The sequence below is a fragment of the Pseudomonas sp. NPDC087803 genome, from assembly GCF_044742995.1.
Lineage (GTDB): Bacteria > Pseudomonadota > Gammaproteobacteria > Pseudomonadales > Pseudomonadaceae > Aquipseudomonas.
The window spans coordinates 1-49827 of the sequence record NZ_JBIUVO010000005.1 but is presented as its reverse complement, the minus strand read 5'-3'; the positions used below and the strand labels follow the sequence as shown (position 1 = coordinate 49827).

The window sequence follows — 49827 nt, the reverse complement described above, 5'->3', positions numbered from 1 at the left end:
GCCCAGCGCTTTCGCGAGCAGGCTCGCTCCTACAGGTTTTGTGGATTACTCCAATCCTGTGGCAACCGCTGAACATTGTGGGAGCTGGCTTGCCAGCGATTGGGTTGTGTCAGGTGAAGCTGTTCTGGATGGCTCACCGCATTCGCGAGCAAGCCCGCTCCCACAGGTTTTGTGGATTACTCCAATACTGTGGCAACCGCTGAACATTGTGGGAGCTGGCTTGCCAGCGATTGGGCTGTGTCAGGCGAAGTTGTTCTGGATGGCCCACCGCTTTCGCGAGCAGGCTCGCTCCTACAGGTTTTGTGGATTACTCCAATCCTGTGGCAACCGCTGGACCTTGTGGGAGCTGGCCTGCCGGCGATGGCGTCGTGTCAGGTGAAGCTGTTCTGGATGACCCACCGCTTTCGCGAGCAGGCTCGCTCCCACAGGTGTTGTGGATCACTCCAATCCTGTGGCAACCACTGGACCTTGTGGGAGCTGGCTTGCCAGCGATTGGGTTGTGTCAGGCGAAGCTGTTCTGGATGGCCCACCGCTTTCGCGAGCTGGCTCGCTCCCACATTTGGCCTGTGTATTCCCCAGGCCTGGGCCGGTACACAAAACCTGTGGGAGCGGGCTTGCTCGCGAATGAACGATTGCGCGGTATCAGGCCGAAGTCTGCTTGGCCTTCAGGTGCCGTGCATACCACGGCCGCTTGGGTACCTTGCGGAACAGCTCCGAGAGTTTTTTCTCGTCATCGCTGAAGGTGATGCGCAGCGCCAGCTTCATGGTTTCCGGGTCCATTTCCACTGACTTGCCGGCCTGCAACCCCGGCACGGTGCTGCAGCCGTGGGTGATCGGGCCGAGCCACGGGTCATTGACCTCGACCCAGCGCCCCGGGGCGAACCACGGCACGTCATTGACCTGCATCCGCGTGACCTCCCCCGGATGAAACCGCTCATGGGCGCGAAACCAGTCTTCCAGGCGATCGTCAATCCAGCCATGAAACGCCCAGAACACCGGGCTGACATGGGAGGAAAACGGGTCACCGAGAAAGTCGTTTTCCGCCGCGTACCAGCGTGCGGAAAAATCCGCCGGATCGCGGGCGAACGGCACCGGATGGCCGTTGGAAGGATCACGCGGCACCGAGGCCCAGCGCATGTGCAGCCAGTCATGCAGCCCCAGTTCAACCTCCGAACCGAACTGGCCCAACGTCAGCTTTGCCAGATAGCGCGGGTCGCGGTAACGCGATTCCCAGACCAGAAAGTTGCTGTGGTAGGTCTCGGCGGTCTTGATGTCGCTGACCCATTGCGAGTATTCGTCATCCTCTTCAGCCAGCCAGGTCGGCGGCAGCGAGGTGCCGTCGTGGTTGTCGAAGTAGTCGGCAAAACCCTGGCGATCACGGATCAGCTCCGGCTGCGGCAACGGGAAATGCTGCCAGGACGGCAGGTCCTGCATCGACCGCGCCGTGCCCAGCATGTGCCGGTGCATGAAGAAGAAGTCGATCCCCGAACCGTTGCGATCCTTGCGCGGCCCACGGGCGTCGCGCTCCTTGTCGCGAGGGCCGGGCTGCCAGCCGATGCCGCGCAGGGCGCCGCGTTTTTCCTCGGACAGGGTGTGCCACTTGTCTCGCGAGGCGTGCCAGAGCTGGTGAAACAGACGGTGCTCGGGAGAAATCAGCCACGCCAGCAGAGTCGGGTTCAGGCCAATGCGTTCGCGCGCCTCGGGGAACACCCGTTTGACCGCGACAAAACGGTTGTCCTGGGCCGGCAACATCAGCGGCCGATCCAGATTCAGCACCCGCCCGCTGAGACTGCCGCTGCCGGCATTGCCGAAGCCGGCCCAGACCTCGTCGAGGGCCATGCTGAATTCATAATCGGGGGCGCCATCGGCCGCTGTACTGCTGACCAGCCGCCAGCTCAGTTGCGCGGCGCTGACATCGGCCAGATCGGCGAGCACCCGATAGCGTGGCGGCTGAGGCGAGCGCAGGCGTTCGGCGGTGTCGAGAAAACCGATCACCCCGCGCCCCTTGTGCGCGATGTCGAGGAACACTTCCAAGCCCTCTTTCGGCAGGCCGGCAAGGCCCGCATCACGCCCCTCGAAACGGATCTGCCAGACCCCCCGCAAGGTATCGGCCAGGCGTTGACCGGCCACGTCCGCCACGTCGAACGACGCTTCGCCGGGGGTGATCGTCGGGTCCGGCTTCGTCCATTCACGATGCCCAAAATACCCTGCCGGCACAGCGGCGCCGGTCACTGCCAGACCCGCCATGAACCATCGTCGAGAAATCTTCATTGCCCTACCTGTGTCAGCCATGAAGCAGGCTTTATCCAAGCTAGAACGATTATTACCCCGGCAAATTTATGCGCGCCGGAAAAGATCGCTGCCTGCGCCAGCGCCTACAGAGCGCCGGGGTGCCCGCGATCTTTTTGCCGAGGCCTAAATTCCATGGCTGCCCAGTCGTTCCACCCAGATAGCGAAGGCCCTTGTGCCTGCACCTCGACGGCGAACCTGACTGAGATGGCAATGACAAAACCACGTTCGAAAAAGGCTCTTTACCTCGGCCTGCCGCTGGCCCTGGCGATCAGCGCCGCTGCTGGCTTCGCGGTCTGGGAGCACTGGTTCAAGGACAACCCCGGCTACCCGCCCAAAGTCATGAAACAGGCGGATGAGTTGCAGGACCGGATCCTGTCCTTCGACAGCCACATCACCGTGCCGCTGGATTTCGGCACGGCCGGCAACGAAGCCGACAAGGACGGCAGCGGTCAGTTCGACCTGGTCAAGACCGCCCGGGGCCGGCTCTCCGGTGCCGCCCTGACGATCTTCGGCTGGCCGGAAATCTGGAACGGCGCGAACGCCCCGCACCGCCCAACCGCCGGCTTCGTCGAAGAGGCACGCTTCGAACAGGAAACCCGCTACAAGATCATCACCACGCTGGTGCGCGACTTCCCCAATCAGGTGGCCATCGCCTACACCCCGGACGACTTCCGGCGCCTGCACGGTGAAGGCAAATTCGCGATCTTCATGAGCATGCTCAACGCCTATCCGCTGGGCAATGACCTCAACGCCCTCGACAAGTGGGCCGCACGCGGCATGCGCATGTTCGGCTTCAGTTACGTGGGCAACAACGCCTGGGCCGATTCGTCGCGGCCGCTGCCGTTTTTCAATGACACCCGCGACGCCCTCGGCGGCCTGTCCGAGATCGGCAAGCAGGCGGTGCACCGGCTCAATGACCTGGGCGTGATCATCGACGTGTCGCAGATGTCGACCAAGGCCCTGGAACAAGTCGCGCAATTGAGCCGCGCACCGATCGTGGCCTCGCACTCGGCGCCACGGGCGCTGGTGGATATCCCGCGCAACATCAGCGATCAGGAAATGCAGCTGATCAAGAACAGCGGCGGCGTGGTGCAGATTGTCGGCTTCCCGACCTACCTGCGCCCGCTGAGCCAGCACACCCAGGACAAGCTCAATGCCCTGCGTGCGAAGTTCGACCTGCAACCGCTGCAAGGCCTGGAAATGGCGCTGATGCCCGGCGATCCGATCATCACCGTGTGGCCCGAGCAGCGCTTTGGCGAATACGCCAGTCAGCTCTACGGGATTGTTGACGAAGAACCGAAAGCCACCCTCAAGGATCTGGGCGACGCCATCGACTACGCGGTGAAGAAGATCGGTATCGACCACGTCGGCATCAGCTCCGACTTCAACGACGGCGGCGGCATCGACGGCTGGAAGGACGTCAGTGAGGCACGCAACGTGACCGCCGAACTGATCTCCCGCGGCTACAGCGAAGCCGACATCGCCAAGTTGTGGGGTGGGAATTTCCTGCGGGTCTGGGAGCAGGTCCAGCAATCGTCGAAACCCGTGGCCACTCACTGACGCCCTTTTGAACAAGCGAACCGACTTCATGACCAACCGCCGTTCTTTCCTCAAGCAGGCCGGGATTCTGGCCGCCGGCCTGCCCTTGGGCGCTGCCGTGAACCTGCCGGCGCGGGCCGCCAGCCCGCAACCGCTGAGCGGGGACAAATGGGCGCAGTTGCGCCAGTTGTTTGATCAGGATCCGGATTACCTGCACTTCGCCAACTTCCTGGTGACCTCGCACCCACGGCCGGTGCGCGAAGCCATCGAGCGCCACCGCGCGACGCTGGATCGCAACCCCGGCCGGGCGATGGACTGGGACCTGGGCGAAACCGAAAAGCGTGAGCAGTTCGTGCGCGAATGGGCCGGACGCTACCTCAAGGCCAAACCCGAGCAGATCGCCCTGACCGGCAGCACCACCGAAGGCCTGGCGCTGATCTACGGCGGCATTCACGTGCGGCCGGGGCAGGAAATCCTCACCACCGAACACGAGCACTATTCGACCAACTACACCCTCGCCTACCGCCAGCAGCGCGACGGGGTCAAAGTGCGCAAACTCAAGCTGTTCGAAAGCAGCGCCAAGATCTCGGTCGACGAGGTGCTCAGTGGCATCGACCGCGGCATCCGCCCCGAGACCCGTGTGCTGGGCATGACCTGGGTGCAGTCGGGCAGCGGCGTGAAACTGCCGATCGGCGAGATCGGCAAACTGGTCGAGCAACACAACCGCCAGCGTGACGACAAGGACCGCATCCTGTACGTGGTCGACGGCGTGCACGGCTTCGGCGTCGAAGACCTCGACTTCCCGGAAATGCACTGCGATTTCTTCATTGCCGGCACCCATAAATGGATGTTCGGTCCGCGCGGCACCGGGATCATTTGCGCACGCTCCAGCGAACTCAAGGACGTCACGCCGATCATCCCGACCTTCTCTGAAGCCACCACGTTCTCGACCACCATGACCCCCGGCGGCTACCACAGTTTCGAGCATCGCTGGGCGCTGGACGAGGCATTCAAGCTGCACTTGGAACTGGGCAAGAACGAGGTGCAATCGCGCATCCACAGCCTCAACACCTATGCAAAAAACCGCCTGCTGGAACATCGCTCGATCGAGCTGGTAACCCCCCGCAGCGCGGCGCTGTCATCGGGTTTCACCTTCTTCCGGATCAAGGGCCGCAACTGCGATCAGGTCGCCGCGCAACTGATGGCCGACCGCGTGGTGTGCGATGCCGTGGAGCGTGATGCCGGTCCGGTGATCCGCATCGCCCCGGGCCTGCTCAACAGCGAGAACGACATTGAGCGATTCATGGCGGTGCTCGACAAGCACCTGTGAATCGCCCCGCTTTCCTTTAATCGAGATGACTCATGAAACGTGATCTGTTGTCCCCCGTCAGCGCCGCCGGCGCACTCAAGGCGCTGGCCCTCTCGGCCCTGCTGGGCTGCCTGCTGCCGAGTGCCGCACTGGCCGCGACACCGCCCGCACCGGGCAAAGTGTTCAAGGACTGCAAGGACTGCCCGGAAATGGTCGTGCTGCCCGCCGGCACCTTCACCATGGGCACCCCGGACGATGAAGTCGGCCGCGAACCCGATGAAGGTCCGATGCATGACGTGACGTTCGCCAAACCATTCGCCATGAGCCGCTTCCAGGTCACCGCCGGTGAGTGGGACAGCTACGTGCGCGAAAGCGGTGTGACCATTGCCAATGGCGATACCCGCCCCGGTCGCGAATGTGTCGCCAGCAAGCCGCGCTACAAGCAGGAACCACGGCAACCGGCGGTGTGCATGAACTATTTCGACGTGAAAAACTACGTCGCCTGGCTGTCGAAAAAGACCGGGCAGAAATACCACATGGTCAGCGAGGCGCAGCGCGAATACGCCGCGCGTGGCGGCAGCAAAGGTCCGTTCCCCTTCCCGTTCGATGAAGGCAAGGATTACAGCATCGCCAAACACGCCAACACCTATGGCCCGGCGGACGGATACAGCTTCACCTCGCCTGTGGGCAGCTACCCGGCCAACGCCTTCGGCATGTACGACATGCACGGCAACGTCTACGAATGGGTCGAAGACTGCGAACACCCGGACTATGTCGGCGCGCCCACCGACGGCAGTGCCTGGCTGGAAGCCAACTGCGAAGCGGTGCGCATTCGCGGCAACGACTGGGGCGAAGCACCGGTGTTCTCGCGCTCCGGCAACCGCAACAGCCAGTACCCGAATGAACGTGGCGACTGGATGGGCTTTCGCGTAGTGCGCGAACTCTGAGCCTGTCCTCCGATCACCGTTTCCCCCCTCTGTGGGAGCGGGCTTGCTCGCGAAAGCGGTCTGTCAGCCACCAGCAAATCGACTGACACAACGCCTTCGCGAGCAAGCCCGCTCCCACAGGGGTCGGAGGGGGAATCGGGATATCCTGTTCACCCGATCCATTGTGGGAGCGTGGCTTGCCCGCGATAGCGGTGTGTCAGGCAGCACTTATGTTGAATGTGCCGACGCCTTCGCGGGCAAGCCCGCTCCCACAGGGTCCGGCGGCATTCACTCAAATCGGGCACACCACAAAGTCACTGTGGGAGCTTGCCTGCAAGCGATAGCGGTGGGTCAGCCAACATGGATTTTGAATGGACTTGCGCCTTCGCGAGCGGGCTCGCTCCTACAGGTTTTTTGCCATAGCGCCGCCAGTCGGCACCCGGCTAAATTAAGCCGGCCACCAGACGTTCTACTGGGTATCTGCTTTTATACCCAAGGAACTGTCTTCCATGACCCAGCCTACCCGTGGCGCCATCGGCGAATTGTTCGCCCTGTTGAAACCGTTTCGGCTCATCGTCGCCGCGTCCATTTTCCTCGGCATGGTCGGCGGTCTGAGCGTCACGGTATTGCTGGCGACCATCAATAACGCCCTGCATTCGCAAAGCGGCCTGACCCAAGGCGTGGTCGCGCTGTTCGCCGGCCTGTGCCTGCTGGCCCTGGCCAGTTCGATCTGCTCCGACATCGGCACCAACTACGTCGGCCAGCACATCATCGCCAGACTGCGTAAACAGCTGGGCGAAAAAGTCCTCTCGGCGCCGATCGAACAGATCGAGCGCTACCGCAGCCATCGGCTGATTCCGGTGCTGACCCACGACGTCGACACCATCAGCGACTTCGCCTTCGCCTTCGCGCCGCTGGCGATTTCGGTCACCGTGACCCTCGGCTGCATGGGATACCTGGCACTGCTGTCGTGGCCGATGTTCCTGATCATGGTCGCGGCGATCCTGATCGGCACCGCAATCCAGGCCTATGCCCAGAGCAAGGGTGTGCAAGGTTTCATGGCCGCGCGTGACGCCGAAGACCAACTGCAAAAGCACTACAACGCGATTGCCGAAGGCGCCAAGGAGCTGCGCATTCACCGCCCGCGCCGTCAGCGCATGTTCGTCTCCGGGATCAAGGCCACCGCCGAATTCATCTGCAACACCCAGGTGCGTTCGATCAACACTTTCGTGATCGCCAAGACGTTCGGTTCGATGCTGTTCTTCGTGGTCATCGGCCTCGCCCTGGCCCTGCAGACGTTCTGGCCGAGCGCCGACAAAACGGTGATGAGCGGTTTCGTCCTGGTGCTGCTGTACATGAAAGGCCCGCTGGAACATCTGATCAGCACCCTGCCGATTGTCAGCCGCGCGCAGATCGCCTTCCGCCGCATCGCAGAACTGTCCGAGCAATTCTCCACCCCTGAAGCGCACCTGTTGCTCAGCGATCAGGGCCACGCCGACAAGACGGTGCACAGCCTGGAACTGGCCGACGTGCGCTATGCCTTCCCGGCCGTCGACGGCGCGGCGCCGTTTCAGCTGGGGCCGGTCAACCTGAGGATCAAGCAGGGCGACATCACGTTCATCGTCGGCGAAAACGGCTGCGGTAAAACCACCCTGATCAAATTGCTGCTGGGCCTGTACACCCCGCAGCAGGGCGAGATTCGCGTCAACGGCCTGGGCATCGGTGCGCACAATCGCGATGACTACCGCCAGTTGTTCACCACGGTCTTTGCCGACTACTACCTGTTCGACGACGTAGTCCAGGGCGACATGCAGATCCCGGCAGATGCCGACAAGTACCTGCAACGCCTGGAGATCGCGCACAAGGTCAGCGTCAAGGACGGCAACTTCACCACCACCGACCTGTCCACCGGCCAGCGCAAGCGCCTGGCCCTGATCAATGCCTGGCTGGAAGAACGCCCGGTCTTGGTGTTCGACGAGTGGGCGGCCGATCAGGACCCGACCTTCCGCCGCATCTTCTATACCGAGCTGCTGCCGGACCTCAAGCGTCTGGGCAAAACCATCATCGTGATCTCCCACGACGACCGCTATTTCGATGTCGCCGATCAACTGGTGCGCATGGAGCGTGGCCGTGTGGTCAGCGAGCTGGCTCCGGCCTGACCCGTCTGTAATACGCCTTGCGGATTGATCCGCGAGGCCCGATCCCGGCTTCAAGTGCACAGAAACCACCCGGCAACTATTTATTTGTCGGGTTTGTTTCCGGTTTTTTGCCATCCCTCCGTCTTAATAATAATTCCTATTAACAAAAACTCTGCACAACACTTCTCAGGAGCTCAGGCAAGTAATGCACCCTCTTCCACGCCGCACACCTCTCGCGCTGGCCGTACAGCGCCCGACTTTGCATAGAACCCTGCTGACAAGTGTCCTGCTGACCGCCACGTTGCTGGGGAGCACGATGGCCAACGCGGCACCGGTCAAGGTCAATATTGCGGTGCAGCCGCTGTCCAGCGCACTGACCGAACTGGGCCTGCAGACCAACCTGCAGATCCTCTACAGCCCGGATCAAGTGGCCGGGATCAAATCCCGTGCGGTATCCGGTTCGCTGGAGCCTGCCGAAGCCCTGGCCGCGATGCTCAAGGACAGCGGGATTTCCTTCCAGATCAATGGCAGCAGCGTGACCCTGGTCTCCGGCGGCGCGGGTTCGACCCTGCAACTGGGCGCGACCACCATTTCCGGCCAGGCGCTGGGCCTGATCACCGAAGACAGCGGGGCCTACACCACCGGCGCCACCACCACTGCGACCAAGCTGCCGCTGACCATTCGCGAAACGCCGCAATCGGTGACCGTGGTGACCCGTCAGCAGATGGACGACCGTGGCGAGAAAAACATCGGCGACGTGTTGCGCAACACCCCCGGCATTTCCGTGCAGCAATATGACAGCGACCGCACCGAGTACTCGACCCGTGGTTTCGCCATCACCAACTTCCAGTACGACGGCGTCAACAACGTCTACGACGGCGTGTACGACGAAGGTGCGACCCACGTCGACATGGCCACCTACGACCGCGTCGAAATCATCAAGGGCGCCACTGGCCTGATGACTGGTTCCGGCGATCCTTCGGCCACCGTCAACCTGGTGCGCAAGAAGCCGACCAAGGAATTCAAGGCCTCGGTCACCGGCACCGCCGGCTCGTGGGACAACTATCGCACTGAAGGCGATATCTCCGGCCCGCTCAATGACAGCGGTTCGGTGCGCGGGCGCTTCGTCGGCGCGTATCAGGACAAGAACTCGTACATCGACCACTACACGCAGAAAAAGGATGTCTACTACGGCATCCTCGAAGCCGACCTCAGCGAAGACACCCTGCTGACCTTCGGCATCGACAAACAGAGCGTGACCCCGCGCGGTTCGTCCTGGACCGGCAACCCGGTGTACTTCGCCGATGGCGGGCGTACCGACTTCCCGCGCAGCTTCAACCCGGGCGCAGACTGGAGCCGTCGCGACTTCGACTCCGTGACCTACTTCACCTCGCTGGAGCAGGCCCTGGCCAACGACTGGAAACTCAAGGTCAGCCTCAACGAGAAAATCACCGATCACGACACGCAGCTGGCTTCGGCCAGTGGCGGCAACCCAAATCGCGCCACCGGCGAAGGCATGTTCCTGTACTGGGGTCGCTGGGAAGGTCACCGTGTGCAGGATACGGCGGATATCAACGTCTCCGGCCCGTTCACCCTCGGCGGTCGTGAGCATGAACTGGTGGCCGGTTTCATGGCCTCGCATTCGCGCCAGACCGGTGCCACGTTCGACACCAGCGCCTTCAGCCAGGTACCGGGCAGCATCTACGACTGGAACGGCGATCTGCCGAAACAGGAATTCCCGAAGAACGGCAAATACGAGCGCACCCAGAGCCAGAACGGCATCTACCTCGCCACGCGCCTGCGCCCGACCGATGACCTGTCGGTAATCCTCGGCAGCCGCCTGAGCACCTTCAAGTACAACGAGGACTACTCCTACAACGCGGGCACCGGCATGGACGACACGCATGCCAGCTACAAGGAACACGGGGTCGTCACGCCTTACGCCGGTGTGGTCTACGACCTCAACGAGACCTACTCGCTGTACGGCAGCTACACCAACATCTACCAGCCACAGATCTACAAGGATGCCGACGGCAAGACCCTCGCTCCGGTCGAAGGCAATGCCTACGAGACCGGTCTGAAGGCCGCCTACCTCGACGGCCGCCTGAACGCCAGCCTGGCGTTCTTCCGCATCGAGCAGGACAACGTCGCCGAGTCCATCGGCACCAACCCGGTCACCAACGAAGGCATCTACAAATCCATCAACGGCGCCACCACCAACGGTGTCGAACTGGAACTGGCCGGTGAGCTGCAAGAAGGCTGGAACCTGTCCGCCGGCTACACCTACGCCCGCACCCGTGACCAGGACGAGCAACGCATCTACGGCTACCCGCTGTCCACCACCAAACCCGAGCACGTGTTCCGCACGTTCACCACTTACCGTCTGCCGGGTGTGCTGAACAAGGTCACCGTCGGTGGCGGCGTCAGCTGGCAGAGCGCGTTCTACGGCAAGATCTACAGCGCGCCGGCCGGCGACTACACCCGCATCAAGCAGGGCGGCTACTCGCTGGTGGACGTGATGACCAAATACGAGTACGACGAGCACCTGAGCTTCACCGTCAACGCCAACAACGTCTTCGACAAGAAGTACCTGACTGGCCTGGGCAACTTCGACACCACGTTCTACGGCGAGCCGCGCAACCTGCAACTCACCGCCAAGTACAACTTCTGATTCCAGTCAGAAGCCCCATGCCCGCATCGAAAGATGCGGGCATTTTTTTTGCCCTGGCGCCGGCCTCAAGGTCTTTTGAGCGGGCAAAAAAAACCGCCATCACCGGTTCGGCAATGGCGGTTCGCAGATCAGATCAGATCAGATCACAGATGGGAGCGTACCCACTGCGCGACCTCGGCATGGATCGCCTCGACCTCACTCAGCAGCCCGGCCATGCGCAGGAAGTCGTGGGTCATGCCTGGCTGTTCGAGCAGGGTCAGGTCATTGCCGGCGGCACGCAGACGCTCGGCGTAGGCACGACCTTCGTCATACAGCGGATCATGCCCGGCCAGGTACACCAGCGCCGGTGCGACACCGGACAGATCGTCCGCCAGCAATGGCGAGCAGCGCCAGTCGGCCAGATCCTGCGGCGTGCGGGCGTAATGCGCGTAGAACCAGTCCAGGGTCGGGGTCTCCAGCAGATAGCCTTCGGCGAAATCGCGGTGCGAGGCGCGATGAGTAGTCGCGTCCGTCACCGGGTACACCAGAACCTGGGCCTTTGGCAGCAGTTTCAGTTCTTCGGGTTGACGTACCGCGATCAACGACAGCACGGTCGCCAGCGTCGCACCGACGCTGTCACCGGCCAGCACCGTCCGCGCCGCGTCCAGCCCCAGGCTTGCGCCTTCGCGCACCAGCCAGTTACCGGCATCGCAGGCATCCTGTACCGGGGTCGGAAAACGCCACTCCGGCGCCAGGCGATAGTCCACCGTCAACAGCGCAAAACCACCCTGCGCCGCCAGCCGTCGGCACAGCGCATCGTGGGAATCGAGGCTGCCGACCACGTAGCCGCCACCATGAAAATACAACATCACCGGTTGCAGGCCTTCCGCGGCCTGCCCGGCGCGGTACAGGCGCGCCGCCAGACTGTGGCCATCGCGGGCGGCGATGGTGAAATCCTGACAATTGACCTTCTCCAGCGGCACATCGAGAAAGCCCGACGCGGCTTCGAAGTCGAGGCGTGCCTGTTGCGGGGTCTGCTCGTGCATCGCACGGCTTTTACCGGTCAGTCGGCCGAACTCGGCGAGTTCGAGAAATGCTTGCAGCTCTGGCAAAACAGCCATCGTTCACATCCTTCCAAAAACAGGTCAATGACCGGGCAGCACGGCTGCCCGGTGGTAATCAAGCGACAGTGGTGCGACGTTCGAGCAACGCTTGCAATTGATCGAGCAATTCGTCGCCGCGCATCAATTCGTAGTGCCCGCCGGCCAGCACACGGTCGACGCCATGGCGCCCGACCTGCGCGGCGAACACCTCGCGTTCGGCGTCCCGCTCAGCCACCCACCAGCGGTGCGCGGCCACCTGAACCTTCGGCAATTGCCGCTGGGCCAGAGCCAGTTGCTTGAGCGCGGAACCCGTGGCGAAAATCCGCGTGAACTCGTCGGCGCCCAGCGCGGCATCGCCACTGGCGCCGTGCAGCGCAGCCTCGATCACGGCGGCAGCGGCAGCCTGTTCGTCGAGTCCGGCGGCTTGTTCCGCGATCAGTGCCTGCGCCTCTGCAACCGACAGACCGAGCACAAACTTGAGGAAGTCCGCGAGGTCTTCACGCCAGTCTCCGGCCTCGGCCGTGCCGGCCACGTAGCTGTCGACCAGACCCGCGAACGCGACCGTCGCGCCCTGACTTTCCAGCTCGCCGGACACCAGTTGCACCAGCGCCCCACCCAGCGACCAGCCCAACAGGTAATACGGGCCGTCGGGTTGCTGCGCACGAATGCGCTGAGCGTAGGCCTGGGCCATCGCCAGCAGCGACTCGTCCTGCCATTGCGGATCGAGCAGCATCCGGCATTGCAGGCCATAGACCGTGCGCCGACCTTCCAGGCGTCGCGCCAGCGGCTCGTAATCGAACACCGTGCCGAACCCGGCGTGCAGGCAGAACAGCGCCGGCACATGGGCGAGGCGGCTGTTCAGCGTCAGCAGGGGATCCGGTGCTGTGGCCGGCTCCTGTACCTGATAGCCACTGAGTTCGGCGATGCACGGCTTTTGCATCAGATCGCGCAGCTTCAATTCGAAACCCAGTTGCGGCTGGCTGCGCACCCGTGAAATGACCTTGAGCACCTGCAGCGAGTCGCCACCGAGTTCGAAGAAGTTATCGTCGATACCGATTTGCGGCACGCCGAGCACGTCCTGCCAGATCGTCGCCAGCGCCTGTTCCAGTGTATTGCGTGGCGCGCGATAGCCGCCCAGCGTCCACTCCGGTTGCGGCAGCGCGCGACGGTCGATCTTGCCGTTGGCCGACAGCGGGAAGCGCTCCAGCACCATGATCCGTGCCGGCACCATGTAATCGGGCAATTGCGCCTGCAGCTCGGCCTTGATCCGGCGATCCAGACCGGCCGCGCCCGGCGCCACCACATAACCCACCAACTGCTTGCCGGTCGGCGTGTCGTGCACCACCACGGCGGCATCCTGCACCCCGGCGCACTCGCGCAGACGCGCTTCGATTTCACCGAGTTCGATGCGGAAGCCGCGAATTTTCACCTGCTGGTCGAGACGCCCGAGGTAGTCGATCAGACCGCACTCACGCTGGCGCACCAGGTCGCCGGTGCGGTACATGCGCCCACCCGCCTCGAACGGATCGGGAATGAAGCGTTCGGCGCTCATGCCCGGACGCTGGTGATAACCACGCGCCAGGCATTCACCGCCCAGATACAACTCGCCACTGACCCCGGCCGGCAACGGATTGAGGTCGGCATCGAGCACGTACAAACCACGCCCGGCAACGCCACGTCCGATCGGCGCGTAGGCCGCCTCGCAGCGCTCGCTGGCTTCGGCACGCCACAACAGCGGCGTGACCACGGTTTCGGTCGGGCCATATCCATTGACCAGACGCTGTGGGCGCAAGGCGCGTTTGACCTGTTCGAAACTGGCCTCCGGCACCGCATCACCGCCAAAGCAATACACCTGCACCGGCGGCGGATTGCCCAGCCGTTCGGCCACTTCGGCCATCTGTTGCAGATACGCCGGCGGGAAGCAGGCAACCGTGACCTGATGGCGCTGCAGCACTTGCAGGGTCTGCTCCGGGGTCCACAGCGTGTCCTCGCGAACCACCAGACTGCCACCGGCCAGCAACACGCTCAGCCAACGCTCCTGAGCGCCGTCGAAAGCGAACGACATGAAGTGCAATTCACGGCTGGCCGGCACCAGTTCGTACAGCTCGATGATGCCGCGGCAATGCCGGGCGATCGGCCCGCGCGCCACGGCCACGCCTTTCGGCTGACCGGTGGAGCCGGAGGTGTAGATCAGATACGCGAGGTGCCCTGCCAACGGTCGGGACAATGGGCATTCGGCGCGGTCATCGTCCGGCAATTGATCGAGCAGCAAGCGTGGCACGCTGTCGGCAACGCTCAGGCGCTGATCCAGATCGCTGTCGCAGAGCAACAGGCTGGCCGCCGAATCCTCGAGCATGTAGGCCAGACGTTCCGGCGGATACGCCAGGTCCAGCGGCAAGTACGCGGCACCGGCCTTGAGCACCGCGAGAAACGCAATGATCGTCCGTTCCGAACGCGGCAGCGCTACGGCCACCAGACTTTCCGCGCCGATACCGTGCTCGATCAACTGCCCGGCCAAACCATTGGCCCGGGCTTCGAGCTCGGCATAACTGACTTCACGCTCTTCACAGAACAGCGCGGTCTTCTGCGGCTGCTGGCGCACATGCGCATTGAAACTGTGCAGCAGATCGGTGTCATGGACCGACGGAGTCGGCAGACCCAGACGCGCGCCCGGCAAACCGAGATTGCCGATCAGGCAGTGTTCATCCTCCGGCAACGTGCGCAACAAGCCTTCCAATTGCGCGCGGATCTGCTCGACTTCGGCGTCACTGAAGCGCTCGCGCAGGTACAGGTACTCGACTTCCAGACCGTCATCGTTGGCGCTGACCATCAAGTCCATCGGCACGTTGGTGACGCCGGCGCTGCCCACTTCGGCAAAGCGCAATTCGCCCTCTTCGCCGCCGCGCAACGCCCGATCCACCGGATGGTTTTCGAACACGATGATGCTGTCGAACAGCCCCTGGCCACCGAGTCCGGCCCAGCGCTGGATGTCCGACAACGGCGTGTGCTCATAGTCACGCACGGTCAGGTTGTAATCCTGCAGCTCCCGCAACCACTCGCCCAATGGCTGTTGTGGATCGAGGGTCTGGATCACCGGCAAGGTGTTGATGAACAGCCCGAGCATTTCCTGCGCCCCCGGCAAACCGGTCGGGCGCCCCGCCACCGTGGCGCCGAACGCGACGCTGCGCTGGCCGCTGTGACGTTGCAACAGCAGCAGCCAGGCGGCCTGCACCAGGGTGTTGAGGGTCACCCGCTGACGCTTGGCAAAACCGTGCAGCTTGCGCGTCGCTTCGGCATCGAGATCGGTATACATCACGCCGTGTCCGGAACCGCTCGCACCGCTGGCCTTGGCCAGAATCGTCGGCGCTTCCAGCAGGGCCAGACGCTCGCGCCAGAAACCTTCGGCCTGCGCGCTGTCCTGACGTTGCAGCCAGCCGATGTAATCGGCGTAGCGGCCATTGAGCGCCGGCAGGCTGGCGTGGTGATACAGGCGCAGCATTTCGCCGAGCAGACGCGAAGCACTCCAGCCGTCGAGCAACAGGTGATGGTAGACCCAGATCATCTGATAGCGCTCGGTGTCCAGGCGCACCAGCACGAAACGCATCAGCGGCGGGCAGCTCAGGTCGAAACCCTTGGCCTGTTCGGCAGCGGCCAGATCACCCAGCGCCTGCTCGGTGTCGCTGCGCTCGCGCCAGTCGAGTTCTTCGATTGGCAACTCGACGTCAGCGAACACCGCCTGCAGCGGATCGGCCAGACCATCGCGCCAGCGGAACGCCGCGCGCAGCACCTCATGGCGCTCGATCAGGGTTTGCCAGGCGGCGCGGAAACGCGGCACCTGCAAGCCCTCCACCGCCACGCTCAACTGGTTGACGTAGGGGTTCAGCTCCGGTGAATCCAGGCAATGGAACAGCATGCCTTGCTGCATCGGCGACAGCGGATAGAGGTCCTGCAACCCTTCGCGAGCAGCCACATCAATGTGCGGCACCAGCGCGAACGCGGCGACTTTCGGCGCCTCGCTCAAGCTCGCTTCGCGAGTGACCGCCACCGCTGCCAGCGCCCGAATGGTCTGCTGTTCGAACAACTGCTTCGGACTGAACACCAGCCCGCGCTGCCCGGCGCGGCTGACCGCTTGCAGGGAAATGATCGAGTCACCGCCCAATTCGAAGAAGTTCTCGGTGACGCCCAGCGCCTCCACGCCCAGCAGTTCCTGCCAGATCTCCACCAACAGCGCTTCGGCCGCTGTCGCCGCAGGCACCAGATCCTGACTCTGACGCGCCATGTCCGGCGCCGGCAGGCCTTTGCGGTCGAGCTTGCCATTGGGTGTCAGCGGCAAGGCAGCGAGGCACATCAGGTGCGCCGGCAGCATGTGCGCCGGCAGACGGCTGCGCAGGTGCGCGGTCAGCGCTTCCTGCAGATCCTGCTCGTTGGCCAGTGGATCGCGCGGCACGATGTAGCCGACCAACTGGCGGCTTACCGGGCCGTCGCGATCAATCACCAGCGCTTCGCGCACGCCTTCGTGCTCCAGCAGGCAGGCTTCGATTTCGCCCAGCTCGATACGGAAACCGCGAATCTTCACTTGCTGGTCGATCCGGCCCAGGTATTCGACCACACCGTCGGCACGGAACCGCGCCAGGTCACCGCTGCGGTAAAGACGCGCACCCGGCACGAACGGATCCGGTACAAAACGCTCGGCGGTCAGGTCCGGGCGCTGGTGGTAGCCACGGGCAACGCCCTCGCCGCCCAGGTACAACTCGCCGGCCACACCCACCGGCAGCGGCTGCAAGCCACCGTCGAGAATATAGGCGCTGCGCTTACCCACCGGCCGACCGATCGGCATGAAGGCCGAGTCGAACTCGGTGTCCGGGTAGGCCAGCCAGATCAACGGAGTGATCACGGTTTCGGTCGGGCCATAACCGTTGATCAGGCGCTTGGGTTGCAGCACCTGCTGCACTTCATCGAACGCATGCTTGGGCATGCCTTCGGCACACGGCGTGTAGGAACGGATCGGCAGTTCACGCCCCGCTTCGCCCATGAAATCGGCGATCTGCAACAGATAGCTCGGGGTAAAGCAGGCGATGGTGATGCCGTGCTGCTGGATCTCCGCGCAGGTGCGCTCGACACTCCACAACTCATCGTCACGCGGCATCACCGCCGAGCCGAAGATCAGCGGCGTCAGCCAGCGTTCGTGGGCGCCGTCGAAGCTGATCGAGGCAAACTGCAACTCCCGGTCCTCGGGGGTCATGCCGTACAGCTCGCCGATAGCCAGGCAGTGCATCGCCAATGGACCGTGGGCCACGCTGACGCCTTTCGGCCGTCCGGTGGAACCCGAGGTGTAAATCAGATAAGCAAGGTTTTCCCCGCAGGTCAGGTTGACCGGGTTTGCGTCCGCCATCGTTTCCAGCGGCTCACGGTCGATCTCCAGCACCGGCAGAGCCTCCGGCAGCGCGAGTTGTTCCCGCAGCCAGGACTGGGTGAGCATCAGCACAATGCCGCTGTCCTGCATCAAATATTGCAGGCGCTCGGCCGGGTACGCCGGGTCGAGGGGCACGTAGGCACCACCGGCCTTGAGGATCGCCAGCAGGCCGACGATCATTTCCGGCGAACGCTGCATCGCCAGACCAACGCGCACTTCCGGGCCGACACCGAGGTTGCGCAAGCGATGGGCCAGACGGTTGGCGCGACGGTTGAGTTCGGCGAAGGTCAGCTCCATCTCGCCAAAAATCAGCGCCGTGGCCTGCGGGCGGATCTCGGCCTGGGCCTCGATCAGCTGATGCACGCACAGCGGATTTTCATTCGCGACGAAGGCCGGGTTCCAGGTGTGCAACTGCTGCACGCGCTCGCTGGCCGTCAGCAGATCGAGTTCGCTCAAGGCGCCCTCGGGTGCATCGACCATCGCGTTCAGCAGCGCGCCCAGATGCGCGCTCATGCGGGCGATCGCCTCGGCGCTGAAGTGGCTGCACTGGTAGCTCCAGTTCAGGCTCAGGGTGTTTTCCGCGGTGGCCGCCAGGGTCAGCGGGAAGTTGGTGCGCTCATGGTTCTGCGGGATCGAAAAGCTCAGACCGGCCGGCGCGCCCTGTTGCAGCGCCTCGGCCACCGGGAAGTTTTCGAACACCAGCAAGCTGTCGAACAATGGCTCGCCGGCACGCCCGGCCCAGCGCTGAATGTCGCCCAGCGCGGTGAATTCGTGCTCACGCAGTTCCAGGTTTTGCGCCTGCAAACGGCTCAGCCACTGGCTGACCGTTTCCACCGCGTCCGGGCAACTGATCACCGGCAAGGTGTTGATGAACAGGCCCAACTGGCTTTCGGCACCCGGCAGGTCCACCGGGCGCCCGGCCACGGTTGCGCCGAAGGCCACGCAGCGCTGGCCGCTGTAGCGTTGCAGCAACAGCGCCCAAGCCCCTTGCAGCAAGGTGTTGAGGGTGACTTTCTGCTGGCGGGCGAACTCGCTCAGGCGCTGGGTCGCGGCCACGTCAAATGTCTGCAGGTGGTCGGCAAAGGCCTGGCTGTCGGCCTGCTGCGGAGCGCCATGGGCCAGGCTCTGGGCCAACAGGGTCGGGTTGTCCAGCGGCGCCAGTTGCTCCAGCCAGAAACGCTCGTCGGCCTGCGCATCCTGACGTTGCAGCCAGCCGATGTAATCGGCAAAACGCCCGCTCGGAGCCTGCACCGCTTGCCCGGCGTAACGCTGCAAGACTTCACTGAGCAGCAGCGAATTGCTCCAGCCGTCGAGCAGCAAATGGTGGTGGGTATAGATCAGTTGCTGACGCTCGTCGTCCAGCCGCACCAGGGTCAGACGCATCAACGGCGCTTGTGCCGGGTCGAGTTGCAGACGCTCGCTGTCGATCAGTTGCGCCAGCGCCTCGGTCTGATCGGCACGCCCGCGCCAGTCCAGGCAACGGAACGGCAGTTGCAGCTGACGATGCACCAGTTGCACCGGCGCCTCGAAGCCCTGCGGGAAGTGGAAACTGCTGCGCAGAATCGGATGCGCGTCGATCACCGCTTGCCAGGCCTGCCCCAGGCGCTCGGCGTCGAGGCCTCGGGCCTCGACATTGAGTTGGTTGACGTAGGCACCGGACGCCGACTCGAACAGGCTGTGGAACAGCAGACCGGCCTGCATCGGCGACAGCGGATACAGGTCCTCGATCTGCGCCGCCGGCACTGGCAACCCATCGAGTTGTGCCTGGCTCAAACGCGCCAGCGGGAAATCCGCCGGCGTCACGCCACCGGCCTCGTCGCTCAGGCAGTGTTCGATCAGCGCAAGCAACTCTCGGCGATAGTCCGCCGCCAGGCGTTCGATTTCAGCGTGTTCGAAGCATTCGCGGCTGAAGGTCCAGTCCAGTTTCAGTTCACCGCCATACACCTGACCGTCCACCGACAGCCAGTTCGGCAGCGGTGCATCGGCCGCTTGAGCAGCACCGCTGGCTTCGCTGGCGGGGCTGAACAGCGCGTCCTCGGCAAAGCTCTGGTCGAACTGCCCGAGGTAGTTGAACGTGACCCGCGCCGGCGGCAAAGCCTCCAGCGTCGCCCGGGTCGCGGCATCGCCCATGTAGCGCAGCAGCCCGTAACCCAAGCCCTTGCCGGGGATCTCGCGCAGTTGCTGTTTGATCGCCTTGATCGAACCGGCAAGGTCCGCCGTCGGCGTCAGGCGCACCGGGAACAGGCTGGAGAACCAGCCGACCGTGCGGGTCAGGTCGATGTCGTCGAACAGGTCTTCGCGGCCATGCCCTTCGAGCTGGATCAGCGCCGATTCATTGCCGCTCCAGCGGCTGAGGGTGCGGGCCAGTGCGGTCAGCAGCAGGTCGTTGACCTGAGTGCGATACGCCGCCGGCGCCTGTTGCAGCAATTGGCGGGTCTGCTCGCGGTCCAGCGCAATGCTCACGCCCTGACGCAAATGCCCGGCCTGACTGGCCTGGGCATTCGCCGCCGGCAAGTGGTCGCCGGCCTGAGCCAGTTGCGTCTGCCACCAGTCCAGCTCGGCGAGCGCCGCGTCGCTGCGGGCATAGTCTTGCAGCTTCAGCGCCCAGCTCTGGAACGCGCTGGTCTTGGGCGGCAGTTCCTGCCCCTGATAGGCCGCCTGCAAATCTTCCAGCAGCACCCGCCAGGACACACCGTCCACCGCCAAATGGTGGATCACCAGCAACAGGCGCTGGGAGCCGTCGGCCTGCGCGATCAAGGCGATGCGCAGCAACGGACCGTCCTGCAGACTCAGGCTGCGCTGGGCCTCTTCACACACTGATTCCAGCGAGGCGTCGTTGGCGACCCGGGCGGTCCAGAGCATGTCGATGACATCGGCACTGTCCGCGCCGACATAGCGCGCCGACCACTGGCCGTCGACCAGACTGAAGCGCAGGCGCAAGGCGTCGTGTTGCTTGAGCAGGCGCTGCACCGCGCCTTGCAGACGCGGCAGCTCCAGCGTCTCGCGCGGCACCAGCAGCACCGCCTGGTTCCAGTGCTGGCGTTGCGGGATCGACTCGTCGAAGAACCAGCGTTGAATCGGCGTGAGAATCTGCGCGCCGTCCACCGGTCCCTGGGGTGCCAGCGGTGCGGCCTGGACCTTGACCACCGCGGCCAGCGCCTGCAGCGTCTGCTGCTGGAACAGGTCACGCGGTTGCAGGCTCAGGCCGGCACGCCGGGCGCGGCTGACCACCTGAATCGAAATGATCGAGTCGCCGCCCAGTTCAAAGAAATTGTCCTGACGGCCGACTTGCTCCACCCCCAGCACGTCCTGCCAGATCTGCGCCAGCGCTTGTTCATGTGCGGTGCTCGGGGCTTCGAATGCACGCTGACTGACTTGCAGGGTCGGGGCCGGCAGGCGCTTGCGCTCGAGTTTGCCATTGGGGCTGAGCGGCATCTGCTCGATCAGCACGGTCTGCGCCGGCACCATGTAATCCGGCAAGGTCGCGAGCAAATGGTTTTTCAGGCTTTCACGCCAGGCACTCTGCCGGGCGCCATCGGCATTCGGCAGCGCGCGATCCTGCGGCACCACATACGCCACTAATTGCTTGCCGCTCGGCCCGTCCAGCGCCAGCACCACCGCTTCCTGAACCTCGGGGTGTTCTTGCAGGCGTGCTTCGATTTCGCCCAGCTCGATCCGCAAGCCGCGAATTTTCACTTGGTGGTCGATGCGTCCGCAGTACTCGATGGCGCCATCGGCGCGGTAACGTGCCAGGTCACCGGTGCGGTACAGACGCTCGCCGCTGCCGAACGGATCGACGACAAAACGCTCGGCGGTCAACGCGCCGCGACGGTGATAACCACGGGCCAGACCGATACCGCCCAGATACAACTCGCCCACCGCGCCCAGCGGCAATGGCTGCAGTTCGCTGTCGAGGATCAAGGTGCGCAGGTTGCCGATCGGCCGACCGATCGGCACGCTGTCGCGGCCCTCCTCGACACAGCTCCAGTGGGTCACGTCGATGGCCGCTTCGGTCGGGCCATACAGGTTGTACAGCCCGGCTTGCGGCAGGCTGCGCAGGGTCTGGCGCTGCAACTCCATCGGCAACGCTTCGCCGCTGCAGATGATCCGCGTCAGCGAGGTGCAGGCCAGCGATTCGTCGGCACTGATGAACGCCGAGAGCATCGACGGCACGAAGTGCAGCGTGGTGATCGACTGCTCGACGATCAACGCGGCGAGGCGCTGCGGATCGCGATGTTCGCCGGGAGCGGCAATCACCAGGGTCGCGCCCTTCATCAGCGGCCAGAAAAACTCCCACACCGACACGTCGAAACTGAACGGGGTCTTTTGCAGCACGCGGTCGTCCGGTTGCAGGTTGTAGGCCTGCTGCATCCACTCCAGACGGTTGTGCAACGCGACATGGCGGTTGCCGGCGCCCTTGGGTTTACCGGTGGAACCGGAGGTGTAGATCACATAGGCGAGGTTTTCCGCCAGCGCCAGATTGGGCAGGTCGCTGTCCGGCAGTTCGCTCAGCCAGTCGGCATCCGCTTGCAGGCACAGCGTGCGCAGCGAATCCGGGGTTGGCAGTTGCGCCAGCAGAGGCTCCTGAGTCAGCAGCAAGGCAATGCCGCTGTCTTCGATCATGTAGCTCAAACGGTCGAGCGGGTATTCCGGGTCCAGCGGCACATAGGCGCCACCGGCCTTGAGAATCGCCAGCAGGCCGACGACCATTTCGAACGACCGCTCGCAGGCGATCCCGACGAGCACTTCGGCGCCGACGCCTTGCGCACGCAAGTGATGGGCCAGACGGTTGGCGCGGCGATTGAGCTCGGCGTAACTCAGGCACTGGCCCTGAAACACCAGCGCCGTGGCGTCGGGTTGCTGCGCCGCGCGCATTTCGAAGTGGCGCTGCACGCAGACTTCGCCCGGGTAAACCTGTGCGGTGTCATTGAGTTCATCGACGATGCGCAGACGCTCGTCAGCGTCCAGCAGTGGCAGTTCGGCCAGCGGGCATTGCGGATTCGCCAGCGCCCCGGCCAGCAGATTGCGCCAATGCCGGGCCAGATGCTCGATGCGCTCGGCGTCGAACAGATCAGTGGCGTAGGTCAGACTGGCGAACAACTGGTCGCCGACTTCCTGGGTATCGAGTTGCAGGTCGAACTGGGTGGTCGGCGTCGTGGCGTTCAGCGCCTCGACCCGCAGGCCGGCGAGCAAGCCCTCACCTGCCGCCGCTTTGGCCTGCTGATGGTTGAACATCACCTGGAACAGCGGGCTGTGGCTCAGGCTGCGATCACCTTGCAGCGCTTGCACCAGACGCTCGAACGGCAAGTCTTGATAGTCCTGCGCATCCAGCGCCGCCGTGCGGGTCTGCTCGAGCAATTGGCTGAAGGACTGGCGCCCGTCGACCTCGGCACGCATCACCTGAGTGTTGACGAAGAAGCCGATCAGGCCTCGGGTTTCAGCGCGGTTGCGGTTGCCGATCGGCACACCGATGCGCAGGTCCGACTGCCCGCTGTAGCGATAGAGCAAGGCCTGGAAACTGGCCAGCAGCAACATGAACGGGGTGACATTGGCCTGCTTGGCCAAGGCTGTCAGGCCGGCAGCCAGATCCGCCTCCAGGGCGAATTCCAGACGCGCGCCGCGCTGGCTCGGCTGGGCCGGACGCGGGCGGTCGGTGGGCAGTTCCAGCAGCGGCTGTTCGCTGCCCAAAGTGTCGCGCCACCAGTCGAGTTGGCGCTCAAGCTCACCGGCTTCCATCCAGCGTCGTTGCCAGGCGGCATAGTCCGAATACTGGATTGGCAACGGTTCAAGCAGAGCACCCTGGCCCTGACACTGGCCGGCATACAGGCGCGAGAACTCCTCGATCAGCACCCCCATCGACCAGCCGTCGGTGACGATGTGGTGCAGGGTCAGCACCAGCACGTGGTCTTCGCCATCCAGTTGCAACAGGCTGACGCGCAACAGCGGGCCGTGCTGCAAATCGAACGGCCGGGCTATCTCCGCCTGCACCTGACGCAGGGCGCAGGCCAGGCGCTCGGCCGGTGGCTGCGCGCGCAGATCATGCTGTTCGATCGGCAACGCGGTGCACTCTGCGAGAGTCTGCCGGACCTGCCCGTCATCCTCGACGAAGCGGCTGCGCAGGCTCTGGTGACGCTCCAGCAACACGTCAAAACTGTGTTGCAGCGCGGCGACGTTCAGCGGCCCTTGCAGGCGCAGCACTGCGGGAATGTTGTAGGCCGCGCTCTGCGGATCGAGCTGCCAGAGAAACCACTGGCGTTGCTGCGCGTACGACAGTTCGAAGGTGGTTTGTGGCTCGGCGGCAGGCGGAATCGGCAGTTGGCCGAAGCTCACGCCTTGCTCTTGCATGCGTTGCAGAAACTCGCGGCGCTTGTCTGTCGGCAACGCGGCAAAACGGGTGGCGATGCGCCAGGCGGTAGTGTGTTCCATCAGTTGATCTCCATCTCGTCGAGAAGCGACTCAAGCGCATCCAGACGTGCATCGTTGTCAGTCGGGGCGAGTTCCCCGGCCATGGCGGCATAAGCCTGAAGGTCGCTGGATTCGAACAGCGCACGCAGCGCCAGCTCGATGCCCAGTTCCAGCTCCACTCGGGCGCTGGCCTGGGCGGCGAGCAGCGAGTGCCCGCCCAATTCAAAGAAGTTGTCGCGCCGCCCGACCTGCGCCACGCCCAACACGTCGGCCCAGATCGCCGCCAGTTGCCGTTCGAGTTCGCCTTCGGGGGCTTCATAAGGACGCTGCAAGGCCTGGGCATCGGGCAGCGGCAAGGCCTTGCGGTCGAGCTTGCCGTTGCTGGTCAGCGGCAAGGCATCGAGCAGCAGCCAGTGGCTCGGCACCATGTAGTCCGGCAGGTCGACCTTGAGCGCCGCGCGCAGGTGGTCGCGCCAGGCAATCGGGTCAGCCGGGGTTTGCTCGGCCACCACGTAAGCGCACAACTGCGGCCCGCCCTCGTCGCCGTGCACGCTCAATACCGCGTGACGCACACCGGGTTGCGCCAGCAGCGCCGCCTCGATTTCCCCCAGTTCGATGCGGAAGCCACGGATCTTCACTTGTTGGTCGATGCGGCCCAGGTAGTCGATGCTGCCATCGTGCCGCTGGCGCGCCAGGTCGCCGCTGCGATAGAGCCGCTGCGACGCATCGAACGGGCTCGGCACAAACCGCTCGGCGGTCAGGTCGAAACGCCCGTGGTAACCACGCGCCAGACCGGCGCCGGCGATGTACAACTCGCCCGCCACGCCGACCGGCACCGGTTGCAACCGGCTGTCGAGCAAGTACCAGCGCAGGTCGCGAATCGGCAGGCCGATCGGGCTCTGCGCCTTGCCGTCGAGGTCCGCCATACGGATCGCGCGGTAGGTCACGTGGACCGTGGTTTCGGTGATGCCATACATGTTCACCAGCGTTGGTTGCTGATCACCGAAGCGCTCGAACCACGGTCGCAGGCTCGCTACCTCCAGCGCTTCGCCACCAAAAATCACCTGGCGCAGGGCGAGGTGGCGCGGGCTGGCGCAGGCCACCGGCAGCAGTTGGCGAAACGCGGTCGGGGTCTGGTTCAACACCGTCACGCCTTCGTCGCACAGCAGACGATGGAACTCCTGCGGCTCGCGGCTGATGTAGTACGGCACGATCACCAGACGTCCGCCGGTGCACAGCGCACCGAACAGTTCCCACACCGAGAAATCGAACGCGTAGGAATGGAACAGAGTCCAGACATCGTCCGCGCCGAAATTGAATTCACTGGCGGTCGCGCTCAACAGGCGCCCGACGTTGGCATGGCTGAGCAACGCACCTTTCGGCCGGCCGGTGGAGCCCGAGGTGTAGATCACGTAGGCGAGGTTGTCCGGGCCGTTCAGGCGCGGCAGGTCGTCCGCGCTGTAGGCGTCCAGCGCCAGCGTATCGAGGCACAGGACCTGCACGTGATCACGCGCCGGCAAGCCGTCGAGCAGGTGTTGCTGAGTCAGCAGCAAGGCAATGCCGCTGTCTTCGATCATGTAGCTCAGGCGCTCCGCCGGGTATTGCGGGTCGAGTGGCACGTAAGCGCCGCCGGCCTTGAGAATTGCCAGCAGACCGACCACCAGCGGCAGCGCACGCTCGGTGGCGATGCCGACCCGCACTTCCGGTCCGACGCCCTGCTCGCGCAACTTGCGCGCCAGGCGGTTGGCCTGGGCATTCAGCGCGGCATAGCTCAAGCGCTCGCCTTCATAGACCAGCGCGATCGCCTGTGGACGCAGCGCCACCTGGGCTTCGAACAGCTGATGCAAGGTTGGCGCCGGCGGTTGCAGTTCGAACTGCGGGTTCCACTCAGCGATCAACGCCTGACGCTGCGCGCCTGTCAGCAACGGCAGCTCGGCCACCCGCTGCTGCGGGTCGGCCGCCACGGCGCGCAGCAGGTTCAGCCACTGCTCGGCGAAGCGCTGCATCGAGGCCGGGTCATACACGTCGGTGGCGTAGGTCAGGCTCGCGTCCAGCGTGTCTCCCTGCTCCTGCGTGTCGAGGACCAGATCGAACTGGGTGGTGGTTTGCTGCCAGTGCAGACGCTCGACCTGCAAGTCGCCGACCCTGCGTTCAACGCTCGCGCCCAGTTGCTGCTGATGGTTGAACAGCACCTGGAACAACGGGCTGTGATTGAGGCTGCGATCCGGCTGCAGGGCATCGACCAGTTGCTCGAACGGCAGGTCCTGATTGGCCTGCGCCTGCAATGCCACCTGCTTGATCTGTTGCAGCAGGCTGCTGAACGACTGCTGGCCGTCGATCTCGGCACGCAGCACCTGAGTGTTGATGAAGAAGCCGATCAGGCCTTCGGTTTCCAGACGCGAACGGCCGGCACTCGGCACGCCGACGTTGATCGACGCTTGCCCGCTCTGGCGGTGCAACAAGGTTTGCAGGCTCGCCAGCAACAGCATGAACAAGGTCACCTGCTGGGCCTTCGCGCATTCACGCAGTGCGCCGAGCAACGGCGCGTCGACGTTCAGCAGCAGGCTGCTGCCACGCTCGCTGCGACGCGCCGGGCGGCTCAATTCACTCGGTAACTCAAGCGGTGCCTGACTGCCGGCCAGGCGCGCGCGCCACTCACCGAGTTGGCGCTCGCCCTCGCCCGCTTCCAGCCAGTCGCGCTGCCAGCGTGCGTAATCGCTGTAGCTCACTGGCAGGTGCTGGAGCTTGGCGGCACGGCCCTCGACCGCGGCCTGATACAGGGCACTGAACTCATCGACCATGATCTGCATCGACCAGCCATCGGCGGCGATGTGGTGCACGGTCAGCACCAGCACATGCTCGTCGGCGCCAAGCTGCAGCAGCAACATGCGCCACAGCGGGCCGTTGCGCAGGTCGAACGGTCGAGCGATCTGCTCGGCGATGGCGGTGTCGAGGGATGCAGCGTCGACCTGACGCTGCTCAAGCTGCAATGGCAACTGCGCATGCACCCGTGGCCGCGCCTGCTGCCCGTCCTGTTCGAAGGTGGTGCGCAAGGTGGCGTGACGCGCCTGCAATTGCTCGAACGCCAGCCGCAGCGCCTGCTGATCCAGATGCCCCTTGAGGCGCAACGCCGCCGGAATGTTGTACGCCGGGCTGTGCGGATCAAGCTGCCAGACAATCCATTGGCGCTGCTGGGCGTAAGACAGCACAGGCGGCTGAGCGCCGGCAGCAGCCTGCAACAGCGGTTGTGCATTGCCGCTGGCCAGTGCGGCGCGCTCGGCAAATCCGGCCAGACTGGCCGCCGAGAACAAGCTGCTGACCGGCAGTTCGAGTTGCAGTTGCTGACGCACCCGCGAGATCACTTGCAGCACCAGCAGCGAGTGGCCGCCCAGCTCGAAGAAGTTGTCATCGCGCCCCACGCGCTCGACCTGCAGCACCGCTTGCCAGATCTGCGCCAGTTGCGTTTCCAGCCCTGGCGCGGGCGCCACGAACTCGCGCTGCCCGGCACTGCCGGCAACACGCGGCAAGGCGCGGCGATCGAGTTTACCGTTGTTGTTGAGCGGCAAGGCCGCCATCAGCACCAGATGGCTCGGCACCATGTAATCCGGCAACGACTGACGCAGCGCGGCGTCGAGGCGCTGCCGGAAGTCCGCCTCATCGGTCACCGCAGCGTTGGCCACGACATACGCCACCAGCAGCGCACCGTCCTGCGCGATCACCGCGGCCTCACGCACCTCGGCACGTGCTTGCAGGCAGGCTTCGATCTCGCCCATCTCGATGCGCAGACCGCGAATTTTCACCTGGTGGTCGATGCGTCCGACGTACTCCAGATCGGCATTGGCGTTGTAGCGCGCCAGATCGCCGCTGCGGTACAGACGCGAGCCGGGTTCAACCGCAAACGGATCCGGCAGGAAGCGTTCGGCGGTCAGTGCCGGACGGTCGAAATAGCTTTGCGCCAGACAGGCCGGCGCGCCGATGCACAGCTCGCCGACGCCGCCGGCCGGCAGCAATTGCCCGGCGCTGTCGAGCACGTACAGCGCTCGTCCGGCAATCGCTCGGCCAATCGGCACGCCGAAGCTGTCGCTGGCATCGTCCAGGCGGCAGTCGTGCACGCTGGAGACCACGGTGGCCTCGGTCGGGCCATAGGTGTTGAGCAGGCGCACATGGCCCTGACCGGACTGATGCCAGAGGCGCAAGCCCTCGACGGACATCGCCTCACCACCGACGTGGACCTGACGCAACGCACCCAGTGTGCTGATCGCGCCGCTGGCGCATTCGCGGGCCAGCAGGTACCAGTAGGCGGCCGGCAGGTCAGCGACGCTGACGCCATGACGCACGATTTCCTCGGCCAGACGCCCGGCATCCCACAGCTCGTCGCCACGCATGATCAGTGCGGCACCGACGCACAGCGCCGGGAAGCACTGCTCGACGAATCCATCGAAACTGAAGGTGGCGAACTGCAGCACGCGGTCCGCCGCCAACAGTCGCGAATATTCGGCAGCGGTCTGGCAGAACTCGCGCAGCGCGCCATGGGCAATCGCCACGCCTTTGGGTTGACCGGTGGAACCGGAGGTGTAAATCACATAGGCCAGGTCCTGCGCGTCGGCCTGCGTCAGCGGGTCGCTATCGGCAAAACCGACGCTGTCATCCAGCACCAGACGCACCACCGCCGGCAATGACAGATCCTGCAGCAGCCCGGACTCGCACAGCAGCACGTCGAGGCGGCTGTCGTCGATCATGTAGTGCAGACGTTCGGCCGGGTATTTCGGGTCCAGCGGCACGTACGCCGCACCGCTCTTGAGCACCGCCAGCAGGCTGATGATCAGTTGCGGGCCACGCTTCAGCGCCAGGCCAACCCGGCTGCCGGGGCCGGCACCGTGGGCGATCAGGCGATGAGCCAGACGATTGGCCCGCGCATTGAGCTCGCCGTAGCTCAGGGTCTGGCCGTCAACCGCCAGCGCCAAGGCATCGGGGCTGGCCGCCGCTTGTGCAGCGATCTGTTGGTGAGCCAGACGCGAGTCCTGCAATTCCACTGCCGGCGTGCGGCTGACCGCCAGCAACGGCGCCTTGGCCGCGGCATCAAGCAGCTCCAGCGAACCCAAAGCCGCCTCGGCGCCGCTGACCAATTGCGCCAGCAGGTGCTGCAGGTTGGCCGACAACGTCGCCACTTGCGCGGCACTGAAACGCGCGGTGTCGTAGCTGAAGTCGAGCGTCAGGGTCGCGCCGATTTCGACGCCCAGGGTCAACGGGTAGTGGGTGCGCTCATGGTTGTGCAGATTGCTGAACGACAGGCCCGCCGGCGCGCCCTGTTTCAGCGCCTCGGCCACCGGGAAGTTTTCAAACACCAGCAGGCTGTCGAACAGCGCGCCGCCCTGCTGACCCGCCCAGCCTTGAATGTCATACAGCGGCACGTGCTCGAAATCACGCAGCGCCAGGTTCTGGGCCTGCAAGTCACCGAGCCACTGGCTCACGGTCTGCTGCGGGTTGGGCGCACACACCAGCGGCAAGGTATTGATGAACAGCCCGAGCTGCGCTTCGATGCCCGCCAGCGGCGCCGAACGACCGGCCACCGTGGCGCCGAACGCCACGCAATCATGGCCGGTGTAGCGTTGCAGCAACAGGCCCCATGCCCCTTGCAACACGGTGTTGAGGGTGACTTTCTGCTGCCGGGCGAACTCGCCAAGGCGCAGGGTCGCGGGGCCGTCGAGCACCACGCGAAGCTCTGCGCTGCCCTCGCCCGCCACGGGTGGGCGCAACGCGTCGGCCAGCAGCGTCGGCGCTTGCAGCGGCGCCAGCGTGGCTTTCCAGAACTGCTCGCCGGCGCTGGCCGACTGCTGTTGCAGCCACCCCAGATAATCGCGGTATTGCCCGACCGGTGCCGGCAATGCCTGAGCGGCGCTGTAATGTTCGATCACTTCGGCGAGCAACTGCGCGTTGCTCCAGCCGTCCATCAGAATATGGTGGCTGGTGTAGATCAGGTGCCAGTCATCGGCGCCGCTGCGCACCAGTTTCAAACGCAGCAGCGGCGCGCAGTCGAGGGCGAAGCCCTGCGCACGTTCGGCTGCGGCCAGAGCGTCGGTGTCGGTCGCCTGAAGCACTTCGAGCGGCAAGCTCACTTCGCGCACGATGGCCTGATGCGCCGCGTCGAGGCCGTGCCAGTGGAAGCTGCTGCGCAGAATCTGATGGCGCTCCAGCGCGGCCTGCCAGGACTGGGCAAAACGCTGTGGATCGAGGCCGTGAATGTCCAGGCGCAACTGGCTGATGTAGGCGCCGACTTGCGGTTCGTACAGGGTGTGAAAGAGCATGCCCTGCTGCATCGGCGACAGCGGATACAGGTCTTCGAGCTGCCCGGCCGGCAGCGGCAACGCATCGAGTTGCGCCTGGGTCACTTGAGCCAGCGGGAAGTCCGACGGCGTCGCCTGCACGACGTCGAGGGCACAGCAGTGCTCGATCAACGCGTCCAGCTCGCTGGCGTAGGCATCGGCCAGCTGCTGCACGGTGGCGCGGTCAAACATCTGGCTGCTGAACCCCCAGTTCATCGACAGCTCGCCGCCGTACACCTGACCCTCGACGGTCAGCCAGTTCCCCAGCGGCGCCGACGGATCCTGAGCGATACCGCCGCCTTCGCTGGACGGCACGAACAGCGCCGCCTCGTCGAACTGTCGATCGAATTGCCCGAGGTAGTTGAAGGTGATGCGCGGCTGGACCTGCGCGGCCAGCGTCGCGGCGCTCCGTGCATCGCCCAGATAACGCAGCGCGCCGTAACTCAGGCCTTTGTCCGGGACTGCGCGCAGTTGTTCCTTGATGCTTTTGATCGACGTGCCGAGGTTCTCCGCCGGCACCAGATTGACCGGGAACAGGCTGGTGAACCAGCCGAGGGTGCGGGTCAGGTCGATGTCGTCGAACAGGTCTTCGCGGCCATGGCCTTCCAGTTGAATCAGACTGCCGGCCTGTCCGCTCCAGCGGCAGATCACTCGGGCCAGCGCGGTCAGCAGCAGATCGTTGACCTGAGTGCGATAGGCCGCCGGCGCCTGCTGCAGCAACTTGCGGGTCTGTTCGGCGCTGAATTTCAGCTCGATTTTCTGCTCGTGGCGGTTTTCCAGCGAACCGTCAGGCCGCTCGCAAGGCAGATCGTACTGCGGCGCATCGCGCAGTTGCGTCTGCCAGTAATCGAGGCTGCGGGCAAAGTGCGGCAAGTGCTCCTGCAGGCGCGCGACCCAGTGCTGATAAGCGCTGGTTTTGCCCGGCAAGGCGCTGGTCGTACCGTTCAGCGCCTGGGCATAGGCCTGCTGCAAATCTTCCAGCAACACCCGCCACGAAACGCCGTCGATCACCAAGTGATGGGCAACCAGCAGCAAGCGCTGGCTGCCGTCGGCGAGCTCCACCAGCAGTGCGCGCAGCAACGGTCCCTGGCTCAAGTCGAGACTGCGCTGGGCGTCGTCGCACAGGGCTTTCAAATCTTCAGCCGACGCGGCCTGGCGCTGCCACAACACCGATTCATCGGACAGCGCCGCGTAGGCTTGCTGCCAGCCATCGGCATGCAAGGTGTAGCGCAGACGCAGGCCGTCGTGGTGGTTGATCAGCTGCTTCAGCGCACGATCCAGCGCCTCGGCATTCATCGCTTGCTGCGGCACCAGCAACAACGACTGGTTCCAGTGGTGACGCTGGGCGATCTCCTGTTCGAAGAACCAGCGCTGCACCGGCGCCAGCAGCACCGGTCCCACCGCGGGCCCCTGGTCGATCAGGCTTTGTTCACCCTGCCGGGCAACCTGCGCCAGGCTGCGGATGGTCTGATACTGGAACAGCTCTTTGGGGCTGAGCACGATCCCGGCCTGGCGCGCACGGCTGACCACTTGCATCGACACGATCGAGTCGCCGCCCAGCTCGAAGAAGTTGTCCTCCAGGCCGACGTTTTCAATCGACAGCACGTCCTGCCAGATCGCCGCCAGGGCTTTTTCCATGGCACTGCGCGGCGCCACGTGTTCGTGCTGTTGCTGGCGCCCGTCGACCGCCGGCAAGGCCTTGCGGTCGAGCTTGCCGTTGGGGGTCAGCGGCAGGTGTTCGAGGAACAGCAGATACGCCGGCACCATGTAATCCGGCAGGTGCTGACGCAGCGCTGCTTTCAGGGTCTCGCGCAGGCTCGCCTGCACCTCGGCATCCGCCGCCAGCAGCGTGGCGTCAGCCGGCACGATGTACGCCACCAGTTGCTGACCGCTGGCGCCTTCCTGCGCCAGCACCGCCAGTTCGCGCACGGTGTCCTGCTGCAACAGCCGCGCTTCGATTTCGCCCAGTTCGATACGGAAACCGCGCACCTTCACCTGATGGTCGATACGCCCGACGTATTGCAGCGCGCCGTCCACTTGATAACGGGTCAGGTCACCGGTGCGGTACAGCCGCTCGCCGGTCGTGGAAAACGGATTCGGCAGGTATTTTTCGGCGGTCATCGCCGCACGCCCCAGATACCCCCGGGTGATCCCGGCGCCGGCCAGGTACAGTTCCGCCGCGACACCCTGCGGCACCGCTTGCAGATCGGCGTCCAGCAGGTAACTGGCGGTGCCGGTCAAAGGCCGGCCGATGCTCGCGGTACCACCCGCCTCGCGGCGGGTCCAGGTCGAATACGTGGTGTCTTCCGAAGGGCCATACAGATCAAACACCTGCTCGACAGCGGTCTGCTGGTACAACGCATCGACCAGGCTCTGCTTCAATGGCTCGCCGGCGAGGTTGATGATGCGCACGCTCGCAGCGATGGCGCCGTCGCGCAGCAAGGCATTGATCGCCGACGGCACAGTGTTGATCAGGCGCACCTGATGGCGCGCCGGCAATTGCGGCAGCTCCAGAGCGTTGCGCGCGATGATCAGCGAGCCGCCGTTGGCCAGGGTCACAAACAGTTCCCACACCGACAGGTCGAAGCACACCGAGGTCGAGGCCAACACCCCTTGAATGTCATCGCGGCTGTAGACGCTGCGCGACCAGTCGATCAGCGCCTGCACGTTGCGGTGCGCGATGGCCACGCCTTTCGGTTTGCCGGTCGAGCCGGAGGTGTAGATCACGTACGCCAGGTTGTCCGGGCTCACCGAGGTAACGGGCGCATGGCTGGGGTACGTCGCCAGTTCGCCAGCGATGCGGTCGAGCAGCAACACCTGCGTCGCAGCGCCAACCGCGAGCGTTTGCGCGATGGCCTGCTCGGTCAGCAACACCCGCGCCCGGCTGTCTTCGAGCATGTAGGCGACGCGGTCGGCCGGGTAGTCCGGGTCCAGCGGCACATAGGCGCCGCCGGTCTTGAGCACCGCGAGCAAGGCCACCAGCAGGTGTTCGGAACGCTGCATGGCGACCCCGACCCGCACCTCCGGGCCCACACCGCACGCGATCAGCTTGTGCGCCAGACGATTGGCCCGTGCGTCGATTTCGGCGTAGCTGAACGCCTGCTCGCCGAAGGTCACGGCCAGCGCCTGCGGTTGCTCGGTGACCTGTTTCTCGATCAACTGATGAATGCACGCGGCTTCAGTCCCAGCGACCTGGCTGCGGTTCCAGTCGAGAACGATCTGTTGATACTCGGCGCTTTCCAGCATCGGCAGATCGCTGATGCGCTGGCGGCCATCCTGGACCATGCCGCGCAACAGGTTGAGCCAGTGTTGCGCCATGCGCTCGATGGTCTGCGGCGCGAACAGATCGTTGGCATAGGTCAGCGCGGCGTGCAGCTTGCCGGCTTTTTCAAAGGTGTCGAGGGTCAGGTCGAACTGGGTGGTGCGGCCTTGCCATTCGATCACGCCCAGCTCCAGCCCGGATGCGGTGCTGACCGTGGTGATGTCGGCGACTTGCGGCTGATGGTTGTACATCACCTGGAACAGCGGCGTGTGGCTGAGGCTGCGCTCCAGTTTCAAGGCTTCGACCAGTCGCTCGAACGGCAGATCCTGATGGGCCTGAGCGCCGAGGGCGGTTTCCTTGATCGCGCGCAGCAGGTCGTCGACCCGAGTCTGCCCGTCCAGCTCGGTACGCAGCACCTGGGTGTTGACGAAGAAGCCGATCAACCCCTCGGTTTCACCGCGGTTGCGGTTGGCAATCGGCACGCCGACGCGGATGTCGGCCTGCCCGGTGTAGCGATGCAGCAGCACGTTGAACGCACCGAGCAACAGCATGAACAGCGTGATGCCATGCCGCTGGGCGGTGCCGCGCAGTTGCTCGGCCAGCGCGCCGTCGACCGCGAATGGGTAACGGGTGCCGCGATAGCTCGGCACCGCCGGACGCGGGTGATCGGTCGGCAGCTCCAGTACCGGGTGTTCATTACCCAGTTTGGCCTGCCAGTAATCCAGCTGCCGCGCCTGCTCGCCGGCTTCCAGCCAGCGGCGCTGCCACAGGGCGTAGTCGCTGTACTGGATCGGCAACGGCGCCAGTTGCAGCGGTTGGCCGGCGTCGACCGCGTCGTAGCACCGGATGAATTCGTCGATCAACACGTTCATCGACCAACCGTCAGACACGATGTGGTGCAGGGTCAGCAGCAGCACGTGCTCATGTTGGTCGAGCTTGAGCAGTTTGATCCGCAGCAGCGGCCCCACCGCCAGATCGAACGGCAGCAGCGACTGCTGTTGCGCGGCATCAGCCACGGCCAATTCACGTTCGGTCACGGCCAGACCACTGAAATCCACCTGTTCGATCAGCAGCGGTGCCGTCGCCGGCACTTGCAGCAGGCTGTCGTCGGCCTGGCGCTGAAACACCGTGCGCAGGGTTTCATGACGCTCGACCAGATGGGCGAAGGCCTGCTCCAGCGCGGCCAGGTTCAGTTGCCCGGTCAGACGCACCGCGCCCGGCAGGTTATAGGCGCCGCTGTGCGGATCGAGCTGCCAGAGAAACCACATGCGCTGCTGCGCATAGGACAGTGCCTGGCGGTCGTCGGCCTCGACCCCTTGAGGGATCGGAAAACGGGCGAAATCCACGCCCTCCTTGTGCAAGGCCGCGAGGAACATCTGGCGCTTTTCCAGGGGCAACCCGATAAACCGGCGAGCAAGTTTCAAGGAGTCTTCAGCATTCATTTCTCAGCATCCGGATCAGTAGGCAGGAAGCACAAAGGCACGTCGTCCCTATAAAACGAATGCAGACCGGAAAAATTAGCGAATGAGAAGAACTTGCAGGCGGGGGTAAAAATGAACATTGCCATTTGCACAAAACCCTGTGGGAGCGGGCTTGCTCGCGAAGAGGGAGTGTCAGTCGACATTGCTACAGACTGATCCACCGCTTTCGCGAGCAAGCCCGCTCCCACAGGTATCGAGGCGTGTCAGGCCGTGGCCGCCATGGCGTGCCGGCGATGGTGCACCTCAAGTTGATCCTTGATCACCTTGAGCACCCTGGCTTCATGTTCATGAATGAAAAAGTGCCCACCGGCCAGCATGTCCACGGAGAAGCTGCCGAGGGTTTCCTTGCTCCAGCCGATCAGTTGTTCGGTGGTGGCGCGGTCGGTGGTGCCGCCCAGCACGTGAACCGGGCATTTGAGCAGCGCACGCTGGACCGGGCGGAACGTGCCGCACAGCAGAAAGTCGGCGCGCAGGATCGGCAAGGTCAGGCTCATGAGTTCGGCGCTGGCCAGCACTTCTTCGCTGGTGCCATTGAGGGTACGCAACTGCTCGATCAGTTCGGCGTCGGTCTTGGGTTCGGCGAAACCGCGATCATAGTCGCTGCGCATGGTCGGCGCCGCAGTCCCCGAGGCGAACAGCGCCACCGGCTCCGGCAGGCCCAGCGCCCGCAATGCGTGCGCCAGCTCGCAGGCCAGCAGCGCGCCGAGGCTGTGGCCGAAGATCGCGTACGGTGCGCGCAAGGACGGTTGCAGCTCGGCGGCCAGTTGCTGCGCCAGAGTGCGCATGTCGGTTTGCAGCGGCTCGCTGAAACGCGCACCGCGCCCGGGCAGTTCCACCGGCTGCAACGTCAGCCACTGCGGCAGCTTGCGCCGCCAGCGGCTGTAGACCATGGCACTGGCGCCCGAATAAGGAAGGCACAGCAATGTCAGCTGAGTCACCCGGCTTACCTCGAAAAGTTGTCTGTATAAATGAACGAAGACCACCCTGCGCAAATTAGCCTTGTGAGCCAGCGCGGCTCATTTCAAATGACGGAAACTCTGCACCGCCGCCGTCAGCACCACCGCCCCGGCGACAATCGCCAGCCAGAAACCGCTGCGTGCGCCGAAGGCGTCGACCAGCGCGCCGGCTCCCGCCGCCCCGAGCGCCACGCCGATGCTCAGACCGGTCACCAGCCAGGTCAGACCTTCGGTGAGTTTGGCCGGCGGCACGATGCGTTCGATCAGCGCCATGGCGACGATCAGCGTCGGCGAGAAAAACAGCCCGGCGACAAACACCGCCAGCGACAAGCCGAAAATATTGCTCGCGAGCAACAGCGGCAGCGTGGTCACGGCGGTGGCGATGCCGCCATACAGGAACAGTCGTGGCAACGGCAGGGTCGAGCGCATCGCGCCGAAAGCGATACCGGCCAGACACGAACCGATGGCGTACACCGACAAGACGATGCTCGCCGCCGCCGGCTGCCCCTGTTGCTGGGCGAACGCAACACTGACCACATCGATCACGCCGACGATCACCCCCATGGCGACCATCAACCCCAGCAGCCATTGAATGTCGGTCGAGCGAATGATCGAGCCCTGATGCTGCGATTCCTGCGGGTGCACCGCCGGTTCGGTGCTGCGCTGGGCGACAAACGCCGTGACCCCGATCGCCAGCGCCAGCAGCGCGGCCAACGGCCCGGCCTCGGGAAACGCCACCACACACAGACCTACCGACAGCGGCGGCCCGACGATGAAACACACTTCATCGAGCACTGATTCCAGCGCGTAGGCGGTCTGCAATTGCGGCTGGCCGCGATAGATCTCGGTCCAGCGCGCGCGCACCATCGCTGACATGCTCGGCATGCAGCCGGCCAGCGCGGCGAAGATGAACAGCGTCCAGGTCGGCGCCTGCAAGCGCGTGCACAGCAGCAACATCAACAGCGCTCCGCCGCCGATCAAGGCCGACAGCGGCAGCACCTTGCCCTGACCGAAACGATCCACCAGACGCGAGACCTGCGGCGCACAAAACGCGGTGGCCAGGGCAAATGTCGCCGCCACCGCCCCGGCCAGTGCGTACCCGCCCTTGAGTTGCGAGAGCATGGTGATCACGCCGATACCGGTCATGGAAATCGGCATGCGCGCGATCATCCCGGCCAGGACAAAAGCCCGGGCGCCGGGGGCGGTGAATAATTCGCGGTAGGGGTTTGCCATGGGTTGCTGCCTCATCAGGGGCGGCCAAGTTGCCATAAAGGCTGACGGGCGTGGAAGCGGGGAATTGTTGGTGGAGTGTGAAGGCCTTGAACAGCAAAAGATCGCAGCGTGCCGCAGCTCCTACCGGTGAACGCATTTCCCTGTAGGAGCTGCCGAAGGCTGCGATCTTTTGCTCTTTGCCCTTGAACTCTCTCCGCTTGAAACCAGTCAGCTGAATAAGTCCCCACCCAAGGCACGATTTCGCATGCAGATTTCCCTCGCCCGCCAAGTAGCCCTGATCACCGGCGCCAGCTCCGGCATCGGTCACGCCGCCGCCAGAGCCCTGGCCGCTGCCGGTGCAGCCGTCGTCATCAATTACAACCGTCAGGCCGAACCCGCCGAAGCGCTGGCCCGGCAGATCATCGCCGACGGCGGCCAGGCGCTGGCCATCGGCGCCGATGTATCGAAGGAGGATGAGGTCGAACGGCTGTTCGCCGAAACCCTCGAGGCCTTTGGTGCGCTGGACATTCTGGTGGCCAATTCCGGCCTGCAAAAAGACGCCGCGGCGGTCGACATGACCCTCGAAGACTGGAACACGGTGATCGGCGTCAACCTCACCGGGCAGTTCCTCTGCGCCCGCGCCGCGCTGCGGATTTTCAACCGCCAAGGGGTGCGTGAAGGCGTGTCCCGCGCCGCCGGCAAGATCATTCACATGAGTTCGGTGCATCAACGTATTCCGTGGGCCGGGCACGTCAACTACGCGGCGTCCAAGGGCGGCGTCGATCAGTTGATGCAGACCCTCGCCCAGGAAGTCAGCCAGCAGCGCATTCGCATCAACGGCATCGCGCCGGGAGCGATTCGCACCGCCATCAACCAGGACGCCACCGAAGGCGCGGCCGGTGAAAAGCTGCTGGAGCTGATCCCTTACGGACGCATCGGCGATGTCGAGGACATCGCCAACGCGGTGGTGTTTCTCGCTTCCGACGCCGCCGACTACATCGTCGGCACCACCCTGTTCATCGACGGCGGCATGAGTCTTTATCCGGAGTTTCGCGGCAATGGCTGAGCATCATCCTGAACGACAAAGCCCGATTGACGCCCACGGCATCATCGGCGATCTGCGCAGTGCTGCCCTGGTCAACGACAAGGGCAGCGTGGATTTTTTCTGCTGGCCGGAATTCGACAGTCCGTCGATCTTCTGTGCGCTGCTCGATACGCCCGAGGCGGGGATTTTCCAGCTCGCGCCGGACTTGCCCGATGCCCGGCGCGAGCAGATCTACCTGCCGGACACTAACGTGCTGCAAACGCGCTGGCTCAGCGAACAGGCCGTGGTGGAAATCACCGACCTGCTGCCGATCGGCGACAGCGTCGATGATCTGCCGCTGCTGATGCGCCGGGTGCGGGTGGTCAGCGGTGAAGCGACTTTTCAAATGCGCTGCGCGGTGCGCCATGACTACGCCCGTGCCGACACCCGGGCGCAGATGGATCAACAATCGGTGATGTTCAGCGCCGAGGGCCAGCCCTCGCTGCGGCTGGTGGCGGATCAGGCGCTGCACGTTGATGGCGCGTCGGCGGTCGCCTCCTTCAGTTTGAAACAGAACGAGACCGCCGAATTCATCCTCGGCGGCGCCGACGATCCACGTTGCAAGGATGACGCCGCCAAAATGTGCCTGGAACGCACGCTGAAATTCTGGCGCGACTGGATCGGCCAATCCAACTATCGCGGGCGCTGGCGGGAGATGGTCAATCGCTCGGCCCTCGCGCTGAAGCTGCTGACCTCGCGCAAGCACGGCGCGATCCTCGCCGCCGCCACCTTCGGCCTGCCGGAAACCCCCGGCGGCGAGCGTAACTGGGATTACCGCTACACCTGGATCCGCGACGCTTCGTTCACCGTCTACGCGTTCATGCGCCTGGGCTTTGTCGATGAGGCCAACGCCTACATGGGCTGGCTGCGTGGACGGGTCAGCGATTGCCAGGGGCATTCAACCAAACTCAACATCCTCTATGCCATCGACGGCCGTCAGCAACTGCCGGAAACCGAACTCACGCACCTCTCCGGCCATGGCGGTGCGCAACCGGTGCGCATCGGCAATGGCGCGTATGACCAGATTCAGCTCGATATCTTTGGCGAACTGATGGACGCGGTGTATCTGGTCAACAAGTACGGCGACGCGATTTCCCACCAGGGCTGGAAACACGTGCGCGAAGTGGTCGATCAAGTGTGTGAGACCTGGCAGACAACCGATGTCGGCATTTGGGAAATGCGCGGTGAGCAGCATCACTTCCTGCACTCGCGACTGATGTGCTGGGTGGCACTCGACCGGGCTATTCGCCTGGCCTCGAAACGCTCGCTGCCGGCGCCGTTCGTCCAGTGGGATCAGACCCGGCAGGCGATCTACGCCGACATCTGGGACAACTTCTGGAACGAGGAACGCGGGCATTTCGTCCAGTACAAAGGCGGCACCGCGCTCGACGGTTCGATGCTGCTGATGCCGCTGGTGCGCTTCGTCAGCGCCAAGGACCCGCGCTGGCTGTCGACCCTTGAAGCGATCGAAAAGCATCTGGTGCGCGACGGCATGGTCTACCGCTATCGCAACGATGACGCCAACATCGACGGTTTGACCGGCACCGAAGGCGCCTTCGCCGCCTGCTCATTCTGGTACGTCGAATGCCTGGCCCGCGCCGGTCAGGTGGAAAAGGCCCACCTGGAGTTCGAACAACTGCTGCGTTATGCCAACCCACTGGGCCTGTACGCCGAAGAGTTCGACAGCAAGGGCCGCCATCTGGGCAACACCCCACAGGCGCTGACGCATCTGGCGCTGATCAGTGCGGCGAGTTTTCTCGATCGGCGGTTGAGTGGGGAGAAGAGTGTTTGGCAGCCGTAATATTCGCCGCACTCTGTCGGAAATCTCCCTGACAACTCGGGTTTTGCAGGACTAATTCCTACACACAAATAAACAAAATCAGATCCCCTGTGGTGAGGGGATTTATCCCCGACGGGCTGCGGAAGCGGCCCCGATCTTCCCCTTGTCATTTCCTGAGCAGTACCGCATTGCATGGCTTTGCGCCTGCTGCGCAGTCGATCGGGGATAAATCCCCTCACCACAATTCATGTGATTCAGGCCCTACTTCGTTTAAACAAATTCCGCTCACTCCCTCCCCTGCAACCTGCACTTACACCCTGAAATACCCTGTTGCCAGCTGTTACATCCCCCCCTACCATCCACCGCAACGGGCACAGCGGAGCTGTCCAATAAAACCCGAATTCAAGGAACCAGAATGACCCAGCACGTCCACCGCCCCATCGCCACGCCCCTGCGCACCGGCCTGACCCGCAGCCAACTCTGGGAAGCCGCCGACAAAGGCCTGATCAAATGCTGGGAAATCGGCCGCCAGCGCGCCACCCGCTTCCCCGACCTCGCCCACCAATGCCTCGCCGGCGAACTGCCGGTACTCGGCTGGAAAGGCGGCGTGAGCCGCAGCCTGAAGAAAAACGAAAAATACGGCTCGCTGAAGTACCTGGCGCAGTGGCAAGGATTGCGTGGTGAGGATCTGGATATTGATCTGGGTGAAGAACGCTCGCTGACCTGTTCGCGGACGAAAATGCGGGTGACGTTTACTCCGGATCGGACGAAGTATTTCAATCAGCTGGCGGAAGCCGAGGCTTAAGGAGAAGCAACGATGGTCGATTTGCATCAGGAATTTCAGAGCAGTGCTTTCTTCCACCAGGCAAGAATCGAGCGGCGCTCGGTCGATGCTCTCATCGGCATCGCAGCCGGTCTTGCCGCTGACGGCACGATCAACCAACAAGAAGCCGAGTTTCTCAGAACCTGGATTGAAACCCATTTGGTGCACTTGGATGATCCGGTTGTGAACATCCTTTACAGACGTCTTGCCGACATGCTCAGCGATGGAGTTCTAGACGCCGACGAGTCTGCGGAGCTGTTGGAAATGCTGCATCATTTCACCGGGCTGCCAGTCGCACCAACACAAACACCAGCATTTGCTGCTCCTGCCAGCCTTCCTCTCGACAACCCGGCCCCGGAGTTATGCCTGATTGATCGGGTCTTTCTGTTTACAGGCGTAATGGCCTATGGGCCCCGTAAGGAGTGTGAGTCGCAGATCCTCGAACGCGGCGGCCTTATCGGTGGTTCGGTCAGCAAAAAAATTCATTATCTGGTGGTCGGCAGCATTGGCAATGATCAGTGGCTTCACAGCACCTACGGCACCAAGATCAAGAAAGCCGTAGAACTTAGAGAGAGCGGCGTGCCGATTGCGATCATCAGCGAAGATCATTGGCAAAAGGTGCTGTTCGGCTAACCAGGAACGGTGGCCAACAAGTGGTGCCCCCACCTGTGGCGAGGGAGCTTGCTCCCGCCGGGTTGCGTAGCGACCCCATACGCCAATGGACCTGCTGCGCACCAGCGGGAGCAAGCTCCCTCGCCACACAGGAATGGTCTAGTGTTGCCTGATGCCCATTGCTGTGGAGTCTGCCGTGTCTGTCATTCAACGCGTACTGACACCGAACTTGACCGTTGCCTTTGAACAGCACGGCCCGTCCAACGGCGACGCGGTCATATTGCTTCACGGTTTCCCCTACTCGCCTCGGGCGTACGACGAAATCGCCCCGGTCCTCGCCGCCCACGGTTATCGGGTGATCGTCCCGTACCTGCGCGGTTACGGGCCGACTCGCTTCATCCACCCCGAAACATTGCGCTCCGGCCAGCAAGCGGCCCTCGCTCAGGATTTGCTGGAGTTGATGGATGCGCTGGGTATCGAACAGGCCACGCTTTGCGGTTACGACTGGGGCGGTCGGGCAGCGTGCATCGTTGCGGCGTTGTTTCCCGAGCGGGTACGCGGGTTGGTGACGGGGGATGGCTATAACGTGCAGGACATCGCCAATTCGACCCGTCCACTGGACCCCGAGACCGAGCACCGTTATTGGTACCAGTACTATTTCCACACGCCCCGCGGCGTCGCAGGCCTGACGCAAGACCGGCAGGCTTTGTGTGAATTGCTCTGGAGATTGTGGTCACCGACCTGGGCACGTAACTCCGAGCGTTATCCGCTGAGCGCTCCGGCCTTCGACAACCCGGACTTCGTTGACGTGGTGATTCATTCCTACCGTCATCGCTTCATGTACGCTGCAGGCGATCCGGCGCTGCAATGGATGGAAGACGCGTTGATCAAACAACCGCCGATCAGCGTGCCGACTATTTCCCTGTGCGGTGCCGACGACGGGGTCGGTCCGGCGCCGGAAGAAGATCAAGACATGGCGCACTTCACCGGCCTGTACGAAAGGCGCGTGCTGCCCGGTGTCGGCCACAACATTCCCGAAGAAGCACCGCAGCAAACCCTCAAGGCATTACTGGATCTGCTCCAGCACTGACCGAAAACCGCTCCCGATACGCCTGCGGCGTCACGCCGATCGCCCGCAAAAAACTGCGACGCAAGGTTTCTTCACTGCCAAACCCGCAATTGGCGGCAATCCGTTTCACCGGCAGCCCGGTGTCACTGAGCAGACGCCGCGCGGTTTCGACGCGGATCAGTTCGATGGCGCGGGCCGGGGTCTGGCCGGTGTCGGCGCGGTAGTGGCGAACGAAGCTGCGTTCGCTCATGCCGGCCTGTTCGGCCAGGGTCGGGACGCCGAGGTCACAGGTGAGGTTTTCGGCGATCCAGGCGTGCAGTTCATCAAAGCGATTGCCCTGATTCTGCAGGGCCAGGGTCACGCTGAATTGCGATTGCCCGCCGGGGCGTTTGAGGAACACCACCAGATGCCGGGCGACGTCGAGGGCGATGTCGCGGCCCAGATCTTCCTCGACCATCGCCAAGGCCAGATCGATGCCGGCGGTGACGCCGGCCGAGGTCCAGACCGGGCCGTCGTTGATGAAGATCGGGTTGGCTTCGACCTGCAATTTCGGGTGCTGCTGCGCCAGTTGTTCGCAGCGGGTCCAATGGGTGACCACGCGACGTCCGTCGAGCCAGCCGCTTGCCGCCAGGAGGAAAGCGCCGGTGCAGACCGAGGCCACGCGTCGGCATTTCGCCGCATGCTCGCGCACCCAATCCACCAGCGGCACATCTTCCGCCGCCGGGTAAATGCCCCAGCCACCGGCGATGATCAAGGTATCGCTGGCCTGCTGCGGCAACGGTTCGGCCAGCACCGCCAGCCCCGCCGAGGACATCACCGCCCCGCCCCCACTGGCGATTACCGACGGCGCATACGGCACCGGCAAGCCGCGCTGGCGGGCGATGTCGTTGGCCGAGGCGAACACTTGCAGCGGGCCGGTGACGTCGAGGATCTGCATGTTGGCAAACGCGAGTACATGAATGGCTTTGGGCATTTGGCGTAATTCGTGGGGTAATTGGCGTATACGCCAGAACCTACGCGCCTACAGTGAAGCCGTCCACCCCTCAAATGGAGAAACACCCCCATGACGTTGCAGATCGGTTTTCTGTTGTTTCCGCAGGTGCAGCAACTCGACCTGACCGGTCCCTATGACGTGCTGGCCTCGCTGCCGGACGTGCAGGTGCATCTGATCTGGAAAGATCTGGTGCCGGTCACCGCCAGCACCGGCCTGCTGTTGAAACCGACCACCACCTTCGAGGACTGCCCGGATCTGGATGTGATCTGCGTTCCCGGCGGCGCCGGGGTCGGGCCGCTGATGGAAGATGAGCAGACGCTGGGCTTCATCAAGCATCAGGCGGCGCAGGCCAAGTATGTGACGTCGGTGTGCACCGGTTCGCTGGTGCTGGGCGCGGCGGGCCTGCTGAAAGGCAAACGCGCGACCACGCATTGGGCCTATCACGAACTGCTGCCGAAACTCGGCGCAATTGCGGTGCAGGACCGGGTGGTGCGCGACGGCAATCTGTTTACCGGTGGCGGGATTACCGCGGGGATCGACTTTGCGCTGGTGCTGGCGGCTGAACTGGTGGGGGCTGAGGCGGCGCAGTTGATTCAACTGCAACTGGAATATGCGCCGGCACCGCCGTTTGAATCGGGCAGTCCGCAGACGGCGCCGAGTGCTGTCGTCGAAGAGGCCCGACACCGTGCAGCGCCATCGTTGAAACTGCGCACGGAAATCACCGAGCGCGCCGCGGCGAAACTCGATTTGCGCTGATTCCTCAGCCAGACACAAATTCCCTGTGGGAGCGGGCTTGCTCGCGAAGAGGGTGTGTCAGGCGACATGGATGTTGTCTGACACACCGCATTCGCGAGCAAGCCCGCTCCCACAATGGGTTTTGTGGATGGCCTCAGGTTTGGAGTTTGTCCCCACCTCCCGCCACACCTTTACTTGTCCCCACGCCCTCACCCGTGTAGAAAGCCCTTCCACAAAATTCTGCACAAGGACTTTCGATGAAGGCGTTGCCATGGCTCTATCTGGCCCTTCTCAGCCTCGGTTACGGGTGGGCGCTGAGCATGGGTCACCTCGGCTGGCTCGCGCTGATTTCCGTGGGGCTGCTGCTGGTGGCCGGTCTCGCTGTGCGCCAACCGCAGGTGCCGGTGGCGCGGTTGTTGGGGCACGCGCTGTTTATCTTCCTCGCCCTGTCGCTGGCGCTGCACTGGTTGCCGGGGTTCGACAACGGTCGGGCCATCGCCCGGATGCGTTTTACCGACGACGCCGTGCCGTTCGTGATGTACCTCAATCTGGACAAACCCTTGCTCGGCTTCTGGCTGTTGCTGGCCTGCCCGTGGATTGTCGCGGCCCGCTCGCTGCGTCTGACGGTGTTCGCCAGTGTCCTGGGCCTGATGTTGAGCGCCGTAATGGCGCTGGGCGGAGCGCTTCTGTTCGGCATGATTGCCTGGGCGCCGAAGTGGCCCGATCAGGCGTGGCTGTGGCTGCTGAACAACCTGTTGCTGGTGACGCTGGTCGAGGAGGCGCTGTTTCGGGGCTATATACAGGGCGGTTTGAGCCGCCTGTTCAAGCACCTGCCGCACGGCGACAACCTTGCCCTGCTGCTGGCGTCGTTGATCTTTGGCTTGGCGCACGTGGGTGCCGGCTGGCACTGGGTGTTGCTCGCGGGGCTGGCGGGTGTCGGCTATGGTCTGGCCTACCGTTTCGGCGGACTGGCGGCGGCGATCGCCACACATTTCGGGCTGAACCTGGTGCATTTTGCGCTGTTCACCTATCCGATGCTGGCCGCTTGAAGCAAGAGCGGTTTTGCGACGCCGTACTTATATCTGAAAAAAAACTTCAATAATTTCCTGACATCGCCGACAACCTTTCAAAGCCTTGCGGATTGAAAAACCATGCGTAATAACCAGCCCATTACACAACGCGAACGGACTTTCCCGGCTCAGCAGCGGTTGATTTCCACAACCGACGCCAAAGGCGTGATCACCTACTGCAACGACGCTTTCGTCGAAATCAGCGGGTTTTCGCGTGAAGAGCTGATCCGTGCGCCGCACAACCTGGTTCGTCACCCCGACGTCCCGGCGGCGGTGTTTTCGCACATGTGGGGCACACTGAAACAAGGCTTGCCATGGATGGGCATTGTCAAGAATCGCTGCAAATCCGGTGACCACTACTGGGTGAACGCCTACGTGACACCGGTGTTCGACGGCAATCAGGTGGTCGGTTACGAGTCGGTGCGGATCAAACCCACCGCCGAACAGATCCGCCGTGCCGAAGCGCTCTACCAACGCATCAACCAGGGCAAGTCGGCGATCCCTTCCAGCGACAAGTGGCTGCCGGTGCTGCAGGACTGGCTGCCGTTCATTCTGGTCAGCCAGTTGAGCTTCGTTATCGGCGCGACCCTTAACTCGCACTGGGGCTTCGCCCTGGCCGCTGGCCTGTCGGTGCCGCTGGGCCTGATGGGCCTGCAATGGCAACAACGCGGGCTCAAGCGCCTGCTGCGCCTGGCCGAACAGACCACCTCCGACCCGCTGATCGCGCAGATGTACACCGACAGCCGTGGCGCGCAAGCGCGTCTGGAAATGTCGATCCTCAGCCAGGAAGCCCGCCTGAAAACCTGCCTGACCCGTCTGCAGGACACCGCCGAGCACCTGACCGATCAGGCCAAACAGTCCGACGCCCTGGCGCACAACAGCTCCAGCGGTCTGGAACGTCAGCGCGTGGAAACCGAACAGGTCGCCACCGCCGTCAACCAGATGGCGGCCACCACGCAAGAAGTGGCCAGCCACGTGCAGCGCACTGCCGACGCCACCCAGGAAGCCAACCGCCTGACCGGTCGCGGCCGCGACATCGCCGGGGAAACCCGCGAAGCCATCCAGCGCCTGTCGGTGGTGGTCGGCGAAACCGGCCTGACCGTCACCCAACTGGCCAAGGACAGCGACGAAATCGGCGGCGTGGTCGACGTGATCAAAGGCATCGCCGACCAGACCAACCTGCTCGCGCTCAACGCCGCGATCGAAGCCGCCCGTGCCGGCGAGATGGGCCGTGGCTTCGCCGTGGTAGCTGACGAAGTCCGTCAACTGGCGCAACGCACCAGCGAATCCACCGGCCAGATCCACGCCCTGATCGCCAAGCTGCAACAGACTGCGAGCAGTGCCGTGCAAACCATGGAAGCCGGGCATCGCCAGGCCGAAGAAGGTGTGGCGCGGGTGCTGGAAGCGGATCAGGCCCTGGTCGGCATCAGCGAAGCGGTGGCCAACATCACCGACATGACCACCCAGATCGCTGCGGCGACCGAAGAGCAAAGTGCGGTGGCTGAGGAGATCAGCCGCAACATCAGCAATATTTCGGAACTGGCGGACCAGACTTCGGAACAGGCACATAACTCGGCGTTGCTGAGTGAAGAGCTGACCAAGACTGCCAACACGCAATATTCGTTGGTGGAGCGGTTTAACCGCTAAAAGCAAAAGATCGCAGCCTGCGGCAGCTCCTACACCGATCACCTGTAGGAGCTGCCGAAGGCTGCGATCTTTTGATCTTCAAAGCCCGGACGGCGAAAGCTTCCGGGTTTTTTATTGCCAGCCTGAAAGTGATGGTGCTTGGCAGATCGCAATCGCGAGCAGGCTCGTTCCCACTGTTGATCTGCGGTAATCACAGAGCATGTGCCCGGCGACGATCCTCTGTAGGAGTGAGCCTGCTCGCGATGAGGCCATAACGGCCAGCAAAATTATTGAGACAACTTCAGCTTATCCAGCAGTCGATTGACCAACAGCTCGTTCAGCATGATCACCTGTTGCAATGCCAGCAGCGGTTTGCGCTCCGGACCTTTCACCGAGTTGGCGATATTGCCGGCCATGGCGTTGGCTGATGACAGTGATTCACTGGCTTCGACGAGCAGTGTTTCGTCATCGAGCGTGGGATCGACCATGTAGATGGGGCGGGCCTTGGGTGGGAAGTACTTCGGGATATCGGGGCCGAGGTAATAGTCGAGTGCGCGGTCGGCGGCGTCTTTTGTCTTTTGCGACTCAAGCTCTGGGTGGTGAGGGGTTGGATCAGCTTCTGGTGGGTTGGGCGTGGCTTTGAACATGGATGTAACTCCTATCGCAGATTTCAAGGAGCCATCACCCACGCTACCAAACGATGGGTGGTGGCCATACGCGGGTTGGTAGACCGGCTGCAATAGGAACCCGGCGCTCACGAATGAGCCCCACGCATGACCACCATAAAACCGAGCCTCAAGAAAGAGACTGAATAGGTGTTGCCATACAGCTATTACAGACGGGCTACCAAACCCGATCACTGATTTTCAGTGACAGGGAAACGATATAGCCCGGCCCATAGCCGCGTAAGCCGGCGGATTCTGGCGTACGCGTAGGTAACGGCGCAAGGTGTTGTAGGTCCGGTGGCGTAACGGTTTGTGTGATTTAAACGCGCCTGCAGGATTGCGTTTACCGACAGAAAAATCCGCAAACACCCTGTTTTTTTATGGTGTCTGTCAGACCATTTTCGCGAGCAGGCTGGCTCCCACATTTGGACCGGGCGCATCAGTAAGGAATTGGTCGGTTGTAATGCCACCATCGCTGGCAAGCCAGCTCCCACAATGAATTGAGTGCATTTGGTCAGGAATTAGTTGGATGTCAGGGCGCCATCGCGAGCAGGCTCACTCCTACAGTAGGGTCGGGTGCATCAGTAACAGAATGGTCGGGTCGTAGGCCGTCATCTCTGACAGGCCAGCTCCCACAAGATCAAGATCAAAAGATCGCAGCCTTCGGCAGCTCCTACACAAAACCCGCGGCGCAGCCGCCCCACTCCAGGATGAGCGCAAGCTCGGCTGTCGCTCTTGATCTTGATTTTGATCCACGGGCGACGTCGGAAGGCTGAGTGGAGGGATTCATCCGGGGGTGGGAGCGCAGCGACCGTTTGGCGCAGCCAAACGCATCGAGAGGAGGTGCAGCGAAGCAAACCGGAGGCGATGCGCCCGGATGGAGCCCGGAGCGAAGGGACCCCGAGCCCCAGCGAGCGGGCCGAACGCAGGAGCAAGCCTTTTTGGTTACTTTTTCGGCGCCTGGAAAAAGTGACCCGCCGTAAGGGCGGAACCCTAAGCCGCCGTGACCGCAGCAACGGATATACACCCAAATTTCATCGAAGAAACGAAGCAACCTTCTGCGCAGCTCTGCCCAAATGATCCGAATGCGTAAACCCCGAAACCTTCAACGGCTTCAAATCATGATCCCCCGCCGCCAACCAGAACACCTCAATACTCGGCGATAAATCATAAGCCTCGACAGCGTCCCGATTGCCAAGCGCATCCCGCTCCCCCTGAACAATCAACGTCCGAGTCCGCAAAGAAGCCAAATGCTCCACCCGCGGTTTCTCAGGTTTCCCAACCGCATAAAACGGATACCCGAGGCAGACAAGCGCATCAACACCCAACTCGTCAGCCAAAAGACTGGCCATCCGCCCCCCCATCGACTTCCCGCCAATCGCCAAAACCCCAGCGACATGAAGTCGCACCAAGCCATAAACCTCACGCCAGCATTCCAGCAGTTTCGGCGCCGGATTAGGCGGCCGTTTACTGCCATCCACCCGCCGCTGCGCCATATAAGGAAACTCAAACCGCAACACGTTCACGCCCAATGCAGCAAGGCGCCCAGCCATATCCGACATCCACTCACTGTCCATCGGCGCACCAGCACCGTGGGCCAGGATCAACGTCGCCGAAGCCTCGCCAACTGCGGCGTCCCAAAGCCACCCATGATCGCGCACGCACTGCGCCCATTGATCCCCGTCAATACTGGCCTTGTGCTGTTTGTCCATGCTTGCCTCGCTTTTAGTCTGCCTATAACTCCAGACGAAGGATTCGCGACGTCTTGCGCGCGCTCACTTCGGCTGAACCGTGGATGGGGAACCATGAACACTTCTATCAGTACCGCCTACAACTACAAGGTGGTCCGCCAATTCGCCATTATGACGGTGGTGTGGGGCATCGTCGGTATGGGGCTCGGAGTTTTTCTCGCGGCCCAATTGGTCTGGCCCGAACTCAACTTCAATTTGCCCTGGACCAGTTTCGGCCGTCTGCGCCCGCTGCACACCAACGCGGTGATCTTCGCTTTCGGTGGCTGCGCACTGTTCGCCAGTTCGTTCTACTCGGTACAACGCACCTGCCAGACCCAATTGTTCGCGCCAAAAATCGCCGCGTTCTGCTTCTGGGGCTGGCAACTGGTGATCCTGCTGGCGGCGATCAGCCTGCCACTGGGTTACACCAGTTCCAAGGAATACGCCGAGCTGGAATGGCCGATCGACATCCTGATCACCATCGTCTGGGTCGCCTACGCCATCGTGTTCTTCGGCACGATCATGCAGCGCAAGACCAAGCACATCTACGTCGGCAACTGGTTCTTCGGCGCGTTCATCAACACCGTGGAGATTATGCACATCGTCAACAACCTTGAGTTTCCGGTGAGT

Annotated in this window: 23 protein-coding genes; 14 read left to right on the top strand and 9 right to left on the bottom strand. The window is 63.5% G+C overall.

The window, feature by feature from the left end:
- Window positions 1-642: 642 nt before the first annotated feature.
- The gene (locus ACIOUG_RS06395; protein ID WP_401063505.1) at window positions 643-2271 is read right to left on the bottom strand and encodes a PvdJ/PvdD/PvdP-like protein; all 1629 of its coding nucleotides are present in this window, start codon (window positions 2269-2271) and stop codon (window positions 643-645) included.
- 231 nt (window positions 2272-2502) lie between these two features.
- On the opposite strand from ACIOUG_RS06395, the gene pvdM reads away from it, so the two are divergent.
- The 5 genes from pvdM to ACIOUG_RS06370 all read left to right on the top strand — a co-directional run bounded on the left by pvdM (window position 2503) and on the right by ACIOUG_RS06370 (window position 10875).
- Entirely contained in the window at window positions 2503-3852 is a 1350-nt protein-coding gene (gene pvdM, locus ACIOUG_RS06390) for a pyoverdine-tailoring dipeptidase-like protein PvdM (protein ID WP_401063504.1), read from the top strand.
- 28 nt (window positions 3853-3880) lie between these two features.
- Entirely contained in the window at window positions 3881-5161 is a 1281-nt protein-coding gene (locus ACIOUG_RS06385) for an aminotransferase class V-fold PLP-dependent enzyme (protein WP_401063502.1), read from the top strand.
- Window positions 5162-5193: 32 nt separating this feature from the next.
- Window positions 5194-6087: a formylglycine-generating enzyme family protein gene (locus tag ACIOUG_RS06380; RefSeq protein ID WP_401063499.1), complete on the top strand. Its 894-nt coding sequence runs from the start codon at window positions 5194-5196 to the stop codon at window positions 6085-6087.
- Window positions 6088-6575: 488 nt separating this feature from the next.
- Window positions 6576-8225: a cyclic peptide export ABC transporter gene (locus ACIOUG_RS06375; RefSeq protein WP_401063497.1), complete on the top strand. Its 1650-nt coding sequence runs from the start codon at window positions 6576-6578 to the stop codon at window positions 8223-8225.
- Between the two features lie 184 nt (window positions 8226-8409).
- A complete protein-coding gene (locus ACIOUG_RS06370) occupies window positions 8410-10875 on the top strand; it encodes a TonB-dependent siderophore receptor (protein ID WP_401063495.1) in 2466 nt (821 codons plus the stop codon).
- A gap of 143 nt (window positions 10876-11018) precedes the next feature.
- Here the strand turns inward: ACIOUG_RS06370 and ACIOUG_RS06365 are convergent, their stop codons facing one another.
- The 5 genes from ACIOUG_RS06365 to ACIOUG_RS06345 form a co-directional block, all read right to left on the bottom strand.
- Window positions 11019-11975: an alpha/beta hydrolase gene (locus ACIOUG_RS06365; protein WP_401063492.1), complete on the bottom strand. Its 957-nt coding sequence runs from the start codon at window positions 11973-11975 to the stop codon at window positions 11019-11021.
- A gap of 58 nt (window positions 11976-12033) precedes the next feature.
- Window positions 12034-23796 carry a non-ribosomal peptide synthase/polyketide synthase gene (locus ACIOUG_RS06360; protein WP_401063490.1) on the bottom strand — a complete coding sequence of 3921 codons (11763 nt, stop codon included), beginning with the start codon at window positions 23794-23796 and terminating at the stop codon, window positions 12034-12036.
- A complete protein-coding gene (locus ACIOUG_RS06355) occupies window positions 23796-34802 on the bottom strand; it encodes an amino acid adenylation domain-containing protein (RefSeq protein ID WP_401063488.1) in 11007 nt (3668 codons plus the stop codon). Before ACIOUG_RS06355 ends, ACIOUG_RS06360 begins: the two co-directional genes overlap by 1 nt.
- 242 nt (window positions 34803-35044) lie before the next feature.
- On the bottom strand, window positions 35045-35779 hold the full coding sequence (locus ACIOUG_RS06350) for a thioesterase II family protein (protein ID WP_401063485.1): 735 nt from the start codon (window positions 35777-35779) through the stop codon (window positions 35045-35047).
- Between the two features lie 78 nt (window positions 35780-35857).
- A complete protein-coding gene (locus ACIOUG_RS06345) occupies window positions 35858-37030 on the bottom strand; it encodes an MFS transporter (protein WP_401063484.1) in 1173 nt (390 codons plus the stop codon).
- A gap of 244 nt (window positions 37031-37274) precedes the next feature.
- On the opposite strand from ACIOUG_RS06345, the gene ACIOUG_RS06340 reads away from it, so the two are divergent.
- The 5 genes from ACIOUG_RS06340 (at window position 37275) to ACIOUG_RS06320 (ending at window position 42398) form a co-directional block, all read left to right on the top strand.
- The gene (locus tag ACIOUG_RS06340; RefSeq protein ID WP_401063481.1) at window positions 37275-38075 is read left to right on the top strand and encodes a glucose 1-dehydrogenase; all 801 of its coding nucleotides are present in this window, start codon (window positions 37275-37277) and stop codon (window positions 38073-38075) included.
- Window positions 38068-39894 carry a glycoside hydrolase family 15 protein gene (locus ACIOUG_RS06335; protein WP_401063478.1) on the top strand — a complete coding sequence of 609 codons (1827 nt, stop codon included), beginning with the start codon at window positions 38068-38070 and terminating at the stop codon, window positions 39892-39894. The genes ACIOUG_RS06340 and ACIOUG_RS06335 overlap by 8 nt, the downstream gene beginning before the upstream one ends.
- Window positions 39895-40288: 394 nt before the next feature.
- Complete coding sequence (locus ACIOUG_RS06330; protein ID WP_401063476.1) at window positions 40289-40678, top strand: hypothetical protein; 390 nt, start codon at window positions 40289-40291, stop codon at window positions 40676-40678.
- 12 nt (window positions 40679-40690) lie between these two features.
- Entirely contained in the window at window positions 40691-41329 is a 639-nt protein-coding gene (locus tag ACIOUG_RS06325) for a BRCT domain-containing protein (protein WP_401063473.1), read from the top strand.
- Between the two features lie 175 nt (window positions 41330-41504).
- Window positions 41505-42398 (top strand): alpha/beta fold hydrolase, encoded by an 894-nt coding sequence (locus ACIOUG_RS06320; protein ID WP_401063471.1) that lies wholly within the window; start codon window positions 41505-41507, stop codon window positions 42396-42398.
- On the opposite strand, the gene ACIOUG_RS06315 is transcribed toward ACIOUG_RS06320, so the two are convergent.
- Window positions 42367-43350, bottom strand: coding sequence for a GlxA family transcriptional regulator (locus tag ACIOUG_RS06315; protein ID WP_401063468.1), 984 nt, complete (start codon window positions 43348-43350; stop codon window positions 42367-42369). The two genes, ACIOUG_RS06320 and ACIOUG_RS06315, sit on opposite strands and share 32 nt — an antisense overlap.
- 90 nt (window positions 43351-43440) lie before the next feature.
- On the opposite strand from ACIOUG_RS06315, the gene inhA reads away from it, so the two are divergent.
- The 3 genes from inhA (at window position 43441) to ACIOUG_RS06300 (ending at window position 46823) form a co-directional block, all read left to right on the top strand.
- Window positions 43441-44127 carry an isonitrile hydratase gene (gene inhA, locus ACIOUG_RS06310; RefSeq protein WP_401063465.1) on the top strand — a complete coding sequence of 229 codons (687 nt, stop codon included), beginning with the start codon at window positions 43441-43443 and terminating at the stop codon, window positions 44125-44127.
- 236 nt (window positions 44128-44363) lie between these two features.
- A complete protein-coding gene (locus ACIOUG_RS06305) occupies window positions 44364-45155 on the top strand; it encodes a lysostaphin resistance A-like protein (protein ID WP_401063463.1) in 792 nt (263 codons plus the stop codon).
- A gap of 102 nt (window positions 45156-45257) precedes the next feature.
- The gene (locus ACIOUG_RS06300) at window positions 45258-46823 is read left to right on the top strand and encodes a PAS domain-containing methyl-accepting chemotaxis protein (RefSeq protein ID WP_003223402.1); all 1566 of its coding nucleotides are present in this window, start codon (window positions 45258-45260) and stop codon (window positions 46821-46823) included.
- A gap of 266 nt (window positions 46824-47089) precedes the next feature.
- On the opposite strand, the gene ACIOUG_RS06295 is transcribed toward ACIOUG_RS06300, so the two are convergent.
- Window positions 47090-47449 carry a DUF6124 family protein gene (locus ACIOUG_RS06295; RefSeq protein WP_401063460.1) on the bottom strand — a complete coding sequence of 120 codons (360 nt, stop codon included), beginning with the start codon at window positions 47447-47449 and terminating at the stop codon, window positions 47090-47092.
- Between the two features lie 1052 nt (window positions 47450-48501).
- Entirely contained in the window at window positions 48502-49179 is a 678-nt protein-coding gene (locus ACIOUG_RS06290; protein WP_401063458.1) for an alpha/beta family hydrolase, read from the bottom strand.
- A 93-nt stretch (window positions 49180-49272) separates the two neighbouring features.
- Here ACIOUG_RS06290 and ACIOUG_RS06285 point away from each other — a divergent pair.
- The coding region (locus tag ACIOUG_RS06285; RefSeq protein ID WP_401063456.1) for a cbb3-type cytochrome c oxidase subunit I at window positions 49273-49827 on the top strand (555 nt) is incomplete at its 3' end.

Bases quoted from the DNA above. Each gene is read 5' to 3' on its own strand.
- ACIOUG_RS06395 (WP_401063505.1), bottom strand. From the start codon at position 2,271: ATGAAGATTTCTCGACGATGGTTCATGGCGGGTCTGGCAGTGACCGGC.
- pvdM (WP_401063504.1), top strand. From the start codon at position 2,503: ATGACAAAACCACGTTCGAAAAAGGCTCTTTACCTCGGCCTGCCGCTG.
- ACIOUG_RS06385 (WP_401063502.1), top strand. From the start codon at position 3,881: ATGACCAACCGCCGTTCTTTCCTCAAGCAGGCCGGGATTCTGGCCGCC.
- ACIOUG_RS06380 (WP_401063499.1), top strand. From the start codon at position 5,194: ATGAAACGTGATCTGTTGTCCCCCGTCAGCGCCGCCGGCGCACTCAAG.
- ACIOUG_RS06375 (WP_401063497.1), top strand. From the start codon at position 6,576: ATGACCCAGCCTACCCGTGGCGCCATCGGCGAATTGTTCGCCCTGTTG.
- ACIOUG_RS06370 (WP_401063495.1), top strand. From the start codon at position 8,410: ATGCACCCTCTTCCACGCCGCACACCTCTCGCGCTGGCCGTACAGCGC.
- ACIOUG_RS06365 (WP_401063492.1), bottom strand. From the start codon at position 11,975: ATGGCTGTTTTGCCAGAGCTGCAAGCATTTCTCGAACTCGCCGAGTTC.
- ACIOUG_RS06360 (WP_401063490.1), bottom strand. From the start codon at position 23,796: ATGGAACACACTACCGCCTGGCGCATCGCCACCCGTTTTGCCGCGTTG.
- ACIOUG_RS06355 (WP_401063488.1), bottom strand. From the start codon at position 34,802: ATGAATGCTGAAGACTCCTTGAAACTTGCTCGCCGGTTTATCGGGTTG.
- ACIOUG_RS06345 (WP_401063484.1), bottom strand. From the start codon at position 37,030: ATGGCAAACCCCTACCGCGAATTATTCACCGCCCCCGGCGCCCGGGCT.
- ACIOUG_RS06340 (WP_401063481.1), top strand. From the start codon at position 37,275: ATGCAGATTTCCCTCGCCCGCCAAGTAGCCCTGATCACCGGCGCCAGC.
- ACIOUG_RS06335 (WP_401063478.1), top strand. From the start codon at position 38,068: ATGGCTGAGCATCATCCTGAACGACAAAGCCCGATTGACGCCCACGGC.
- ACIOUG_RS06330 (WP_401063476.1), top strand. From the start codon at position 40,289: ATGACCCAGCACGTCCACCGCCCCATCGCCACGCCCCTGCGCACCGGC.
- ACIOUG_RS06325 (WP_401063473.1), top strand. From the start codon at position 40,691: ATGGTCGATTTGCATCAGGAATTTCAGAGCAGTGCTTTCTTCCACCAG.
- ACIOUG_RS06315 (WP_401063468.1), bottom strand. From the start codon at position 43,350: ATGCCCAAAGCCATTCATGTACTCGCGTTTGCCAACATGCAGATCCTC.
- inhA (WP_401063465.1), top strand. From the start codon at position 43,441: ATGACGTTGCAGATCGGTTTTCTGTTGTTTCCGCAGGTGCAGCAACTC.
- ACIOUG_RS06305 (WP_401063463.1), top strand. From the start codon at position 44,364: ATGAAGGCGTTGCCATGGCTCTATCTGGCCCTTCTCAGCCTCGGTTAC.
- ACIOUG_RS06300 (WP_003223402.1), top strand. From the start codon at position 45,258: ATGCGTAATAACCAGCCCATTACACAACGCGAACGGACTTTCCCGGCT.
- ACIOUG_RS06295 (WP_401063460.1), bottom strand. From the start codon at position 47,449: ATGTTCAAAGCCACGCCCAACCCACCAGAAGCTGATCCAACCCCTCAC.
- ACIOUG_RS06290 (WP_401063458.1), bottom strand. From the start codon at position 49,179: ATGGACAAACAGCACAAGGCCAGTATTGACGGGGATCAATGGGCGCAG.